Raw genomic sequence first — 55,853 nt, 5'->3', positions numbered from 1 at the left:
TTCGGCCTGGCACTGAGGCGCACGCTCCGCCCCTGACGAACCGTGACGGGAGAAACACCGCGCCATCTAGAGGCTGGAGACGCTTCGGGGCCAGAAAAGACCGAGGCCGGAAACCGCTGGGTCTCAGCGGCTTCCGGCCTCGGTCCTTCAGTGTCCCCGACGGGATTCGAACCCGTGTTACCGGCTTGAAAGGCCAGCGTCCTGGGCCTCTAGACGACGGGGACGTCGTCACTGCTTGAGTCGCGGGGGGCTCGAACCCCCGACCCTCGGCTTAAAAGGCCGGTGCTCTACCAGCTGAGCTAGCGACTCGCTATTCTTTTTTTGGCACCGGCTGCGGATCCGCCAGCGGCCCCGCGAGGCGCTTCCTACCAGCAGCGCCCGGGGAGTTCCACTGGCGATCGCAGGCGCCCCTTCCTGACACGCTCCGTCCCGCCCCTGGGTGAACATCCGCTCGCCGGGCACCCGCCGTCCGTCAGCGTCCGGCGCTATACACAGGGCATGTCCCAGGAAGCTCCCGAACCGCCCGACGACACCGCCGAGGACGAAGAGGCAGGGGAGCAGGCCCCGTTCCGCCGCTACCTCACCCGCTCGGGCGCCGAGCGCATGCACCGCGAGCTGCTCCAACTGCTCAACGAGGCCCGCCCCAAGGTCACCGCCGAGGTCTCCGCCGCCGCCGCCCAGGGCGACCGTTCAGAAAACGCCGAATACATCTACGGCAAGAAGCGCCTGCGGGAAATTGACCGGCGCATCCGCTTCCTCTCGAAGCGCCTGGATACCGCCACCATCGTCACCCCCTCGGAACAGGCGGACCGCTCGAAAGTCTACTTCGGCGCCACCGTCACCCTGGAGGACGAGGGCGGAATCCGCAGCACGTACCAGATTGTCGGTTCGGACGAGATCGACGCCGCCGGTGGCCGCATCAGCGTCGAGTCACCCATGGGCCGCGCGCTCCTGCGCAAGGCCCCGGGCGACACCGTCGAGGTGCGGCGCCCGCGAGGTGAGATTGAACTCACCCTGGTGGACATCCGCTACGACTAGGACGCTCCCATGCCCCGGACGCCAGAGCTCACCACCCATGCTCGCCGCATCTATTCGCGCCTGAACAGCGCGGACCTGGCCGCGTCCGCGGGGGAGTCCCTGTCCCTGGAGGACCTGGGCCTGGAGTCCGGCGGCGACCGCGTGGGCCTGGCGTTCGGCACCTACAGCCGCGAGGGCCTGGAGCACGCGCTCCGGGCCTATGGCTTCGCGCAGCGTCTGGAAGAGCGGGTAGGGCCCGTCGAGCTGCGCCTGTCCTGCCAGGACCCGTTCCAGCCGCGCATCACGCTCATGAGCCGCCGCTATCACTCTGCCGTCGTGGACCTGTCCCTGCGCCAGGCCATGGGCGCGGAGGTCGGCTTCACCCGCTCGGCCGCGGAGGCGCCGCTGCTCTACGTGGACAGCCTCCTCCTGCAGCACCCGGGGCGCCCCTTCGACTGGAACCGTCCGCCGCTGCCGGGACAGCTCCATCCCGGACTCTCCCTGTCGCGCGACCTGCTGGAGCTCCTGCACCTCATGGCCCGCCGCATCGGCGCGGAAGGCGTGGCGCTGATGCCCGCGACCTTCTCCGCCGCGTGCGTCTACGAGCGGCGCTTCACCTTCGTGGACGGCGCCGCGCAGGGGCACTTCAGCGCCCTTCGCCGCGCGGGCCGTGGCTGGCCCCGCTGGATGCTGGCGTGGGCGGTGGAGCTGGGCTGCATGCGGGACGCGCAGGGACAGCCGAACCTCTTCACGCCCACGCCGATGATCAGCCCCCTGTCGCGGCGGGTGGCCCGGCGGCTCGACACAGGCGGTTGGCACAAGGCCTGGCGCTTCCACGCGAAGCAGGCGCTGTCGCTGGACGAAGAGGCGTTGCAGGCGCGCTTCCCCTGGGCCCGCATGCCTCCCGGCCCTCCGCCCGAAAGGGTGGTGGAGGTGCTCGGGTATGATCCGCTGGCGCCCGCGTCGCTCTTCCAGGACGCCAGCGAGCCCGCGCCGGCCCCGGTGCGCTCGGCCGCGACGTCCTGAGGGGCCTGCTTGTCGCGCCCCGTTTCCGGAACGCCCGTGCTGTTTCGGACGGACCTTCGCGCTTTCAGACGGGAATGCGGCTGCTGGCCCCTCGTTCGGTGCGTATATTGAGCGGTGTTGGTCCTCCACGGTCGTCGCTCGCCGTCAGCAATCGCACCCGAACCAGGTCAGGTCGCGAAGCCCACGATGCGAAAGAACTTCATCCTCGACACGAACGTCCTCCTCCATGACCCCCGCAGCATCTACGGGTTCAAGGACAACAACGTCATCATCCCCATCTACGTCATCGAGGAGATCGATCAGTTCAAGCGCGATCTCTCCGAACTGGGGCGCAACGCGCGACTGGTGGCGCGCTACCTGGATTCCTTCCGCGCCGAGGGCTCCTTGAAGGAGGGCGTCCCGCTGCCGCACGGCGGGATGCTCCGCGTGGCCTTCACCGACCGTTCGCTGCCGTCCTCCATGGCGGACAGCAACCTGGTGGACAACCGCATCCTCGCGGTGGCCCTGGACATGATGGAGACCGAGCCGGAGACCCAGGCCGTCTTCATCACCAAGGACACCAACCTGCGGATCCGCGCCGACGCCCTGGGCCTCTCCGCCCAGGACTTCGACACCGAGCGCGTCGAAATCACCGACCTCTACACCGGCTTCACGGAGCTGCTCGTCCCCACGGAGATGGTGGATCAGCTCTACAAGCCCGGCGGTGAAGTGGAGGTGCCGGCCCAGGACCGGCTCTTCCCCAACCAGCTGGTGCTGCTCAAGGACGAACTCAACCCGTCCCACACCGCCATGGCCCGCTTCAGTGGCGCCAAGGCGCGGCTGGTGCCGCTCGCGCGCAACAGCAAGGAAGGCACCTGGGGCATTCGGCCGCGCAACATGGAGCAGGCCTTCTGCCTGGACCTGCTGCTCAACGACGAGATCAAGCTCGTCACGATCGTGGGCAAGGCGGGCACGGGCAAGACGCTGCTCGCCATCGCCGCGGGCCTGCAGAAGGTGACGGAGGAGGGGCTGTACCACAAGCTGTTGGTCAGCCGTCCCATCTTCCCCCTGGGCCGGGACATCGGCTACCTGCCGGGCAGCGTCGAGGAGAAGCTCAACCCCTGGATGCAGCCCATCTTCGACAACGTCGAGTTCCTCATGAACCTGAGCCGCGCGGACAAGAAGGCCGGGCGCGGCCACCATGAGCTCATCGACCTGGGGCTGATGGAGATTGAACCGCTCACGTACATCCGCGGGCGCAGCATCCCCAACCAGTTCATCATCGTGGACGAGGCGCAGAACCTCACCCCGCACGAGGTGAAGACCATCCTCACCCGCGTGGGAGACAACACGAAGATCATCCTCACCGGCGACCCGTTCCAGATCGACAACCCGTACGTGGACTCCACGAACAACGGGCTCGTGCACGTGGTCAACCGCTTCAAGAACGAGAAGATCGCCGGCCACATCACCATGGCCAAGGGCGAGCGCAGCATGCTGGCCGAGTTGGCGGCCAACCTGCTGTGAAGCGCCCAAGGCCCGTGCCTGATAGAGACGAGTCATGACCCAGGACGGCACCGACAAGCCCGACGCCCCCGGCGAGGAGAAGAAGCCCCTCGTCGAGTACCCCTCCGTCTACGAGTACAAGGTGATGGGCAAGGCGACGGTCGAGGAGACGCCCGGCTTCGAGGAGCACGTGCGCTCGCTCTTCCGGCGGAAGCTGGGCTCGGAGGTCTCCCCGGACTCCATCCACGTGCAGCACAGCCGCAAGGGGAAGTTCGTGTCCCTGAGCGTGTCCGTGCTGCTGTTGTCCGAGGAGCAGCGCCGGGCCATCTACGCCGAGCTGCACCAGGATCCCCGCATCGTCTACTACCTGTGAGGCAGGCGGTGCGCGGGCGGATGCCCCAGGGCGCCCGGAGGCGGCCGGCGGCTGGAAGTCCGGCCGGGGTGCGTATATGAGGGTGGAATGAGTCCCGCTGAGCAATTCCCGCTGTACCACCCGCCGGGGGCGCAGCGCGCGTTCGGATCCGACGACGCCACGCGCCGCTTCGCCAAGGTGGCCCAGCTGGAGCAGGGCTCCCGAGTGCTGGTGCTCGGCTGTGGTCCGGAGGGCGGCGCCGCCGTGCTGCTGGCCCAGGAGCTCAAGTGCTCCGTGGTGGCCGTGGACACGGATGAGACCCTGGTGTCCCCCGTCCGCGAGCGCGTGCGCAGCCAGGGCCTGGCGGATCGCATCGAAGTGCGCCGCGTGGCGCCGGACGCGCTGGGCATGCTGGACGGCCCCTTCCACGGCATCCTCGTGCCGGGGCGCGTGCAGTACCCGCTGGACGTGTCGCTGCGCGTGTTCCGCCCGCTGCTGGGCAAGCGCGGCCGCGTGGGCTTCACCTTCCCGGCGCGCGTGGGCCGCTTCACGCCCAAGCCCGTGCTGGACTTCTGGGAGAAGCGACTGGGCGCGCCGCTGCTGCTGCCGCGCGAGCTGCTCCAGGCGCTGGAGACCTCTGGCTTCGAGCCGGAGTCCGTGGAGTCGCTGCACGACACGGAGCTGGACGCGCTCTACAAGGACATGGAAGCGAACCTGCCGGAAGGCGCCTCGCCGGAGAGTGCCACCTTCCGCGAGGAGCTGGCCCTGCACCGCGAGCACAACCAGCGGCCGGGTGTCAGCTACGCGTTCGCGGTGGGCCGTCGCAAGGAGCCGGGCGAGAAGCCCCCGGCGTCGCGCGACCGCGGCTGAAGTCTGTTGGAGTCTTGATGCGTGGGGGAGGGCCCGGAGATTCAGGGCCCTTCAACCGCCGGGACCGCGACTACTGCACGCCGTTGAAGTCGAGCAGCTCGATGGACTCGGGCGCCACGGACAGCGTGACCTGCTCGCGGTAGCCGGCCGCGTCGCCACCGACCTGGAAGGGCATGGGGCGCGCGAAGCGGATGGTGACTTCGCGGGCGTGGAAGTCGTGCAGGCCTTCCGGAGCCCAGCGGCCATTCCAGAGGCGGGGGAGGTTGGCCAGCACCTGCGTGGGCGACACCTGTCCCAGGCGCAGCTGTAGGAATCCCCGGCGGTCATTCGCGTGGGGGAACATGCGGAAGCCGTAGCCGTAGAAGGGCATGGTGCCCGCGGCGGCCATCATCAGCTTGCCCCGGAAGAGCAGCGCGCCCGGCGCCAGCGGCCCGCCCACCGTCTGGCCCTCCGCGCCCAGGCGGTAGGCCTCCGACGGGCCGTTGACGACTTCGCACTCCACCAGCACGGAGCTGGTGAGGTAGTGCGGCACCGTCTTGAAGGCCACCGCGGAGAAGTAGCCGCCACCGCCGGACATGACCCGCTTGAACATGCCCTTGCCCAGCGACTCCTTCACGGCGATGTAGTCGTTGAGCACCTTGCCATCCACGCCCAGGCCCGCGAAGGGCGCGCGCTGGCCGTCCACCTGCACCAGGTCCATGGTGCGCACGCTGGGGATTTCCGCCGCGCGGGCGCGCACCACGTCGTTGAGGATGCCGTCACCCCGGGTGCTGGACGCGTTGACGAACGCCGCGATGCCGTTGCCCGTGCCCAGCTTGAGGATGCCGAAGCGCGGCGCGGTCTGGCCGGCGAACTTCCCGCGCGGGCCCACCTGCTGCAGCACCTCGTTGACGAAGCCCATGAAGGTGCCGTCGCCGCCGCCGGTGAAGACGGTGGGGTAGCCCCGCTCCAGGACCGTCTGCGCGATGCGCCGCGCGTCCAGCGGCGAGCGCGACAGGAACAGGTCCTCCTCCGGCACCACGTGCGACAGCAGCTTGACCACCCGGGCGTCCACCTTGCGGGCGTTCGCGTTCAGCAGCACCGCGACCTTCGGCTCGGCGGACGGGAGCGCCGCGGGGGAGCGGCGGAAGTCCGTGGAACGCAGGGGCTGAACCAGCATGGACGACTCCAAAGGGGGGGGGAGCGGTATGACAGCGCTGACGCGGTTCGGACTGTGCACTTTTCTCGCCAACCCCTGACGCGTGGTGTCAGGCAGACAGGTGGAAGTGATTCCGAGGGGTTGAACGGTCCGCTGGTGTCCAAAATGCCCGCCCGGTTGCTACCGCGGGGTGACGGCAGTGTAGAGCGCGTTACGCACCCGTGGCGCTCGGATGGCGTTCCGGTGACACGCGGCCGGCCGGGCCTGCGCACTGCGCTACGCAGCGGGCGTCATCACCTTTGCGCTGGGTGCCCGGGCCTACGGGAAACCTGCCCTCGCGTTTGACACGCCGGGGGGGGTGGTTACGTTGGGCTTACATCGGGATTTCGCAGGAAAAACGCAGTCATTTCCAGAGGATGGGAACCGTGGGCAAGATTATCGGAATCGACCTGGGCACCACGAACAGCGTGGTGGCGATCATGGAGGGTCGCGAGCCCAAGGTCATCGTCAACGAAGAGGGAGCCCCCACCACGCCTTCGGTGGTCGCGTTCACGAAGGACGGGGAGCGCCTGGTCGGTCAGGTGGCGAAGCGCCAGGCCATCACCAACCCGGAGCAGACCGTCTACTCGGTGAAGCGCTTCATGGGCCGCCGTTTCGAGGAGACGACCGAGGAAGCGAAGCTCGTCCCCTACAAGGTGGGCCGTGGCCCCAACGGCGACGCTCGCGTGGACATCGCCGGCAAGCAGTACAGCGCGCCGGAGATCAGCGCGCAGGTGCTGCTGAAGCTCAAGCGCGCCGCGGAGAACTACCTGGGTGAGAAGGTGACGGAGGCGGTCATCACCGTCCCGGCGTACTTCAACGACGCCCAGCGCCAGGCCACCAAGGATGCCGGTGAGATCGCCGGTCTGACGGTGAAGCGCATCGTGAACGAGCCGACCGCGGCGGCGCTCGCGTACGGCATGGACAAGAAGAAGGATGAGAAGATCGCCGTCTACGACTTCGGCGGCGGCACCTTCGACGTGTCCATCCTGGAGGTGGGCGAGAACGTGGTGGACGTGCTCGCGACCAATGGCGACACGCACCTGGGCGGTGACAACATCGACCTGGAGATCATGAACTGGCTGATCAGCGAGTTCAAGAAGGACACCGGGCTCGACATCAGCAAGGACAAGATGGTCATCCAGCGCCTGAAGGAGGCGGCGGAGAAGGCCAAGATCGAGCTGTCCAGCGCGACGCAGACGGAGATCAACCTGCCGTTCCTCACGGCGGACGCGTCGGGTCCGAAGCACCTGAACGTGAAGCTCACGCGCGCCAAGTTCGAGCAGATGATTGGCCCGCTGGTGGAGCGTTCGCTGGAGCCGTGTCGCAAGTGCCTGAAGGACGCGGGGCTGGACCCCAAGGAGCTCAACGAGATCGTCCTGGTGGGTGGCTCCACGCGCATCCCCATGGTGCAGGAGGCGGTGAAGAAGCTGTTCGGCAAGGAGCCGAACCGCTCCGTGAACCCCGACGAGGTCGTGGCGCTGGGCGCCGCGGTGCAGGCGGGCGTGCTCGGCGGCGAGGTGAAGGACATCCTCCTGCTGGACGTGACGCCGCTGTCCCTGGGCGTGGAGACGCTGGGCGGCGTGATGACGAAGCTCATCGAGCGCAACACCACCATCCCCACGCGCAAGTCGGAGACCTTCTCCACGGCGGCGGATGGCCAGACGCAGGTGGAGATCCACGTGATGCAGGGTGAGCGCGAGATGGCGGGCGACAACCGCAGCCTCGGCCGCTTCCACCTGACCGGCATGCCTCCGGCGCCGCGCGGCGTGCCGCAGATTGAAGTGACGTTCGACATCGACGCGAACGGCATCCTCAACGTCAACGCGAAGGACAAGGCGACCGGCAAGGAGCAGAAGGTCACCATCAGCCACTCGTCCGGCCTGTCGAAGGACGAAGTGACCAAGATGGTCGACGACGCGCGCAGCAACGAGTCCGCTGACAAGGCGCGCCGCGAGCTGGTCGAGGTGAAGAACCAGGCGGAGAGCCAGTCCTACGCCGCGGAGAAGATGATCAAGGAGAACAAGGACAAGCTCACCCCCGAGGTGGCGAAGGCCGTCGAGGACGGTGTCGCGGAGCTGAACTCCGTCCGCGAGGGGCAGGACAAGGACGCCATCAAGGCGGCCCTCGAGAAGCTCCAGCAGGCCAGCTACAAGGCGGCGGAGGAGATGTACCGGGCCACCGGCGGCGCGCCGGGTGCCACGCCTCCTCCGGGCGCCGAGCCCTCCGCGGCTCCGGGCTCCAGCGCCCAGCCGTCCGCGAAGGACGACGTGGTGGACGCCGAGTTCCGCCAGTCTTGATGCCGTGAGCCTCCCGCCCTGCGGCGGGGGCTGAAGTCCCAAGGGCCGGTGCTCCGACGCGGGGCGCCGGCCTTCTTCTTTTCTCCGCGGCGGTGGACGGGTGTGCCGGACGCGGGATGAGGGCCGGCAGCAACCCCGCGAATTCACGCGGGCGCGCGTGGCGGAGGCGCTGCAAGGGGCGGGTGGGTTCCTCGCTGTCCACCACGAAGGTGTCCCGCCATGTCCCGCATCGACTCCCTGCTGTCCGGCGTCCTCCCCGACCTCGCCGCGCCCGAGGGCGCATCGCTTCCCCTGACCCCGCGCGCGCAGGAGCCTTCACGGACGTCGGCCGCTCCGGCCAACTCCGTGGAGGTGTTTCGGGGGGCCGGCGCGCAGGCCACGACTCCCTCGCGGGCGCCGCAGGTGGCGCCCCGGGCGCGGGAGGGCAACGGCTTCGACTTCGGCGTGGGAGGCGCGTTCCCGCCGAAGCCCACGGGTTCCTTGCAGGAGCAGCTGAAGCAGGGGGCGCGGCTTCTGGAGCAGACCAACGCCGCCGCCGTCAGTGTGACGTTGGACAAGGGCCCCGCGATGGACCGCTACGCGCGCGCGCAGCTGGGGCACCTGGACCCGAGCCCGCCCATCGCAGGTGCTCCCACGGCGCTCACCGACTACACCAGCACCATTCCGGGTGTGTCCGCGAGGGACGCCTTCGAGGCCTTCGTCAGCAACCCGGAGATGCTCTTCGGCGCGGCGGGCATCTCGCTGCGGCCGGCGGCGAGCGCGTTGACGGATGGCGCCCGGCTGTTCCTGGAGGAGCAGGGCCCGCCGCCGGTGTGGGCGCCCATCGCCGTGAAGCTCAACGAGACGGAGCGCGTCGTCCACATCACCACCCTGGACGGACACCCGCTGCGCGGCACCAACCAGTTCGTCTTCGACGACGATGGCAGTGGCGGCACGCGCATCCGACAGTACTCGGCCTTCCAGGGCAGCTCCCCGGCGACGTCGGTGGGCATGGCGCTGATGGATCCTATTGAACGGCAACATGACATCTGGCGCAGCGTGCACGGACAACTGCATGAGATGCTCAAGCCGCGTTGACATACTGGGCGCAAGGGGACGCTGACGCATGACGACGCTCCAGACGACACCGCCAGGACATGACGTGGTGCTCTACGACAGCCACTGCCGCGTCTGCAGCGGCGCCGCGCGGGAGATGCGCAAGGTGGTGGGCGGGCAGGGGACGCGGCTTCTCTCGTTCCGCGACGAGGGCGTCCTGGACGCTTTCCCAGGGGTGAGCTTCGAGCGCTGCGAGAAGGCCATGCAGCTCATCCAGGCGGATGGCCGCGTCCTTGAGGGAGCGGAGGCCATTGTCCGCGCGCTGGGCCGGCGGCCGTTGGGGCGGCTGCTCTACGTGTACTACGTGCCCGGACTGCGGCAGCTGGCGGACGCGGTGTATGGGGTGGTGGCCCGCTACCGCTTCCGCATCGCGGGTCGCAACTGCCCCGACGGGGCCTGCGCGGTGCACTTCAAATAGGGGGAGGGGCGCGGGTAGCATGCGGCCTTCCCCGCATCCTCCTCTGGCCCTTTAGTGACTTCGCCTCCTCCCAACCTGCAGGCCGCCCAGTCCTTTCGCCGCTTCTTCGGGGAGCTGCGGGAGACGTACCTGGAGCGGGAAACGCTGTTCACGCAGATTGAGCTGGCGCTGCTCTGCCGCGAGCACGTGCTGGTGGTGGGGCCGCCCGGGACGGCGAAGAGCGCCGTCGCCAGCGCCGTCCTGGGGCGCATCACCGACGAGGTGTCCGGGCTGCCGTCGCTGTTCTCCAAGCAGATCGCGGAGACGACGCTGCAGACGGACCTCATCGGTCCGGTGGACTTCAAGGTGCTCACGGAGACGGGGCGCACCGAGTACCTCACCGACGAGGGCATGCTGGGCGCGGTGCACGCGTTCCTGGACGAAGTCTTCGACGGCCGGGACATGCTGCTGCGCTCCATCCTCAACGTGATGTACGAGCGCGAGCTGAAGCACGGCCGCAAGGTGACGGCCGGCCGCACCGAGTGCGTGGTGATGACGAGCAACCGGTACCTCACGGAGGTGCTCGCGCGCTCGCCGGAGCTGCTGCTGGCGTTCGCGGACCGGTTGAGCTTCATCAGCTTCGTGCCCAAGGCCTTCGCCCGGCGGGAGAGCCGGGCCGCCATGCTGCACCGCTTCGTGCATGGGACTCGGCCGGACCTGCGCGCCACGCTGACGCTCCAGCAGCTGGATCTGCTCCAGGACGCGGTGGCCCAGGTAAAGGTGCCCGGCCACGTGCTGGAGGGCGTGGAGATGCTCACGGACGCGCTGGAGCGCGCGCTCGTGGCGCAGGTGTCGAAGCTGCCGGACTACGTGCCCACGAAGTACTTCTCCCAGCGCTCGGTGGTGAAGGCGCTCTGGACGTTGAAGGCCGCGGTGGTGCGCGATCAGATCTACCGCCGCCCGGACCGGCCTCTCGAAGCGACGGTGGAGGACCTGGACGCGCTGCGCTGGTTCTTCCTCCTGGGTGGTCCGCCCGCGGCGGAGGCGGACGCGCTGCTCAAGGCGGCGGTGGACCCTCGTGAGCGGGCGCAGTTGGAGATCGTCCGGCTGGAGCAGCGCACCTTCGACGAAGTGCTTGGCAAGGTGCGGCAGGAACTGGGCGGCGGCGTGGAGCGCGAGGCGACGACGCTCGCGGCCGCGGATGACGTGAACGCCGCGGAGGGCCTGAGCCGCAACTGGCAGGCGGGTGTGGTGTCCACCACCGCGCGCGGCGTGCTGGGCAAGCTGGTGCCCGGGCCTCGCCACGGTCAGAACCGGGCGCCCCTGCTGGTGGCGGCGCGTGCGTTGGTGGCTGCCCTGGAGCAGCGGTTGTCTCGGGGCATGACGGCGGGGCAGGGGGAGGGGCGCGGCGGCGTGGCGTTGCTCATCGCCATCCGCGACGTCCTGGAGCTGAGCCGGTCGGTTCCGGAGCTGAAGCAAAGCTACCCCGCACTTTGCGAGTCGGCCGCGCGGTTCCTGGAGCAGGCGCTGGAGATGAGCGCGTCCGCGGCGGAGGGGCTCGCGTTCGAGGACAGCGTCAAGATGGAGTGGCTGGTCGGGCTCGCGGAGAACCTGGAGGAGGAGCTGGGCGTGATGGGCTCGCTGGCGGCGATGCTCAGCGAGGCGGTGCCCTCCCTCCACGAGCGGCTGCGTGACGCGGACAAGGACACGCGCCGCCGGGTGGTGGCCGCGCTCCGGCGCCGCGTTTCGGCGGCGTTCCCCGCGCAGGCGCCCCGCGGCCGCAAGGATCCGCTGGACGCGCTGTCCGCGGACTCGCGGCGGCTCACCCAGTTGGAGAACGCCCTGACGGCGTTGGATCCGTCCCAGGCGGGGTTGAAGCAGGAGCTGCTCCGGCCGCTGAGCGTGGCGTACGCGCGCGAGGTGCTGGGCGCGACCCCGTTCGAGCGCATTGAGCAGTACGGCCGCGCGGTGCAGGCGGTGGCGGAGAACCTGCGGCGCGAGGGCGTGACGGCGGAGCCAGTGCTCGCCGAGTGCCGCGACCTGATGGAGAACCGCCTCCGGGAGCACGCCCGCGTGCTGTCTCGCGAGGTGGCCAGCCCGCCTCCGGCCCCCAACGCCGTGCTCAATGGCGACGCGTACACCTACTACCGGGGCGAGCTGTCCGCGCAGGCCCCCGACGGCGAGCTGACCGCGCTCGTGGGCCTGGACGGCCAGCTGATGGCGGCGCGTCCCCCGTCCTCACCCGCGTTCCTCTCCGACACGGTCCGCGCGGCCGTGGCCGAGGCGGAGCTGTCCTTCCTCCAGTCGCGCATCAAGTACCTGCGCAGCTGGCTGACCCAGCTGCTGTCCGCGCTGCCCGCCCCGGAGGCGCTCAACGGCCGTGCCGACGCGGAGCGCACCTTCGAGCGGCTGGTGCGCAGCCGCTTCCCCCAGCTCGCGCTCAAGGAGGGCGAAATGGTGCGGCTCAAGGCCACGCTGAACATGCTGGAAACGCTCCCGGGTGAATTGGGGGAGAGCGCGCGCAAGCTGTCCGCCCAGCTTCGCGGCATCGACGAGGACTTCGGACGCTTCAGCCGGCAGGTGCTGGAGCGGCGGACCGCGCAGTGAGCGCCGGGGCCATGCTCGGAAGGCGGCGCTGAGACGTGCTGGCGCGTCGGCTCACTCACCTGCGGCAGCGTCTGGATGCGCTCCGCCAGCCCGTGGCGGCCCGTGGCGGCCCGTGGTCCTGGCCCTTCGGCCGCAAGCTGAAGGGGCCGGAGGACATGGGCCTGCCGGTGCTCGTGGCGCTCGACCGCGAGTTGGATCGCGTGGGCGTCCACACCGCCGCGGATGCCCGGCTGCTGCTCGCGCTGGGCACCCAGCGGGGCAGGGCAGGGGCGCTTGCGCAGGGACTCGCGACGCGCGCGAACCAGTCCCTGGAGGAGTACGAGGAGTGCCTGCGCCTGGTGGAGAAGGCGCACCGCTCCGGCGAGATGCCTTCGGGGGCCCTCACCGCGCTGGACCGTGGCTTCGTGCGGCTGGCCCGCGCGGTGAAGGTGGCGGATCTCTTCAGCCGGCCACTGGAGGCGCAGGGCGGTGAGGACGCGCCGTTCGAGATCTTCGAACGCCCGGCCGGGACGACCCGGGAGCGGCCCCCGGCCAATGCGCGCCTGGCCGTCGCGGAGTTGCTGGCTGCTCGTGCTCGGGACAACGTCATCGACCTGGTGCAGAAGCGGCGCGACCTGGACCTGGCCCACGAGATGTTGCTGCGCCTGGGCACCACGGACGCGGACCGCGCGCGGAGCATGGCGCTGCGCACCGACGTGGCGGAGGCGCGCGAGCGGGTGCGTGAGGTGCCGCCCACACGTTCCCTGGAGGCGCTGGTGCGCGGCGTGCGGAAGGCCGCCCAAGAGGATCCCCGGGAGGCCTACCGTTCGTTGCAGGGGCTCTACGAGCGCGCCATCGAAGCGGGGGACGCGGAGCTGGCCTCGGCGGCCCGGCGCGCGCTGACGCCGTTGCTTCCCCCGGAGTCCCGGCTGACGCGGATGGTGGAGGAGGCGGAGGCGGGCACGCGGCTGCAGTGGCTGGGGGAGGCGGATGCGGAGGCCGACTCCGGACGCGAGGCGGAGGACGCACCGGACGAGCAGCTCGCGGACCTGGCGTTCTCACTGAAGCCGGAACAGCTGGCCACGTTCGACCTGGCGGCGGGGTGCGCGCGCTTCTTCGACGTGGAGGACGCGTTGTCGGAGGAGATCGTCGAGAAGGACGCCGCCGCCGTGCGGGCCGTCCCGCGCCAGGTGCCCTATCCGACGCAGACGATGTCGTTCGACACGACGGGCAGCCTCGATGAGCTCCACCACTTCGTCATCACGGATCCGCGGCGCCTGCTCCAGGACCTCGCGGGGCACCGGCAGCTCGTGCGTACGTACCTGGACGACGCGCCGCCCCCCAAGCCGCGCAAGGTGAAGCGCACCGCCGTGCGCGTCTACGTCTGTGACGCCTCCGGGTCCATGCACGGCGCGCGGGCGCGCTTCCGTGACGCGTTGATCATCGCGGAGCTGAACAACCTGCGCGTGAAGGCGCGGCGCGAAGAGAACTTCGATCCGCTCTACTTCAGCTTCTTCAACGACGTGCCCACGGAGCTGGCCCGCGTGGATACCGCCGCGGAGGCGACGCGGCAGATTGAGAAGCTCTTCCGGGACTCGCCCGCGGAGGGGCAGACGGACATCTCGCTGGCCCTCCTGTCCGCCTTCGACTCCATCCGCGCCGCGCAGGGGCGCGACCCGTACCTCGCGCGCGCCACGGTGGTGCTCATCACCGACGGCGAGGACCGCGTGGACCTGGACCTCATCCGCCGCACGCGCGCGCCCATGGGGGCCCTGGACATCGCGCTGAGCTTCATCTCGCTGGGCGAGGAGAACCCGGACCTCAAGTCCCTGGTGCTGGAGCAGCGCGCCGCTGGAGGCCGCGCCTTCTACCACCCGCTCTCCGATGAGGAGATCCGCTGGGCACGCACGGAGTTCGACACGCCCTGGCGCACGCTCCTGCCTCGCGACGTGCCGGCCTCGCTGGAGGCCTTGGAGGCCCTGGCTCCGCACCTGGACGCGCTGGAGGCAGTGGCGGCGGGCCGCGCGCCCGGGGCGGGCGTGGCCGTGGAGGCCTCGTTCGACGCGCTCTTCCCGTCCACTCCCGCGGCGTCCACCGTGCCGGAGACGCCCGGGGCGGAGCTGGTGGCGCGGGTGACGGACATCCTGGAGGCGGTGGGTGAGGCCGCGTCGCTCGCTTCCGCGGACCGGCGCGCGACGGAGAGCGTGGTGCTCCTTCAGCACCTGCTGTCCGTCTACGGACTCACGCCCGCGCGCTACCTGGCCGTGCTGTCCGGCGGCGGGCGTCCGGTGGTCGAGGCGTTGGAACGGGTGCGGTTGCTCTGCCGCCCGTTCGGGTAGGCTTCAAGGCACGCGCCATGTTCGGCTTCCTCAAACGCAAGAAGACCCCCGCGGCGCCCGTGGACCCGTTGGCCACGTTCGACCGGCTCATCGAGGACCTGGAGCGCCAGGCGGCCGAGGTGCGCAAGTCCGCCGCCACGCTGCTGGCCCTCAAGGGCGAGCTCTCCCGGGGAGTGACGCGCTACACGGCCCGCCTGGGTGACATCGCCGGACGCCGTCAGACGGCGCATGACCGGGGAGACGCGAAGGGCGTGGGCGTGCTGGAGCGCGATCGCGTGCAGACGGAACGCCTGTTGGAATCCACGCGGGAATCGCTGCGGCGCGCGGAGCGGGACTCGGGGCTGCTGCTCGGCGCGGCCGGCGAGCTGGGCGAGCGCGTGGCGGACCTGCGCATCGAGCGGGAGAGCGCATCCGCGCGCATGGCCGCGGGTGGCGTCGTCACGGAAGCGCTGCGCGAGCAGGTGGAGCGTTTCGACCGGGTGATGGCTCTGGATGCGGCGCGCGACGAGGTGGAGAAGGCGCACGCGCTGGCGGACATCTACCGCGAGGAGCACCCACCCCACGCCGCGCCCGAGCGCGTGAAGTAGGGCAGGGCGCTCAGGTCCGCCGCGCCGTCTGGTGCAGCTCCAGCACGATGTTGCCGCCCTTGAAGAGCCGCACCGCGCCGGAGGTCTGGCTCACCGTGAGCGCGATGCAGTGGGTGGAAGATGTGATGCCCGCGGAGGCCGCGTGGCGCGCTCCCAGACCCAGGGGAATCTTCACCGTGTCGTCGTTGGCGGACAGGTAGCGGCCCGCTGCCAGCACCACGCCGTCCTCGCGGATGACGAACGCGCCGTCCAGCACGGAGAAGTTCTTGATGGCGTCGCGAATCTTCGGGTCGAGCACGTTGCGCTCGGACTCCGACAGGCCCTGGAACGGATTGATGGTGAGCTGCCGGCTCTTCTCCAGCACGCTCGTGTGGTCGCCAATCGTGATGATGGTCCCGATGGGGTGGCCTTCGAAGCCCTCCTGGCCAATCTGCAGCGCCAGCTGAATCAGCGCGTCCACCACCTGCGAGTTGAACTCCTCGCCCAGCTTCACGCCCTCGATGGCCAGCCGGTCGTCCAGCGAGCCACCGATGCGCATCTGCATCAGCATGTCCGGGGCGCGGCCCACCTTTCCCGTCATGCAGAGCACGAGGTCGCCTTCCTTGAACGCTCCCTGGGACAGCGCGGAGACGAGCGCCACCTTCACGCGCTCCGTGCGTGAGTAGTCATACGCGGGGATGACGAGCGCGCGGGCCTTCTTGCGCAGGAGCTCCTGCGCCAGCGGTTCCAAGGTCACCGCGTACACCAGCTTCTTGCGTGCGGGCTTACCCCGGAGGTCGTCCGGCGAAATGGGCGTGTCGCAGATGTAGAGGAAGTGGTCGACGTCGCTTTTGGCGGCCAGGGAGAGCGCCGAGCGCAAGAATTCCCGATCGAACTTCGTGTTGTCGCTCAAGGCGCCCCTCGTGCACCCACGTTTTAAAGCAGGTCAGCTTGACACTGGGAACTGCATGAATAAAGCTTTCGGGCCCTTTTTTTCGGGGTCAGGCCCCCTCTACCCGTCCAACGGAGCCGCAGGCTGTGAACCAGAAAGATCTCAAGCGTTACAAGAAGATGCTCGAGGACAGCAAAACGAGCCTGCTCGAAAGCGCGAAGAAGACCCTGGTGGAGGAATCGTCCTTTGACACGGACGACCTGCCTGACGAAATCGACCAGGCCGCTTCCGAGTACACCCAGTCCATGGTCTTCCGTCTGAGGGACCGCGAGAAGTTCCTCCTGCAGAAGATCGACGGCGCCCTCAAGCGCGTGGAGGACGGCACCTTCGGCATCTGCGAGCGCTGCGAGGAGGACATCTCCCCCAAGCGTCTGGATGCGCGTCCGGTGACGACGCTCTGCATCCGCTGCAAGGAAGAGCAGGAGAAGAAGGAGAAGTCCTACGGCTGATGCCGTGGCTTCACCGGGCCGCACGGGGCTCCGATGCCCGTGCGGTCCGCGCCTCTCGAGCGAAGCGCCGTTGCTTCAGGCCGCCGCGGGCTGGATTTCCACCCGCAGCAGCTGACGGCCGATGAGGAAGTGGTCGCCGTTGTCGACGAAGGTCGGCCCCGCCAGGCGGATGAAGGTGCCGTTGGACGAGCCGACGTCGCGCACCATCAGCCGGTCCCCGCGGACCTGCAGCAGCGCATGCCGCCCGGACACGAAGCCGTCCGTGGGGAAGGCGATGTCGCCCTGCTCACGACCCAGCAGGTTGTCGCCGTCCTTGAGCGGGAAGGCCGCGCCGCGCAGGCCGCCCTCCAGCAACTGGATGAGCCGCAGCCGGTAGCCGGGATCCGGCGAGCCCCACACCTGCGTGCCGCCAGGCCCCAACGCCGCGGCGGAGATGGGCTCCAGCACCATGCGCTGACGGCCCAGGCGCAGCTCACCGCCGGCGGGCAGCTCGCGCTCATTGCGCAGGCGCACGAAGACGCCGTTGGCGCCGCCCACGTCCTCGATGGCGAGGCGGGCGCCGGAGAAGAAGAAGCGCGCCTGCACGGGCATGATGAACGGGTCGTCGTTGAGCGCGATGTCCGCCTGCTGGCCGCAGGTGAGGGTGTCGCGCTGCATGCGCACCAGCGCTTCAGGGCCGCCGTCCGCGCGCACCACGCGGATGGACACCTGCGGGCGCGACGAGATGTGCGCCACGGCCATCACCATGGTTCCGGAGCGCAGCGCCGAGCCGCAAGCTCGGCAGACAGTGGCATCCCGGGAATTCTCGGTGTCACAGCGGGGGCAATAGTCCACGGCGTCCATGCGAGTTTCCCTTCTAGCAGGCCCGCGCCGCGTTGGGGGGCCCGACAGCGTACGGCTTGCCCCCACCCGAGGGGCATGGTGAAGTCCCGGCCCCACTGACTGGACGCTGACGTGTACTGCCCTTCCTGCGGCGCCGACGCCGAAGACTCCTCCCGTTACTGCCCCGCCTGCGGCGCGACGCTCCTGCGCTCGGCGGAGGGCGGCGACGAATACGTGGGCAAGACGATTGCCTCCAAGTACCGGGTGGAAGCCCTCATCGGCGAGGGCGGCATGGGCAAGGTGTACCGCGCCCGGCAGCTCGCGCTGGACAAGATGGTGGTGCTGAAGGTGCTGCGCCACACGCTGTTGTCGGACGAGCGCACCGTCGCGCGCTTCCAGCGCGAGGCCAAGGCCGCCAGCCGTTTGAACCACCCCAACTCCATCAGCGTGCTGGACTTCGGCCAGGCCGACGACGGCGCGCTCTTCATCGCGATGGAGTACGTGGCCGGGCAGGACCTGCATCAGATCCTCAGCCGCGAGTGGCCGCTGGGCGAGGCGCGCGTGGTGCGCATCGCCCTCCAGATCCTGAGCGCGCTGTCGGACGCGCACGGCGCGGGCGTCATCCACCGGGACCTCAAGCCCGAAAACATCATGGTGGAGCAGCGCCGCAACGAGCCGGACTTCGTGAAGGTGCTGGACTTCGGCATCGCGAAGATCACCGACTCGCAGGACGAGGGCCCGGCCCTCACGCGCGCGGGCTTCGTGTGCGGCACCCCCGAGTACATGTCGCCCGAGCAGGCGCGGGGCGCGGTGTTGGATCACCGCTCGGACCTGTACGCGGTGGGCGTCATCCTCTACCAGCTGACGACGGGCCTGCTCCCCTTCGAGTCCGACTCGGCGGTGGGCTTCGCCACCAAGCACCTCACCGAGGAGCCGCCCCCGCCCACGCGCCGACGTCCGGACGCGCGCATCTCCCCGGGCATGGAGCGGCTGATCCTCCGCGTCCTGTCCAAGGACCCGGATGACCGGCCGGCCAACGCCGGGGCCTTCAAGGCGGAGCTGCTCGCCGTCGACAAGGAGCGCCGTCGCGGGGGCGCCGCCGCCAACAACGACACGGGCGGGCGCCGTCCCCAGGCCTCTGGCGTGCTGGCCCCCATCCCGCGCAAGTCGCAGGCCGCGCACAACGCCGCCCGCAACAACACGGCCTGGAACGACGTGACGGTGGAAGCCACCGTGCAGGGCCTGCCGCATTCGCGCACCCCTGTCTCCGAGGAGTCCACGCTCGCTCAGGAGGGCACCCGGACCTCCGTGGTCGCCCCCGCCTCTGGTGGCGGCGACGGCATCATCCTCTTCTTCAAGGCGCTCACCACCGTGCTGGTGCTGGGGGCGGTGGGCTTCTTCGTCTACTACTTCGGCATTGGCGCGGGCAGCGGCTCCGAGGGGAACCAGTATGTTGCGCCGCCCAATGCGCCCCGGCTGCTCACCTCCGGTTCGGATCAGCCGGACTACCTGCGGCAGATCCCCAGCAACGCGCGCAACGTGGACAAGGCGCGCAAGCTGACGCAGGACGGGGACCGCGACGTGATGGCCGGGGAGCTGGGCCGCGCGACCTCCAGCTACAAGGAAGCCTTCAACTTCAACCCGGAAGCGGAGCTGGCCCTCAAGCTGGGTGAGCTGTACTGGCAGCGCGACAACACGGACGAGGCCCGCGGCTGGTGGGTGCGCCACCTGACCGACATGCCCGACTCGCGTGCGCGCGCGTACATCGAAGTCCGGCTCGGCAGCCCGGTGGCGCGTCCCTCGTCGCCCTGAGTGCCAGTAGCACCCGGCCCGGCTCGGTGCCGCGCGGGCCGCTTCCCGTCAGCCCAGCGTTTCGACCTGCATGACGTGCTGGCCCAGGCGGACGCGGTCGCCCGGACGCAGGGGCCGCTCCGTCGCGGGCGGGATGCGCACGAAGGTGCCCAGGCCACCAGAGAGGTCGCGCAGCATCGCGCCGGTCGCCGTGGGGCTCAGCTCGCAGTGCCGGCCGGCGAGCCCCTCGTCGTTCGGGTACGCCAGGTCGCAGTGGGCCTGTCCGATGGTGAGCAGCGCCGCGGCCGTCACCACCGCGCGGCCCGCCCTGCCACCCATGTGCACCTCTTCCACGCCGTACAGCGCCTGGCCGAGCGGCACGGGCGAACCATACGGGGTGGGCCGGCCCGCCACGGGCACGGGGGACTCCACGCGGCCGGTGAAGCGGAACAGCCGCTGGCCCGCGCTGAAGAGGGCTCGCGGCGCCAGTGGCTCCGTGCCGGCGAAGGTGACGTAGACGCCCGACGCGCTCGACTCGTCGCGCACGTAGAGGGCGCCGTCCTTCACCAGGAAGGTGGCGTGCAGCGGCGACACGAAGACGTCGTCCGGGAAGAGGATGGCGCCGCGCTGGCGGCCCACCACGCAGCCCGTCACCGGCAGCTTGTAGCGCTGGCCGCGCGTCGTCCCGGCGATCACCGCCAACCCGAAGCGCGACGCCACCGGCGGGGGACGCGCCGTGGCGCCCGTCGTCGCGGGGGGCGTACCCGCCGGAACCGGCGCCGTGGCACCCGTACCGCCGCGAGGGGGCAGGGCGTTGTCCGGCACGGGCGGAGGCGGGCGGGTGTTCGCGGGCGGCAGGGCCGGCCCGTAGCCTGCTCGGGGAGGAGGCGGCGTCCCCGTGGCCGGCGGCGCGGCCCGGCGGGCCTCCACCATCAGCCCCTGGGCGGCGGTGGGCGGCGGGGTGCGCGCGGAGAGCTTGAGCCCGGGTGGCACCGCGCTGGGCGGCGGAGGTGGCGTGGGAGGCGCGAAGGGCTCGCCCGGGCGCGTGAAGCTGGAGACGGCGGCGGGACGGCCCGCGCCAGGGGGCGGCGTCACCGGCCGGGGCGGGGTCGTGGCCGCCGGACGGGGGGCCGGAGCGGCCTCGTCCATCGCCTGGCCGCACAGTGCGCAGGTGGCCGAGCGTGCCGGGTTGAAGCCGTCACAATTCGGGCAGACCACCGGGAGCGCGGACAGCAGAAGCTGAGACATGGGCAGTGGGCCAATCTAGGGGGGCATGAAACGCCGGGTCAACGAAAGCCTCGGACCCATGTCCAGGGCGCCCGGGCCTCCAGGACCCGGCGGGGCACGCGATGTTCCAGGGTAACGTTGCCCCTGCTGTTTGAGGCAGTTACGATTGTCACCGCCTCGATGATTCGCCTGAACGACATCCTGCAGCGGGTTGCGTCGTACCACCCGGACCCCGACCTGGACATCATCAAGAAGGCGTACGTCTACTCGGCCAAGGTCCATCAAGGGCAACTCCGCAAGTCGGGAGAGCCCTATCTCGTCCACCCGCTGGAGGTGGCGGGCATCCTCGCGGAGCTGAAGCTGGACGAGGCGTCCATCGTCACCGGCCTGCTCCACGACACCATCGAAGACACGCTCGCCACCGCGGAGGAGCTCACGGAGCTGTTCGGTCCGGAGGTCGCCCAGCTGGTGGACGGCGTGACGAAGCTGTCCAAGTTCTCCGCGTCCGCGACGCTCTCCCAGGAGGAGAAGCAGGCGGAGAACTTCCGCAAGATGATCATCGCGATGGCGCAGGACATCCGCGTCATCCTCGTGAAGCTGGCGGACCGCACGCACAACATGCGGACGCTGGATCACATGTCCGAGGAGAAGCAGGCCCGCATCGGACAGGAGACGCTGGACATCTACGCGCCCCTGGCCAACCGCCTGGGCATCTCCTGGATCAAGACGGAGCTGGAGGACCTGTCCTTCCGCTACGTGAAGCCCCAGGAGTTCTTCGCGCTGGAGGAGCAGCTCAACAAGCGCAAGAAGGAGCGCGAGGCGTACATCGAGGACACCTGCGACCTGATGCGCGCGAAGCTCCAGGAGCGCGGCCTCAAGGGCGACGTCAGCGGGCGCTTCAAGCACGTCTACAGCATCTGGAAGAAGATCAAGTCGCAGGGCATCGACTTCGATCAGATCCACGACATCATCGCGTTCCGCATCATCGCGCCGTCGGTGCCCTCCTGTTACGAGGCGCTGGGCATGGTGCACCAGATGTGGAAGCCGGTGCCCGGGCGCTTCAAGGACTTCATCGCCATCCCGAAGCCCAACATGTACCAGTCCCTGCACACCACGGTGATTGGTCCGTTGAGCGAGCGCGTGGAGGTGCAGATCCGCACCTCGGAGATGCACAAGATCGCCGAAGAGGGCATCGCCGCGCACTGGGCCTACAAGGAAGGCCGCGCGCCCATCTCCAAGGACGACGAGAAGTTCGCCTGGCTGCGCCAGCTGATGGAGTGGCAGCAGGACCTCAAGGACCCCAAGGAGTTCCTGGAGACGGTGAAGGTCGACCTCTTCACCGACGAAGTCTTCGTCTTCACGCCCAAGGGCGACGTGCGCAGCCTGCCGCGCGGCGCGACGCCGGTGGACTTCGCGTACGCCATCCACTCGGACGTGGGCGGCCGGTGCGTGGGCGCCAAGGTGAACGGCAAGATTGTTCCCCTGCGCTACAAGCTGAAGAACGGCGACACGGTGGAGGTGCTCACCAGCCCGCAGGCGCACCCGTCCAAGGACTGGCTCACCTTCGTCAAGACGAGCCGCGCGCAGCAGCGCATCCGCGGCTTCATCAAGCAGCAGCAGCGCGACAAGAGCCTGCAACTGGGCCGTGAGCTGGTGGAGCGCGAGTTCAAGCGCTTCCAGCTCAACTTCAACAAGCTGGTGCGCTCCGGCGAGGTGAAGAAGGTCGCCGAGGAGCTGGGCTTCCGCGTCGAGGACGACATGCTGGTCGCCATCGGCTACGGCAAGGTGACGCCGCAGCAGCTGGTGATGCGCCTGGTGCCGCAGGAGAAGCTGGCGCAGGCGGAGCCGCCTCCGCGTCCCACGGACGGCAACGGTACGGGGGCGAACGCGTCCATGCTGCCGGGCCTGTCGCGCATGACGGACCTGGCCAAGCGGCTGGTCGGGCGCAACAGCCGCAGCGGCGTCCAGATTGGCGGCGTGGACGACGTGCTGGTGCGCTTCGGGCGCTGTTGCAACCCTGTTCCCGGGGACCCCATCGCGGGGTTCATCACCCGGGGGCGGGGCGTGACGGTGCACACGGTGGGGTGTGAGAAGGCCCTGGCCACCGACCCCGAGCGGCGTGTGGACGTGTCCTGGGACGTGAAGGGCGACTTCAAGCGGCCCGTCACGCTGCGGGTGCTGACGGCGGACCGGCCGGGCCTGCTGGCGGACATCACCAACACGTTCTCCAAGAAGAGCGTCAACATCTCCCAGGCGAACTGCCGGGCCACCGGCGACGACCGGGCGGTGAACACCTTCGAGGTCACCATCTCCGACCTCAAGCAGCTGACGGACCTGATGCGCTCCATCGAGCGGTTGACGGGCGTCTACTCGGTCGAGCGAATCTAGCCCTGTCCTGTGCTACAGCCCGCGGCGGACCCGCGGCCCCCGTCCTCCTTGGGGGCCGCCGCAACGCGAGGTGTGCTGCATGGCGCGCAAGGCAATCCACTCCGACGACGCCCCCAAGGCGATTGGCCCCTACTCCCAGGCCGTGCAGGTGGACGCCGGGAAGATGACGTTCCTGTCCGGCCAGATTCCCCTGGATCCGAAGACGATGGAGTTGGTCCCCGGTGACGTCGTCGCGCAGGCCGAGCAGGTGATGAAGAACCTGCAGGCCGTGCTCGCCGCCAGCGGCCTGGACTTCAGCCACGTCGTGCGCTGCACCATCTTCCTCACCAACCTGGGCGACTTCGCCAAGGTGAACGAGGTGTACGGCCGCGCCTTCACCGGCTCCCCGCCGGCCCGCGCCACCGTGCAGGTGTCCGCGCTGCCGCGCGGCTCCCAGGTGGAGATCGACGCCATCGCCGTGTCCTGACGCCGCACCGGGGACTCGCTGGAAACACGAAGGCCGCCGGTTCCCGCTGAGGGAGCCGACGGCCTTTGTGCTTCAACAGCGGGGGAGGGCTACTTCGCTTCCGCCGCCATCGCGACGCCGGCCTTCTTCAACTCCTCGTCGATGACCTTCTTGAAGGCCTCGAAGGGCTGCGCACCCACCAGCGTGCGGCCGTTGATGAAGAACGTCGGGGTGCCGTTGGCGCCCTTGGCGGAGCCGTCCGCCATGTCCGCCTCGATCTGCTTGTCGAACTTGCCCGACTCCAGGTCCGTCTTGAACTTGTTCACGTTCAGGCCGATTTCCTGGGCGTACTTCTCCAGGCTGGCGCGGTCCAGCGCGCGCTGGTTGGCGAAGAGCTTGTCGTGCATCTCCCAGAACTTGCCCTGCTCGTTCGCGGCCATGGAGGCCACGGCGGCGAGCTTCGCGTTCTGGTGGAAGGGCAGGGGCTGGTGCTTGAAGGCGAACTTGACCTTGCCCTTGTACGCCTTCTCCACCTGCTCGATGGTCGGCACGGCGCGGCTGCAGAAGGGGCACTCGAAGTCGGACCAGGCGACGATGGTGACGGGCGCGTTCTTCGGGCCACGCACCGGGGCGTTGCCCACGTCCACCTTCTGCACTTCCGGCTCGGCGGGCGCCGCGGGGGCGGCCGGAGCGGCGTTCACGTTGTCCTGGTTCAGCTTGGCGTAGAGGTCCTCCGCCTTGGTGCCGGCGGCGAGCGCCTTGTCGGCCTTGGCGATCTCCTGGTCGATGAGGGGCTTGAAGGCCTCGAAGGGCTGCGCGCCGGAGAGGAAGCGGCCGTTGATGAAGAAGGCCGGGGTGCCGTTGGCGCCCACCGCCGTGCCCGCGGAGGAGTCCGAGTCCACCTTCGCGGAGATCTTGCTCGACTCCAGGGCGGCCTTGAACTTGTTCATGTCCAGGCCCAGCTCCTGGGCGTACTTCTCCAGGTCACCGCGCTCCAGGGCGCGCTGGTTGGCGAAGAGCTTGTCGTGCATCTCCCAGAACTTGCCCTGCTCGTGGGCGGCCATGGAGGCCTGCGCGGCGATCTTCGCGTGCGAGTGCATGGGCAGCGGCTGGTGGCGGAACACCACGCGCACGTCCTTGCCGTAGGTCTCCTTGATCTTGTTCAGGGTCGGCACGGCGCGGCTGCAGAACGGGCACTCGAAGTCCGACCACTCGACGATGGTCACCTTCGCGGTGGCCGGGCCGAAGGACGGGGAGTCCGCGGGGACTTCCACCTTCTTCGCGGCGGCGGCGGGCTCCGCCTGCTGCTGGGCGGGGCGGGACGGAGCGCGCTCGACGCCCTTCTCGATGGTGCGCGCGTACACCTGCGACGGCGCGACGCCGCTCTTCACCAGGCCCTCGGCCTTGGCGAGCTCCTCGTCGATGAGGGCCTTGAAGTTGTCGATGGGCTGCGCGCCGGAGAGGAAGCGGCCGTTGATGAAGAAGGCCGGCGTGCCGCTGGCGCCCATCTGCTGGGCCAGGGCCTGATCCTTGTCGATGGTGGCGCCCAGGCGCTCATTCGCCATGTCCGTCTTCCACTTCGCCACGTCCAGGCCGATCTGCTTGGCGTAGCCCTCCAGGCTCTCCCCATCCAGCTTCTTGTTGTTGGCGAAGAGCAGGTCGTGCATGTCCCAGTACTTGCCCTGCTCACCGGCCGCGAGCGCCGCGAGGGCCGCGGGCTTGGCGTGCGGGTGGAAGGACAGCGGGTTCTGGCGCATCACGACGCGCAGCTTGTTGCCGTAGTCCTTCTGGAGCTGCTCGACGGTGTTGTGCGCGCGGCTGCAGAACGGGCACTCGTAGTCGGAGAACTCCACGATGGTGACGAGCGCGTTGACGCTGCCCTTCATCGGGGCGCCGTCGACGGGCACCTTGAAGACGGTGGGGTCCACGGCGCGCGCCGCGGGCTTGTTCCCCGCCTGCGCGATGGGGGGGGGATTGCCGGTGGAGGGCTTCGAGCCGGTGGCGGCACGGCCGCCAACGAACCCGAGCACCAGGCCGACCAGCAGGGCCACGATGACATTGGGCTTCATGGGTTGGGAATGCTCCTGCGCCATAGGTCCGACTCCGGGCCCCAAGCGGGTGTCTGGGTAGGGAAAGGGCGGGGTACTTAACAGAGGGAATTCCAGACACGCAAGCCGCGATGACCGCCTGCGTCCGCCCGTTATCCAGAGGCCTCGAAGGGGCGGACAACGACGTTGGGGACGCCAAAATTCCCTCTCAACGCGCGTGTCGTGTCGCTTTGGCAGGCGGGGTTCCAGTCCCCATGACAGGATGCGCGCGAATGGAAGCTGGTGTGCGCGTGGATACGTCCGGGGCCCTCTGCCCGGTGCCCATCCTGGAGATTGCCAAGGCGATGCGCCGCCTGCCGCCCGGGACGCTGGTGGAGCTTGTCTCCACCGACCGAGGGCTGGAGGCGGACCTGCCCGCCTGGTGCGACGCGACGGGCAACGAGCTCGTCCGCATGGAGCGCAGGGGAGCCCACTATGTGGGCTGGGTGCGCAAGGCGGGGTGAGCGTCCGTAGGGTGCGGGCCTACAGCAGCTGAAGGACGCGGTCCTCCAGGCGGCGGCCGCGGCTGACGCCGAGGATGAGCACCTGGTGCTGGATGAGGTGGCCGACGGTGCGGCTGATGACCTCCTCGGCCTTGTGGGCCTGGCCGTCGAAGCGCACGCGCAGCACGTCGGGGCCCTCCATGCGCGCGTCGGTGACGCCGGGCAGGGAGGTGATTTCGGGGATGATGACGTCGCCCCGGGCGATCTGGACGCGGAACTCGGCGCCCTGGCCGGTGAGCTCCGACATGGTGCCGGCCTGCGCGAGCGAGCCCTTGTCGAGGATGGCGGCCGCGTCGCACAGCTCCTCCAGCTCCTGGAGGTTGTGGCTGGAGACGACCACCGTCTGCGTGCCCTTCATGTCCTTGATGACCTGACGCACCTGCGCGGCGATGCGCGGATCCAGGCCGGCGGTGGGCTCGTCCAACAGGACGAGCGGCGGGCGGCCCATCAGGGCCTGGGCCATGGCGGCGCGCTTGGCCATGCCGTGGCTGAGCGCCTGGGTCTGGACCTTCCAGGCCTCCATCAGGCCGACCTTCTCCAGGGCGCCGCGGGCCTCGTGCTCGGGCTGGGGCAGGTCCGACAGGCGGGCCCAGTACATGAGCAGCGCGCCGACCTCCCAGCCGGGGGGCAGCACCGCGTCCTGGGGCAGCGCGCCCACGCGGCCCTTGAGGGCTCCGGGCGCGGTGGGGGACACGCCCATCACCTGGAGCGAGCCCTCGGACGGGTAGAGGTAGCCGCACATCATGGAGAAGGTGGTCGTCTTGCCGGCGCCGTTGGGGCCGATGAGACCGAAGACGTCGCCCTGACGCACCTGGAGGCTCACCGCGTTGACGGCGACCTTGGGGCCGAAGTGCTTGGAGACGTTGTTCAGCTGGATGGCCAGGTCGCTCACAGGTCCCTCGCGCGCAGGACGCCGTAGGCGCCGAAGAGGAAGACGGCCGCGAAGGCCGCGTAGGCCGCGCCGCTCATGGCGAACTCGGCGAGCTTCGGGTGCAGCAGGTTGCCCGAGTAGTACGAAGGGGACAGGTAGCGCAGGAAGCGCAGCACGTTCTCCTCGCTCACGGAGCGCCCCACGGAGTCCATCAGCCAGAAGACGAAGAGCAGGATGAAGTTGAAGACCAGGCTCACCGCGGGGCTGCGGAAGAGGCTGGAGCACAGGGTGGTGAGGGCGACGTAGGCCAGCGAGAAGACGATGGTGGCGCTCCAGAACTTCAGGAGGTTGAGCACCAGCACCCCGAAGGTGAAGTCGTCGTTGATGATGCGCGCGTAGATGAAGATGGCCAGGTCGATGATCAGCACCAGCCCCACCAGCAGCGTGGCCTGGGAGAGGAACTTGCCCAGGAGCACCGATGAGCGGCGCGCGCGCACCGTGAGATAGCGCATGGAGCGCGGACCCACTTCACCGCTCACCTGGTCGAAGCCCATCAGCGCGACGTAGGCGGGCAGGAAGAAGAGGGTGATCTTGAAGACGATGAGCACCACGATGGGCACCTTCGCCAGCGCCTCCATCATCGCGGCGTCGTTGCTGGCGAGGAAGCCCAGCACCCCCTGGTGCATCTGCTCCGCGGCCTGCGTGGCCATCTCCGTGTCCCCGCCGGACTCGGCGAGCTTCGCGTTCACCTGGGCCTGCAGCTCCCGGGTGACGAAGCCCACCACGAGCAGCACCAGCGCGGAGAACATGCTGTAGAGGCCGAGCAGCACGATGGCCCGGCCGCTCTTCATGGCCCGACGCAGCTCGGCTGCCCAGATCACCAATGTCTCTTTGAGTCCGTCCAAGGTGCACAGGACCCTACTGGACCTCCGGGCACCTTCCCAGGTTTCTCGCGGACGAAGGCAGCAGTCGAGGAGGCAAGCCGTGGACAGCGCGCCCTCAGCGACTAGGATCCGGCGGCTTGCTCCCTGCCCCCAAGGAGAGCCCCGACGCATGACGATTCGCCGCCTCTTCGCCGCCCTGCCGCTGTTCCCCCTCACGCTGCTCCTGGGCGCCTCCGCGCCCGGGCCGGACGCGAACACCGCGGCGTCACCCGCCGCCCCGTCGGATGCCCAGGTGCTGGCGCAGTCGGTGAGCGCCCTGGGAACGGACGCGGGGCCCGTGGGCGCCCGTGCGCTGGTGGAGAAGGTGGAGGCCGAGCAGCGCGCTCTGTCAGCTTCTCCGGACGCGGGGGACTCCGCGAGCGTCGCGCAGGCTCCAGACTCCGGGACCGCCGGTGAAGCCGTGGCGGCCACTCCGTCCGAGGACTCGCGCCCGGTGGATGCTCGCGCGCTGGCGGAGGCGCTGGCCTCGAAGGACGCCGCCGCGCTGGAGCCCGGGATGGTGCCTCCGATGCCGGTCCCCTCGCGGGAGAAGGCGCCGCCGTTCGGCAAGCTCCAGGGCCTGCCGCGCGCGCAGGACCTGGTGGCCCGCGCGAAGCTGGAGGGCAACAAGCTGGTGGTGAAGGGCGGAAAGAACACGCCGGATCAGGTGCTCACCATCGATCCCGGCCTTCAGGCGTCGCTCACGAAGATCATGCAGAACTACCAGGTGCCCTACGGCGCCGCGGTGGTGCTGGAGCCCTCCACCGGCCGCGTGCTCGCGATGGCGGAGCACTCGGAGGCGAAGCCGGAGCTGCGCGGGCTGCCCATCCGCGCGGTGTACCCGGCCGCGAGCATCTTCAAGATCGTCACCGGCAGCGCGCTCCTGGAGGCTGGCGTGTCGGCCGACACCGAGGCGTGCTTCCACGGTGGCAAGCGCCGGCTGAACGAGCGGCAGCTGGAGGACACCGAGCGCGACGGCGCCTGCTATTCGCTGGCGTTGGCCATGGGCAAGAGCGCCAACGTCATCTTCGCCAAGATGACCAGCAAGCACCTGACCGCGGACTCCCTCAAGCGCATGGCGGCGCGCCTGCGCTTCAACCGCGAGATTCCCTTCGCCCAGCCCCTGGACGTGTCGCTCGCGTACATCCCGGAGGACGGCTTCGCGCTCGCCAACACCGGCGCGGGCTTTGGCGACGTGTACCTGTCCCCGCTGCACGGCGCGCTGCTGGCGTCGGTGGCCGCCAACGAGGGTCGCTGGGTGGACCCCGTGCTGGTGGAGCCGGAGCCCTACATGCCCCTGCCGGAGCCGGAGCCCGTGCTCACCCCCACCGCCGCGCATGAGCTCACGCGGATGCTGGAGGAGACCGTCACCCATGGCACCGCGCGCGGCGTCTTCCGCGAGCGCGGCTTCCAGGTGAAGGACGCGGTGGGCAAGACGGGCACGCTCGCGGACCGCGAGCCCTTCCGCGACTACTCGTGGTTCGTCGGCTTCGCGCCCAAGGACAACCCGCGCGTGGCCGTGGCCGCCCTCATCGTGAATGATCCGAAGTGGCGCATCCGCGGCTCCTACCTGGGCCGCGAGGCCCTGCGCCTGGCGCTGGAGCGCATCCCCGCGCCGGTGGAGTTGACGGCCCCCGCGGGCGCCGCCGGCAAGCACTGAGGCGGGACGTCAGGACAGCGGACGCGCGGTGAGCTTCACCAGCCCCGTGGCCACGAAGCCCTGGAAGAACTTCAGGGCCTCCAGCTCCTGGAGGGGCGACACGTGCACGATGGCGGCCACGTCCCGCCGCCCGTCGATGCGCGACAGCAGGTAGCGCTCCGGTGACGTGAGGGGCAGCGTCTTCAGGTGCGCGGGCGTCACCATCAGCGCCGGCACCCGCGACGGCTCCATCAGCGCCTTGCGCAGCTCCGCGAGCAGCCTGCCTTCCGCTTCGCGCAGCAGCTTCGTGGTGTGCTCGCTGGGCGCGATTTCGTGCGCGCGCCGGGCCAGCGCCTCGCCGTCGCGCAGGTTGCCCGCGTCCAGGAAGAGCTGGGCGGCCTGGAGCACCTCGTCGGAGGAGGACTCGGAGCCGATGACGCCGCCGGAGTCCAGGTCGTCCTCGTCGTCCTCTTCCACCACGACGACGGTATGCGCGCCGGGATCCGGGGAGGGCAGGGGCGCTTCGTCGGACACCCGCAGCGCGTCCTGGCGATAGAGCGCGTACAGCCGCTGGTAGAGGAAGAAGTCGGTGGCGTGCAGCGCCAGCGCCATGCCGTCGATGCTGAGGCCTTCCTTCGCGAGCTGCACGATGCGCTCGTCCATGCTGCCGGCCTTGCGGTCCGTCAGCTTGCGCTCGTCCACCTCCAGGCGCACGCGGCCGGAAGGGAACACCGCGCGGATGGCCTGCCAGGCCGTCTCGCGGAACTCGCCCTCGCGGTGCACGTCCAGCAGGTCCACGCTGACGTCCAGGCCCTCCAGCTCCGGCGCGACGTCCGTGGGGCGGAAGTCGAAGCCGCCTTCCTCCCAGGTGAAGGCATCCAGCAGCATCTCCCGGAACTTGTGGGAGAGCACCGTGCGCACGGTGGCTTCCGACACCGTGCCCGTCATGATCAGGATCTTCCCCAGCAGGATGTGCGTCTCCGCCTGCGTGGAGAACGCGCGCTCCAGTTGATCCTCCGTCAGGTGACCCTGGTTGATCAGGAACTGGCCGAAGTACTCGCGGGGCTGGTTGGAGCTGGCGGTGATGACGTTGCCGTCGCGCAGCAAGAGCTGCTTGCGCACGTCTCCCCGCTCCACGTTCAGGGTGCCGGTGGCCCGGCGATTCCCGAGGTGGACGACCAGGTCCTTGAGGGGCATCGTCGAAAAATCACCACACACGCCGCGCATCGAGCGCCCATCCTGCAACGCATGCGAGTCGATATCTACTCGAAACCCCGGTGTTCCCTCTGTGTGAAGGCCATTGCGGTGGTCGAAGAGGTGCGGACCCGGCTGCCGTTCGAGCTCTACGTCACCGACATCCTCCAGAGCCCGGACCTCTTCGAGGCCTGGCGTTACGACATCCCCGTGGTCCTCATTGAGGGGGTGCCCGCCTTCAAGCACCGGGTCGACGCGGAGACCCTGGAAGTCCGGATCCGCGAGGTGATGAATGGCATACCCATTGCTAAAACCGTGGGCCAGGGTGGGTAACGAAGTGCCCTTCCCTAAGAAATCCAAGGGGATACGTAGGGCGCGAAAGTAGCGGGGCTGTAAATCTGGGCAGGCGGGCAGGGTGGCGGGGCAGAAAATGCTGGAAGGGAGGGCACGGCGGTGGGTGTGAAGCGCAAGGGAGCGGGAAAGTCGGGCCAGCCGCCTACGGTGCTGCTGGTGGAGCCTCGCGCGGAGGACCTGGAGCGCACCCGGGCGCTCCTGGGGGAGGCCGGTTTCCGAGTGGTGCCCCTGACGCGCTTCGACGCGGCGGTGCCCCTTTTCGAGGTGATCCGTCCGGATGCCGTACTGCTGGCCGCGCAACCGCCGGACTACGCGGCGATCCAGACGGCGCGGCGCCTGCGTCAGGTGGGCAAGGGCACGGTGCCGATGATGTACCTGGTGGATTCGCACGACCGGGACGCGTGGCGCTTCTGCGTGGAGAAGGGGCAGTGCGTGGACGTGGTTCCTCGCACGGTGGATGGCGCGGAGCTGTCCATGAAGCTGCACGCGCAGATGCGGCTCAAGCAGTCGGTGGAGCGCGCGGCCGCGGGTGAAGAGGCCGGCACGGCGCTGGCGCTGCACGACCCTGTGACGGGGCTCTACAACCGGCCCTTCCTGCTGGCCCTCATCGGGTTGGAGGCACGGCGGACGGAGCGCTACGGCGGGACATTCTCGGTGGTGGCGGCGGAGGTGACGGGTTGGAGTGCGCTTCGCAAGGAGCACGGCAAGAGCATGGCGGAGCGGCTGCTCGTCTACAGCGCGGTGGTGCTGGGGCAGACGGTGCGCGAGGCGGACGCGGTGGCGCGGGTGGGTGACAGTCAGTTCGCCATGCTGCTGCCGGGCACGCCCGCGGAGTCGGTGCCGGAGGTGCTAGCTCGGGTGGAGGCCCGGTTCGAGGCCGCCCGGTTCCAGATGGAGGGTCGCGTGGTGCGTACGGCGCTGGAGCTGGGAGCGGTGAGCTTCCCGGACACGGTGGGGGCTCCCACCCAGCTGTTGGCCGCGGCACTGCAGACCTTGAGGCGTACACGCGAGCTTCGGCGGGCAGCCGGTCCAGCCCGTCTGATGTCGGTTTGATTCAGTTCACGAGGGTTTGATGCACAGGGCGAGCGGAGGCGTGGGGATGGATCGGATCGCGGTGCTGGTGGTGGATGACGAGGAGTCGGTGCGCACGTTCCTTTCCGAGCTGCTGGGGAGCTCGGGGTACCAGGTGCGCTGTGCTTCGAGCGGTTCGCAGGCGCTGGAGATGCTCTCTGGCGGCTCGTTCGACGCGGTGCTGCTGGACGTGGTGATGCCGGAGATGAGTGGTCTGGAGGTGTTGCGCCGCTACCGGAGCACGGGTGGCGCGGCTCCGGTCATCGTGTTGAGCGCGCTGTCGGGCGCTGACGACGCGGTGCGCGCGATGAAGATGGGCGCCTCCGACTATCTGGCGAAGCCCTTTGGCAACGACGAGCTGCAGGACGTGCTCGCGCGCGCCCTGGGGACCCGCGTTCCGGAGCGGCAGGCGACCGCGCCCGCGCCTCGCGTGGTGTTGACGCCCGCGGAGGCCGCGGCGGAGGCCCGCGTGCTCATCTCCACGTCGCCGGCCATGCGCCGCGCGCGTGCGCTGGTGGAGCGCATCGCGGACACGGACGTGCCGGTGCTGCTGCTGGGTGAGTCCGGCACGGGCAAGGAAGTGATTGCCCGTGAAATCCATGCGCGCAGCCAGCGCCATGGCCGGCCGTTCATCAAGGTGAACTGCGCGGCGCTGCCGGGCGAGCTGCTGGAGAGCGAGCTGTTCGGCCACGAGCGCGGCGCCTTCACGGGCGCCACGGCGGAGAAGCCGGGCAAGTTCGAGCTGGCGGATCAGGGCACCATCTTCCTGGATGAGATTGGCGAGATGGCCATCCGCCTCCAGGCGAAGCTGCTCCAGGTGTTGCAGGACGAGGAGTTCTTCCGCGTCGGCGGCAAGAAGAGCGTCCGCGTGGACAGCCGCGTGGTGGTGGCGACGAACCGCGACCTGGAGAAGGAGATCGCGCTCGGCAACTTCCGCGAGGACCTGTACTACCGCCTCAACGTGGTGGCCATCCGCCTGCCGCCCCTTCGCGAGCGCCGCGAGGACGTGGTGCCGCTCACCGACCACTTCCTCAAGAAGTACGGCAAGGGCTTCATGACGAACGTGTCCGAGCTGCCCTCGGAGGTGCTCCACGCGTTCAGCGACTACGAGTGGCCGGGCAACGTGCGCGAGCTGGAGAACATGGTGCGCCGGCTGTGCGTGCTGAAGGACCCGACCCTGGTGCTGGATGAAATCCGCGGCGGCGGCCGTACTCCGGCGAGCGCCCCGTCGCTGCCCACGTCGTTCGGTGGTGGGGACGAGTTCATCCCACCTCCGTCGCGCTACGTGGACGAGTCCGCTCGCGTCTTCGCGGCTCCTCCGTCCTCGCTCGCGACGGCTTCGGGCTCCGGTGTGCAGGTGCTGGAGATGCCCGCGCGCGGCGTGGTGATGACGCCGCCTCCGGTGATGACGGATGCCACGCCGTTCAACGCCGTGGCGCCGCAGCGTTACGCGAACCCGTTCGATGCTCCGCAGCCGCCGCCTCCGCCGCCTCCGGCCGGGGAGCTGTCGCTCAAGGACATCGGCAAGCGCGCGGCGATGCTCGCGGAGCGCGAGGCCATCCTCGCGATGCTCCAGCGCACCGCGTGGAACAAGCGTCGCGCTGCGGGCAAGCTGCGCATCAGCTACAAGGCGCTGCTCTACAAGATCAAGGAGTGCGGCATCATCGACCCTCGCGCGAGCGCGGAGTTCTAGGCCGCGACTGACGACGTGAGGTGACGGCCCTTCTTCCGGATGACGGGAGGAGGGCCGTTCACTTTGGGCGTGGGCCTTGCGCGGGGCGGGCGTTGCCCGTTATCGCGGAGGCCATGACCGCTCCGCTCCTCCTGCTTGGCTGTGGTTACACGCTCACGCGGTTCGCGGTGGCGGAGGCCCGCTCGGGCCGGGAAGTCCTGGCCACGACCCGGGACGCCGCTCGCCGTTCGGTGCTGGAGGGCGCGGGTGTCCACGTCGTGTCGATTGACGACGCGCTGTCACGGGCAGAGGGCGCGCACGTCGTGACCTCCGTTCCTCCGGAGGCCGGGTTGGATGCCCGCTTCGCGGATGCACTGTCCCGCTCGCGTCCCGCCCGGCTCGTTTACCTGTCGTCCACGGGTGTCTATGGCTCCGCTCGCGGACACGTGGATGAGTCCACGCCGGTCGACAAAACCTCCGCGGTCTCCCGCGCACGCCTGGAGTCCGAAGACCTATTTCTTCCCCTTGGCGCGAGCGTCATGCGCATCTCGGGCATCTACGGCCCGGGGCGCGGCACGTCCGGCCGCTTGAAGGCGGGCACGCTGCGCATCCCGGACTCAGGTGGAGGACGCCTGTCGCGCATCCACGTGGACGACCTGGTGGACGCGGTGCGCGTGGTTCTCGAACGCGGCGCTCCTGGCGAGGTGTACTGCGTGGCCGACCGCCGGCCCGCGACGCAGGAGGAGACGGCTTCGTGGCTCTGTCAGCAGCTGGGTCTCCCCATGCCTCCGCGCGTGCCCTTCGAGTCCCTCCATGAATCCCTGCGCGGCGACCGCGCCATCAGCGCCGCGAAGCTGGAGGCCTTGGGCTGGACGCCGCGCTACCCGGACTTCACCACGGGCTTCCTCGCGGCGATGGAGGAGGAAGCGCGCGGCTGAGAACTACTCGGGTGACTCCGCCCTCAGGAGCTGTTGCAGGTCGAGCTCCGACCAGTCCAGCTCCTGCTCCACCTGCTGAAACGCCGCGTCCCCGATGGTGCCGTTCGCCCGGAGTTCGGCCAGCTTCCTCCGTCCCGCGGCCATCGCGGTGCGCACCGTCTCCGCGTCCGCGGTGGGCGGCCCCCAGGGAGAGCTGGGGCTCGCGGAGCCCATGAGGGCGTGTTCATCCAGGAGTTGTCGCGCGCGCCGCAGTTGCAGCTCGTACCGGCGCCGGACCAGGGTCGCCATCTCCGTGCCTTCGGACTCGTTCGTGGCTTCCAACCCAGCGCGCAGCGTCTCCACCCGGGCGAGCCGCACCTCGTGGTCCACCTCACCGTCGTCGTCCAGCTTCAGCCGCGTCATCAGGGGCTTGAGAGTCATCCCCTGCACCACGAGCGTCCCCAGCACCACGGAGAACGACGTGAAGAGGATGAGGTCCCGGTAGGGGAAGGCCGCGACCCCGTCATGCCCCGTGGGCAGTGCCAGCGCCGCCGCGAGCGTCACGATGCCTCGCATCCCGCACCAGCCCACCAGCACGGCCGCGCTCGGTGAGAGCGTGACGGGGCTGGACTTCGACTTGCGCTGTCTCCAGCGGTTGAACGCCGCCGCTCCCATCACCCAGGCGATGCGCGCGAGGATGGCCGCGCCCGTCACCACCGCCGCGATGGCGCCGTATTCCAGCCACGTCTCCCGGTCGAAGCGCGCGACGATGCCCTTCAACTGGAAGCCCACGAGCACGAAGGCCAGCACGTTCAACACGAACGTCGCCACCTCCCACACCGCGTAGGACGGGATGCGGATCCGCGCGGGCGTCACCACGGAGGCCGTGCGGGAGATGGTCATCGCGTAGACCACCGTCGTCAGGATGCCGGACAGGTGCAGCCGCTCCGCGAGGATCCACACCGCGAACGTGCTGCCGAATTGGGTGATGACCGCCGTGGACACGTCCTCGACGCTGGCGTTGATGCGCAGGCTCACCCGCGACAACACGACGCCCAGCAGCACGCTGGCCACCGTGACGACGAGCAGCGTGGGCACCGCGCTCCAACCCAGCACGCCGCCCGCGGCCACGGCCCCCAGCGCGAGCCGGTAGATGAGCAGGGCGCTCGCGTCGTTGAAGAGGCTTTCGCCCTCCAGGATGACCATCAGCCGGTGCGGGGGCTTGAGCTGCTTCAGCACCGCCGTGGCCGCCGCCGCGTCCGGAGGCGCGACGATGGCGCCCAGCGCGATGGCCGCGGCCCAGGGCATCGCCGGCACCATCCACTTCACCGCCACCGCCACGGCGATGACCGTGAGCACCACCGCGCCCAGGGCCAGGCTCGCCACCGGCCGCCAGTTCGCGCGCAGGTCGCGAGGCGACGCGTCGAACGCCGCGTCCAGCAGCACCGGCGCGACGAACAGGGTGAGCGCCAGCTCCGGATCCAACACCAGCTCCGGACTGCCCGGCACGAGCGCCAGGACCGCCCCGGCAAGCGCCACCAGCGCGGGGTAGGGCGTGCCAAGCCGCCGGGACAGCGCCGCCAGTCCCGCGCCTCCCAGCAACAGCGCGATGACGATCTCGAACACCAGCATGAGGGCCTCGGGGAGGAGTCCACCCTGGACTTCCGGCGACGTAGCGCAGGAGGGCCGGCTGGGGACAGTGGCGAATTCCGGACGACGGAAACCTGCGTCATGCGGGAGGCCGCCCGCGTCATCAGCCGAACGCGATGGGTGCCATCAGCCGGGGAAGGGGCGCACCTTTGCGAGGCGTGGGCCCCCGGTGACAGGCTTGCGCTTTCGGGCCGCGTGAAGCGCGCGGCCTTGCGAACCCTGTCCGATGGGGGAACCGAAGATGTCCAGGTCGTTGCTGTTGGCGTCGTTCAACGAGGGCGTCCACCGTTCCATGGCCGGCAACCACGAGGCCGCGCTCCAGTCGTTCGAGCAGGTCCTCGCCGTGGATCCGCGCCACTTCCCCGCGCTCACCTCAAAGGCCTTCGCCCTCAAGCAGCTGGGGCGGACCGACGAGGCCTTGAAGGGCTTCCAGCGCGCCATCGAGTTGGATCCCTCCGCGGCGGACCCCCACCGCGAGGCGGCCCTCTGCCAGTTGGAACTGGGGGAGCCCGAAGCCGCCTCCCTCCTGATGCACCGGGCGGTGCAACTCAACCCCACCCCCGGCTACCGCGAGGCCGCCGCCATCGAGGTCTACCACCTGGGTAACGCGCTCCTGACCCAGGGCCGGCGGCCGGACAAGGCCCGCTACCGTCTGGCCCGCCAGGTCTTTGAACTGGCGCTGGAGCTGTCCCCTGCCTACGTGGAGGCGGCCAAGGCCCTGGCGGACGTGTGGGAGCACCTGGGTGACCCTACCCAGCAGGAGCACTACACCCAGCTGGCGACCCGGCTGCGCCCCGCCTCCTCCTGAGGCGCCTCGCGTCAAATTCCATACAAATGCGGAGGGAAAGGGCGGGATGCCGGTGTTGAATGCCGAAGCGGCCCCCCACCAGGAGAACCCCCCGCATGATCGTGATGCTCGAGCCGGATTCCCCGGAATCCGTCGTGAACGCCGTCCTCCAACTCGCTTCGCAGTACGAGGGCGTCACCCCGCGTGCCCACGTCGTCCAGGGCGCCGAGTCCACCATCACGGAGCTGTATCTGCTGGGCTCCACGTCGCAGGTGCCGCTGGAGCCGTTCCAGCAGCTGCCCGGCGTGCGTCAGGTGGTCCGCGTCTCGCAGAAGTACCGCATCATCGGCCGGCACGGTGGCCAGCGCACCACGGCGGGTTTCGAGTACAACGGCGTCAGCTTCGGCGACAACTCGGTGAACCTGTTCGCCGGGCTGTGCGCGGTGGATTCGCTGGAGAGCGTGGACGCGATGATGGCGGCGCTCGCTCGCTGCGGCATCAACACCACGCGCATGGGCGCGTACAAGCCGCGCACCAACCCGTACGAGTTCCAGGGCCTGGGCGCGAAGTGCCTGCCCTGGGTGTTCGACTCCGCGGGCAAGCACGGCATCAAGGTCGTCGCGATGGAGGTGACGCACCCGCGCCACATCGACGAGATCAACGACGCGCTGAAGAAGTCCGGGGCGCCCACAGGCGTGATGCTCCAGGTGGGCACGCGCAACGCGCAGAACTTCGAGCTGCTCAAGCAGATTGGTCAGCAGCACGCCTTCCCGGTGCTCTTCAAGCGCGGAATGGGCATCACGCTGGAGGAGTCCCTCAACGCGTGCGAGTACGTGGCGAGCGAGGGCAACCCCAAGATCGTCTTCTGCCTGCGTGGCGTGAAGACGCACCTGGGCGACCCGCACCGCAACATGGTGGACTTCGCGCACGTGCCGGTGGTGCGCCGCCTCACGCGCATGCCGGTGTGCGTGGACCCCTCGCACGCGATTGGCCGCGCGGAGGCCCCGCCGGACGGGCTGCCGGACATCTTCCACGCCATTGGCCAGGGCCTCATCGCGGGCGCGTCCATGGTGCTGGTGGACTTCCACCCCACGCCGGAGAAGGCGCTGTGCGACGGGCCACAGGCGCTGCGCCTTGAGCAACTGGGCGCCCTCCAGCGCTATACGAACATCGTGCGCGCCGCGTACACGGAGGCCGTGAGCAACGGCGACGGGACGCAGGCCGCCGCTCCGGCCAAGGCCGTCAGTCGCTGAGCGCGTAGCTGCCCAGCACCCGGAGCGACGTGCACATGCTCCGGGCTTCACCCAGGGCTGACTTCACCGGCGCGGAAGTGACCGCGCCGTCCACGTCCAGGCACCAGCGATAGTCCCAGGCGCGGACGCCGCCGGGCCTCGACTCCAGCCGCGCGACGTTCACCCCGTGCGCGGCGAAGGCCGTGAGCACGCCAGCGAGCGCGCCAGGGCCGTCGTCGAGCGTGAGCACCAGCGACGTCTTCCACCGCGAGCCCAGGTTCAGCGGCACGGCCGGGCCTACCGCGAGGAAACGGGTGGCGTTGTCCGGCGAGTCCGCGATGCCCTCCGCCAGCACGGTGAGGCCATAGAGCTCCGCCGCGGTCCGGCTGGCGATGGCAGCCGTGCCCTCCAGTACCTCCTGCGCCACGCGCCGTGCTGCCACGGCGGTGTTCGCCTCGGGCACGGGGTGCAGGTGGTGCTTTCGCAGCCAGCCTCCGCACTGCGCCAGCGCCTGTGGATGGGACAGCGCGCGCGTGAGGTCCTCCAGCGTGCGGCCCGGCGGCGCGAGCAGGCAGTGACGCACGGGCAGCCGCAGCTCGCCGGAGAGGGCCGGGGTGAACTCCAGGAGCAGGTCCACCACCTCCGCCACCGGTCCCGCGAGCGCGCTCTCCATGGGCACCACGCCGCCGTCCACCGTGCCTTCGGCGACGGCTTCGAAGACAGCGCGGAAGGTGGGGCAGGGGATGCGCGTCACGGAGGCGCCGAAGAGGACGCCTGTGGCCTCGTCGCCGTACGCGCCGCGCTCGCCCTGGAAGGCGATGCGGCGGGAGGCGGTGTCAGCCATCGATGGGCTCCGCGCGCGGGTAGGTGCCCAGCACGCGCAGGGACGATGTGAGCGGGCGCAGATCCTCCAGCGCGGCCGTCACCGAGGCGGACGCGGCGTGGCCCTCCACGTCCAGGTAGAAGCGGTACTTCCACGGCGCGCCCGGGATGGGGCGCGACTCCAGCTTGGAGAGGTTCACTCCGCGCTGCGTGAGCCGCTGCAGCACCTGGCCCAGCGTGCCCGGGCGATGCTCCAACACCACCAGCAGCGACGTCTTGCACGGCACGTCCGGCGCGAGCGGCGTGGGCTGGCGCGAGACCTCCACGAAGCGCGTGAAGTCCGAGCCGGGCTGCAGGTCGCTGGCGAGCACCTCGAGCCCGAAGCGGCCCGCCGCGGACTCGCTGGCGATGGCCGCCACGGTCCTGTCATTGCGATCCGCGACCATCTGCGCGGCGACGGCGGTGTCTGGCCCAAGCACGGTGCGGGCCCAGGGCACGTGCGTGCGCAGGAAGTCCTCGCACTGCGCCAGCGCCTGCGGGTGGGACAGCACCTCGCGCAGGTCCTCCAGCTTCGCGCCCTTCACGCCCAGCAGCCGGTGGTCCACCTGGCTCACCACCTCACCGGTGATGACGCCATCGCCCGCGGCGAGCACGTCGTACGTCTCATTCATGCTGCCGGCGGTGGTGTTCTCGATGGGCAGCAGCAGCACGTCCTGCTCGCTCTGCTTGAGGGCCTCCACGGCCTGGCGGGCGGTGTCGAAGCCGGCGAGGAGCACGCCGCCCGGCCGGTGGCCGTAGCGCTGGCGGGCGGCCAGGTGGCTGTAGGAGCCCTCGACGCCCAGGTACCCCACGCGCAGGGGCGTGGTGTCCAGGCGGGTGACCAGGGCCTGCTGCCGGGCCACGGACATGTCCAGGATGACGCGGTAGAGGCGCTCGACTTCGTGCGGATCCAGGCCTCGCTCCGCCGCCCGGCCGCGCAGCTTGCGCAGGAGCAGGTCCTCGCGCTGCGGGTCCCGGAAGGGCCAGGCCGTCACCAGCTTGGCGCGCGCCACGTCGTCGGCCAGGGCCATGCGCCGCTGGAGCGCATCGAGGACGTCCTCGTCGATGCGCTCGATTTGGGTCCGCAGGGTCTCCAGGGAGGGGATGTCCGCCATGCCCGGAACATAACAACTCGCGTCGAAGGCGCGGGGACCTTCACATCCCCAGGCGCCGGGCGAGCTCCGGGGGCACGGGGTAGACGGACTCCTTGGGTAGGTGGCGCGTGGCCTGATCCGCGCGGCCGTCGTCCATTTGCTTGCGCAGCTTCTGGACCAGGGGCGTGAGGTCGGTGATGGACACGGTCCAGTCATCCACGAAGCGCTGGATGACGGCGCGGCTCAAGCCCACCTGGATGCTGTCGTGGGGCAGGCCCGCGCCGCGCAACGTGCGCTCCGGGTCCCACTGGATGTGGACGGGCGCGGTGTCGAAGGCCTTGCGCCACGCGTCCGGTGAGCCGTGGGCCTTCGGCTCGAAGCCTGTGAGGACGCCGGAGGACAGGGCCTCCTCCCAGCCGGAGCGTTTGATCCGCACCGCGAGCGTGCGCTCCTGGCCGCTCTTGCGGCCCCAGTTGGAGCGGTGCATGAGCCACAGGAAGCTGGGTTTGATCCACGTCATCCGGCCCACGGAGAAGGGCGGGCCGAACTTCTGCTGCTTCACGGCCACGTCCGCGATGGCGTCCGAGTAGGCCTGGTACACGACGATGGAGGCTCGGTCGAAGTCGGCGCGGACGTCGCGGGCTGCGCTCATGGGCGGGCTCTGGGCTTGGCTTTCGGCTTCAGCTTGGGTTTGGCGGCGGCGGTCTTCGGAAGCTGCGTCTTGCCCATCTTGAGGACGAGCTCGAAGTGTTCCGCGGGGGTGGGCGTCACGCTGAGGCGGCTGCGGGTGATGAGCGGGAAGTCCTTGAGCGCGGGCGTGGCCTTGATGGTGGCCAGCGTCACCGGCGTGGTGAATGCGACCACGGGGCCCACGTCCACGGAGGCCCAGTCCTCGCCGGGGGCGGTGGGATCCGGGCCCGGCTTGGAGAGGACGCACGCCACACCGACGACGGCCTTGTCCTCATTGGAGTGGTAGTAGAGGCACAGGTCCCCGGGCGTCATGGCCCGGATGTTGTTGCGCGCCTCGAAGCTGCGCACGCCCGTCCACTCCGTCCTGCCGTCCTCCTCCAGCTTCGCGTACGCGTAGACGGAGGGCTCGCTCTTGATCAACCAGTACCGCGGAGTCGCCATGGCGGCGCACCCTAACTCACGGGGGCGTTTCCTGCGCCAGCGCCGCACCCTGTTGCTTGAAGAGCTCGAAGACCCGCTCCTCGTCCATCGCCGCGACTTCACGCCGTGTGGGATCCGCTTCCGTGTAGCCCACACGCCGGGCCGCGTCGTCGAGTCCCGGGAAGCGTTTCCGCGCCTCGGCCCAGAGGGTCCGGTCGTCTTGAGCCATGGAGCAGGGAAGGGGGATCAGGATGCTGGCGCTCAGCCCCGGGGAGAGTGCATCCGGCAACTCGTTGAAGGAGAGGACCGCTCCCGGAGGAAGCCGCATGGGGTTCTCCGTCCGGGTGAACACCTCCACCACGGGCAGGGTCCGGATGACGACGCCGTCCAGCGGTGTCCGAGTGGAGCGCGAGGGCCGGCCGTAGGTCAGGGCCGACATGTCGATCTGCACGGGGCAAAGGTCCGGATGGGCGGACAGCATGAGGGCATCGCCCTCGCGGATATCGACCTCGAAGTCGCGGGAGCTGTCGACGCTCGAGTCCTTCAGGAAGACGGCATGTCGACCGCTGGGGACCGGAAACGCGAGGTGATGGTCGGCGCGGAGCACCGGCGCCACGGGCTGGTCATCCACGCGCAGGACGATGTCGCGGTCAGGTTGTGGCCCCGTGGCCACGACGTGGAGGAGCCCACCCTCGGGAGCGGGAGGGCCATCGCTGTCGCTGAGCGCGAACAGCCCCCACAGCACCAGCGCCGCCGCGAGAAGCCCCAGAGCCACCTTCGCGTAGCCCGGCGAGCCCGAAGGGTCGTCTGGCTCCGCGTGTCCGGTCGTGGGCGCGGTGAGGAGGGAGAACCCCCACCACACCAGGAGGACCACGACAAAGATGGCCAGGGCCTCCAATGCGTTGCCGTCGATGATGGGCCGGATGAGCCTGATCATGTTCCCCCCCTGAAGTGGCCTTCCCGCCACCTCGGAGGAGTTCATGGCACGTCTGGTTTTGGAGCGTCAAGCCACGGGGCCCACACCCCACAGGCCCACGGTTCCATCCCCCTGAGCCCAGGCGATGAAACGGCCGTCGGGTGAGAAGACGGCATCTGCCGTCTCAAGGTCGTTGTCTTCAGAATGGCTGAACAACAGCTCGCCGGTATCGAAGTGGTAGAGCGCGAAGCCTCGGTCGCCAGCGGACGAGACCATCAACTCTCCGTCCGGACTGAAGTCGAGGTTGCTCACGTAATGACTGTAGTCGTTGAACATCCGCAGGACGCGACGCTCATTCACATCCATGACCACGACCTCGTGGACGCCTCTCGCGACGAGCAGGGGCAGCGTGGGGTGGAATGCAACGCTCGCCGCGAACTGAAACCCAAGGGGATGAACCCAGGGATGAGAGCTCGCCTTCAGATTCCAGAGGTAGAGATACGCCTGGCCGTGGTCGTAATCCGTCACGATCGAGGCCGCGAAGCGTGAGTCACGGGAGAATGCACTCGCCTTGACCGTGACGTGCCACTCAACGCCATGCAGGTCACGAATCCGTTTCCATGCCGCCACGTCCCATAGGAGGGCCTCGCCACGTTCCAGGATGGCCAGCAGCACGCCGTCCCGGGACATGGCCAGCCCGGTGGCGGGCGCGGAGAGGGTTTCCTCACGCCAGAGCGAGCCGTCCGTCGTGGAGAAGGCCATGAGCCGGGGCCGCCAAGCGACAGCGGCCTCCGCGACCGGCGGACCCGCGGTCACGATGTGATTCGAGCCGTGGAAGAGGGCCTCGATGGGCTCCATCTTCAGCTCCACCGAGCCGCTGGCGACGTCCGTTGCCGTGTCCAGGTTCCACCACCGCAGGCGGGAGGCGGCTTTCGCGAGCAGCCGGGTGCCTGACGGGTCAAAACAAAGCCTCTCCCAGCGGACGGAGTCGAGCTGGGAACCCAGCTGCCGCACACGCTTCAGGCCGCGCGCATTCGCCGGGGTGATGACCGCACGGGTCAGGTCTGTCTGGCTCATGTCGTGTAGGCCGGAATGGAAACGCGCGTACGAAGGAAAACTCCACCCGTGAGATCCCTGGCGGATGCGGCCATGGGCAGGGCGTGGACGATCGAGGAGACGCGGCCTGACGACCGCAAGGCCCTCTTCGAGGCGTACCTCACGGCGGCGTGGCTCGGGAAGATGGAGGCCATGACGAACGTGGGGCTCCATTTCCTCTACGGAGATGGCGTCCGGCGTGACCCGAAGCGCTCCCGGATGTGGACGGAAAAGGCAGCCGCACTGGGGGACGATGTCGCGGCCTTCAACCTGGGCCTCGCCTATGACAATGGTAGGGGTGCCCGAAAGGACAAGACCCTCGCGGAAGCCTGGTATCGCCGGGCTGCCGCCCTGGGATTCGCTGTCGCCGAGGGAAACCTGGCGTATCTCCTGTTCGCAAGCACCGAGGCCCAGCAGCAGCAGGAAGCGGTCCGGCTCTACCGGAGGCACGCACGCCAAGGACACCCGATTCCAGCCTACAATGTCGGTCTTGCGTATGAGCTGGGAAAGGGCGTCCGCAAGAGCCTGAAGAGAGCCAACGCGTATTACGAAATGTCCGCGAAGGGCGGTTACGCGGAAGCGCAGCTGGCCCTGGGCTACAACTATTCCAATGGCGTGGGCCTTCCGACGGACGCCTTGCGTGCCTTTGCCTGGTTTCGACTGGCGGCGGGGCAGGGGCATCCCAGCGCGTCGTTCAACCTGGGGCTGATGTTCGCGAACGGCGAGGGCGTGCCCAGGTCCAAGGCGCGCGCCATGCGTCACTTTCGTGATGCCGCGAGCCAGGGGCATGCGAAGTCCGCCAGATGGCTGAGGAAGCTCGAGAAAGCCTGAACAGCCGATGTTTGTCTTGCTGAACTCCAGGGCCTTGCGCAGCTGGGGCTGCGATGACTCATCTGGAGTCATTTGTATTTTTCACGGAGGGTGAGGCAGGCTGAGTCTCCAAGCAAGTCAAAGGGAGGCGTGAGGCAGCCTCCATTCACGGAGATGTCATGCACACCATGCGAGCCGGCCGGGCTCTGCTGTTGGCTTTTGTCTGTGGGGTTGTCAGCTGTAGCAAGCCGCCCGAAGAGCCGTCGCTGGCTCGCGGCGATTCCGCCCTGGTGGAGGGGTGGGAAGCCACGGCGGACATGGCGGAGGCGCGGAAGTACCACGCAGCGGTGGTGCTGAACTCAGGCAAGGTGCTGGTGGCGGGTGGGTACAACACCAGCGGGTATCTGTCCTCCGCGACCCTTTATGATCCGGGCACGGGCACCTGGACGGCCGCGGCCCCGATGCCGGAGCCCCGGCAGGTACTCACCGCGACGCTGCTGCCCTCGGGCAAGGTGCTGGTGGTGGGTGGCGAGAACGCGACGGGCCGTCTGGCTTCCACGGCCCTCTATGACTCGGCCTCCAATGCCTGGACTTCCGCTGGAAACTTCGCCACCGGGTTTGCACGAGACTCCCTGACGGCGACGTTGCTGCCCTCGGGCAAGGTGTTGGTGGCTGGCGGCGGGAGCGCTTCGGGAGCGCAAAGCAAGGTGGATGTGTATGACCCGGCCTCCGGCACGTGGAGCGCGGGGGCGAGTCTGGCGATGCCGCGACGCAACCATACGGCGACGCTGCTGCCCTCGGGCCAGGTGCTGGTGGTGGGAGGAAGAGCGAGCACCAGCCTGACGAGCGCGGAGTTGTATACGCCCTCCAGCAATACGTGGACTGCGCCGGGCAGCCTGTCGACCGCGCGCTTCAACCACACGGCGACGCTGCTGCCTTCCGGCAAGGTGCTGGTGGTGGGCGGGCGCAATAGCAGCACCGGGCTGGTGGCGACGGCGGAGGAATACGACCCGAGCACGGGACAGTGGAGCGCGGCGGGTGCACTGAGCACCGCGCGCGAGTTGCACACGGCGGCGCTGCTGAGCTCGGGACAGGTGCTGGTGGCCGGAGGCATGTACGGCAGCGCGGCGACGAACGCGCTGGGCAGCGCGGAGGTGTTCGCCCCGGACACCCGGCTGTGGAGCGTGACGACCGCGATGGGAAGCGCGCGGTACGTGCACGTGACGGTGCCTCTGGAGGGGCGGGGGAAGGTGCTGGTGGTGGGCGGAATCGGCGCCAGCGGCGCGAGCCTGAAGACGGCGGAGACGTATGTGTATGACGCGTGCGCGGGGGTGAGCTGCGACAGCGCTCCGGGGCCTTGCTACGAGGCGGCCGGGACGTGCGGCAACGGGGTGTGCACCTATGCGCCAAAGGCTGCGGGTGTCAGCTGTGATGACGGGGATGCGTGCACCGGGGATGACGCGTGCAACGGCGCGGGCGTGTGCGCGGGAACTGGTACCCACTGCGAGAGCCCGCCCGGGCAGTGCTACGAGGCGTCGGGCACGTGCGGCGGCGATGGATCATGCTCCTACGCGTACAAGGCGGCGGGCGCCGCTTGTGATGACGGAGACGCGTGCACGGTGGAGGAGACGTGCAACGGGGCCGGAGGGTGCGCGGGGACGCCGGTGAGTTGCACCAGCCCTCCCGGGCAGTGCTACGCGGCGGCGGGCACGTGCAGCGGTGGGGCGTGCACCTATGCACCGAAGGCCGCGGGCACCGCGTGTGACGATGGCAACGGAGGAACCCTCAACGACGTGTGCAGCGGGGCGGGAGTCTGCGCGGGAGTGCCGGCCTGCACGACGCCGCCGGACGCCTGCCATGACTCCCCGGGCACGTATAGCAACGGCGCGTGCACCTACCCGCCCAAGAGCGCGGGGACCCTCTGCGATGACGGCAACGCCTGTACCACGGGCGACGTGTGCAACGGCTCGGGCACCTGCGGAGGAACGGCCCTGAGCTGCTCCACCGCGAGCACCAATTACTGCAGCGGTAACAACCTGCGGAGGACCACCGGCACCGGCACGTGCAGTGGCGGCGCCTGCACCTCCACCGACACCCTGGTCCAGGCCTGTCAGACGGGGACCAGCGGGCCCTACTGCAGCGGCAACGGCGCTTACCAGACCGTCTACGGCGGCTGCGTCAACAGTGCCTGCGCGTCCACCCAGCAACTCATCGAGTCGTGCTCCACCTCAAGCGAAACCTATTGCAGTGGCAACTCCGTCCGCCGGAGCAGGGGAACGGGTTGCAGCGGTGGCTCCTGTGGCTACAGCGACACCCTGGTCCAGACGTGCTCTACGTCGAGCAGCAACTATTGCAGTGGCAACGACGTCCGCCGGAGCACAGGCACTGGCTGCAGCGATGGCTCCTGTGACTCCAGCGACGACTTCATCCAGACGTGTCCGACGGGCGCCGGCAGTCCCTACTGCACCGGCAATACCGTCTACAGAACGGTCAACAGCGGCTGTCTCAGTGGCTCCTGCGTGGCCGCCCAGCAACTTGTCCAGACGTGTCAGACGGGCGTCGGCAGTCCCTATTGCAGCGGCAATACCGTCTACAGAACGGTCAACAGCGGCTGCCTCAGTGGTTCCTGTGTGGCCGCCCAGCAACTTGTCCAGACGTGCTCCACCGCGACCAGCACCTACTGCAGCGGCAATGACGTCCGGAGGGTGACCGGTACCGGCTGCAGTGGGGGCGCCTGCGGCTCCACCGACACCCTGGTCCAGACCTGTTCCGGAGGTCAGACGTGCAGTAACGGAGCGTGTATCGCCCAGACTGGAAAATGGAGACGGGATTATGTGGAGTGGTGCTCAGACTTCTGCCCGGGCGGGTGCGATTACTCCTGCACCTACCTCAGGAGGCCGTGCCCCCCACAGCCAGAGCTTGAAACCTGCTCGTTGGGCGATTGGTGCGCTGTCCACGATACAACCAACCAATCGATCGTCTTCTACTCGTGCTGGCCCTGACACGCGTGTGGCTCGACCGTGAATGGGATTCCTCTTCATGGAGGGGCCGCGAATGAAAGACCTCCTGCTCCGCTGTGTCTCGACTCCCAGGGGCGCAGCCGAGCAGGAGGCCGTCTTCGTGTCGGAAGACTGATCACCCCACGTTCGTCTTGCTGAACACCCGCAGCGCCTCCGCGACACTCCAGGCCTGGGCGAAGCAGCCTCTCGGCCGGTAGGGCTCCGTCGCGTCGAAGATTTCGGAGATCTGCCCAATCCCCGCGTGAGACAGGTGGTCCTCCATTCCAGACAGCAGGGCCCGCGCGGCCTTGATGTCCGGGGACACCTTCAGCGTCGCGTCCACGTAGTGGCCAATCAACCAGCCCCACACCGTGCCCTGGTGGTAGGCCGCGTCGCGGGCCCGCAGGTCTCCGTCGTACTTCGGTTTGTAGTCCCTGCTCCCCGGCGCCAGGCTGCGCAGCCCCACCGGCGTCACCAGCTCGCGGCGCACCACCTCCAGTACCTGCGCCCACTTGTCCCGCCTGAGCACCGGATGCTTGAGCGAGATGGCGAAGACCTGATTTGGCCGCACGCTCGCGTCCTCGCGGCCGTCCTCTCCGTCCACCACGTCGTAGAGGCACCCGCCCGCTTCGTTCCAGAAGCGCCGGTTGAAGCTGCCGTGTGCCTTCTCCGCCGCGGCCCGGTACGGCCCCGATTCCAGCCCCAGCCGCTCCGCCCAGCCCGCCATCAGCCGCAGGGCGTTGAACCACAGCGCGTTGATCTCCACCGCCTTGCCCCGGCGCGGCGTCACCACCCAGCCCTCCACCTTCGCGTCCATCCAGGTGAGCTGGTAGCCCTCCTGCCCCTGTCGCAGGAGCCCGTCCGCGGGGTCCACGCCGATGTGGAAGCGCGTGCCCTTCTGATGATGAGCCACGATGTCCTGCATCGTCGGGAACAGGTCTCGCAACAGCGCTTCGTCTCCCGTCTCCTCCAGGTAGCGGTCCACCGCGTGGAAGAACCAGAGCGTCGCGTCCGCCGTGTGGTAGACGCCCTCGTTCTCTCCGTCCGGGAAGTAGTTCGGAATCAGGCCGTCCCGCACGTAGTGCTCGAACGTGCGCAGGATGGCCGCCGCCTCGCGGTAGCGCCCCGTGGCCAACGTCAGCCCGTCCAGGCTGATCATCGTGTCCCGACCCCAGTCCGTGAACCACGGGTAGCCCGCGATGACGCTCCTTGCGTCCAATCCCATCGACCGTGCCCACGCGGCGTCCGCTGGCCTTGGCGGATCGATGATGAATTGATCCGCCGCCAACACCAGCCGCGCCGGCACTCCCGTGCGCCCATGCTCCGGGGCGCGCTCCAGTAGGCGCTCCTGTCTCCCCATCTCCCGCTCGAACACCTCCTTGGGATTCCTTTCCAGCAGGTGTCCCGGCGCCTGCGTCGTGAGCCCGAAGTAGAGCGTGCTCCCGGGCTTCAGCGTCGCCGTGAAGTAGCCCGGCGAGTGCTGGACCTCCGTGAAGTCATAGCCGCGCGCCTTCTCCGTCCGCAGGTGCTGGGGCCTGGAGGTCTCCGCCAGGCTCACGTACGGCGTGGGCCCGTCCGCATACAGCCGCATCCGCTGGATCGGACCGTCCTCTCCGTTGCGCAGCTCCACCAGCGGGCCTCGCAGCGTGACGATGGGCTCTCCCACGGCCTTCAACAGTGGCCCGTCATGCGGGCGCATGACAGGGAACGGCCGCAGGTGCAGCGTCACCTCCGGACCGGACAGGTGCTCCCACGCTAGGAACACCGTGTCCTCGCCGTGCACCATCACGCAGCGGCGCCTCAGCCGCGCACGCCCCACTGCGTACTCCCAGACCGGAACCAGTCCCTCCAGGTGGAAGTGCCGCAGGTGCCTCGCGCCGTCCTCCACCGTGGTGCCGTCGTCGTGCTCCTCGGACGTGAGCCGGTAGCGCTCCCCGTCCACCAGCGCTGTCTCCTCCATCCGCGCCATCAGCACCGTGCGGCCCAGCTTCTCCAACGTGGGGATGAACAGGCCGTGGTAGCGGCGCGTGTTGCAGCCCACCACCGTGCCGGAGGCGTAGCCCCCTCGGCCGTTGGTCAGGAGCCACTCGTGGTTCACGCCGTTGCTGAAGTCGGCGCCTTCTGGGAAGTCGAACGACAGGCGGGGCAGAGCAGGGGCTGATTCGTTCACGCCTTCGTCTCCTCCTCGCCCGTCCCCCTGGGCGGAGACGCGCGGGAAAGGGTAGGAAGCAGGAGTCCGTTGGACATCGTCCTCGTGGAGAGGTTGCTCATGCATGCCCGCGCCACACAGCGCATCCCCCGGTCCCCGGACTCGAGGGGAGGACAGCCGGGCAGCCAGGCCCTCGACGCCGCCGTGAGCGCGCTGGAATCCGTTCACGCGCAGCCCTTGCGACCGTCCCAAGGGGACCGCACCTCACCCAGAGCCTTCGGGCGCGCCCCGATTTCCCGAGGAGACACGCCGTGGGCATCGTGAAGTCATCGGGCATCAGCGGCCGGCAGCACAACCTCGCCGAACAGGTCTTCTCCCGTGCCGCGGGCGCACCGCTCGTGCCGGGCAATGACGTGCACCTCCTGCGCGATGCTCGCGAGAACTACCCCGCGTGGCTGCGCGCCATCCAGCAGGCCCAGCGCTCCGTCCTCTTCGAGAACTACATCATTGAAGACGACGACGTGGGCCGCGCCTTCGCGGACGCGCTGGCCGCCCGTGCTCGCGATGGCGTGCAGGTCCGCGTCCTCTATGACTGGCTGGGCTGCCAGGGCACCGCGTCCCGCCACTACTGGCGCACCCTGCGCGACGCGGGCGTGGAGGTGCGCTGCTTCAATCCCTTCCAGTTCGACCGGCCCCTGGCGTGGCTGGGCCGCAACCACCGCAAGACCCTCACCGTGGACGGCGAGGTGGGCTTCGTCTCCGGGCTGTGCGTGAGCCACAAGTGGGTGGGCGACGAGCAGAAGGGCGTGGCCCCATGGCGCGACACCGGCCTGGAGATCCGCGGCCCCGCCGTGGCGGACCTGGTGCGCGCCTTCGCCCAGGGATGGAGCACCGTGGGCCCTCCTCTAGATGAAGAGGGCTGCCTGTCCGCTCGCGCCTCCCAGACCATGGGGGACGTGTCCCTTCGCGTGGTGGCCGGCGTGCCCTGGAGCGCGGGCCTCTTCCGCGTGGACCAGCTCATCGCTTCGCTCGCGCGCAAGCGGCTGTGGCTCACCGATGCGTACTTCGTGGGCACCGCCACCTATGTGCAGGCGCTCCGGGCCGCGTCGCGCGACGGAGTGGATGTGCGGCTGCTCGTGCCCGGCAGCAGCGACATCCCCGCGCTGCGCCCTCTCACCCAGGCCGGCTACCGCCCGCTCCTGGAGGCCGGCATCCGCGTCTATGAATGGAATGGCACCATGCTCCACGCCAAGACGGCGGTGGCGGATGGCACCTGGGCGCGCGTCGGTTCGTCCAACCTCAACCCCGCCAGCTGGCTGGGCAACTCCGAGATCGACGTCGCCGTGGAGGACGCTCCCTTCGCCCGGTGCATGGAGGACATGTACCTCCAGGACCTGGAGCACGCGACGGAGGTGGTGCTCAGTGGAAGGGCGCGTCGCATGACCGCCGCGCCTCCTCTTCCTCGCGGGCAGCGGGGGACTCGCGGCCGGCGGGGCAGCATGAGCCGAGCGGCCGCGGGCGCGGTGCGCCTGGGCAACACCGTGGGCGCCGCCGTCACCAATCACCGCGAGCTGGGCCGCACCGAATCCAAGGTCGTCTTCGGCGCGGGCGTGGTGCCGCTGGCACTGGCCGGCGTGGCGCTCTACTGGCCCCACGTCGTGGCCGTGCCCGCGGCGGTCGTGGGCGCGTGGGCCGGCATTGCCTTGTGGAGCCGGGCCATGCGCCTGCGCCGCCAGGAAGCGCAGGGCACCGAACAGCAGCCGCTGCCGGAGCAGGAGGTGCCTCCGCGAGCCGCCGCCCAGGAGCCGCGCGCGCTGCCGGACGCGCACGCAGCCCACGCTCCGGAAGCCGAACCTCGTCAGCCTTGAAGTGAAGGGGAGGGCAGGGCCCGGATACGACAAGGGCCCACGGGCCGGCAGCGGGGGAAGCCTGGCTTCCCACTTCGCTGATCCGGCCCGAAGGCCCTGTGCTTCCTACAGCGCTTCAGACCGCGCTGACGTGTGGCGCTACGCCTGCTTCGCGACGCCCGCGGGCTCCGCCGCCCTGCCGCTCAAGAGCGAGCTGCCGCCGTACAGGGCCAGGCCGACCATGCCCAGCACGCCCGCTTCGACGCTGTTGCCCAGCGAGGCCCCCATCAAGCCCACGATGCTGGTTCCGAGCATGAACACCACCCCCACCGCCCCTGCCACCTTGCCCATCCGATGTCCCCCTCTGGACTGAATTGGACCCCTGAACCACTACCGCTGTCCGACGCCCAATCCCTTATCAAGTCCCGTGCCAAGGCCCTGGCTCGGGGGTCCCAGGGGGAGCCCGAAAGGGCGTGGAAGGTACGGGGCTCGCGTTGGGCAATCCTCTTCCACCCTGTGGAAGCGATCGGCAGAAAGCACAGGGGCGAACACCGGGGTAGGACCGGAATTTTTCCCGGATGCGCCCATGTGCGCCTGATGTGGCACGCCGTAACCCACTGCATTCCAAGGGTTTTCCCTCTCCCCGGCCGCTGGCACACGCGCTGCTAAGAGCCTCCGCCAGAAGCGAACCACCCGGCCCTTCAGGGCGTGTGAACGGTGGATCGCACGGAACATCAGTGAACGAAGGAGAGCGGAAGATGGGAATGCGGCGCACGGGGTTCTGGACGGTGATGGGGATGCTCCTCCTGTCGGGTTGTGCTCACCAGCAGACGCTGAAGGTCGACAACGCGGAGCAGCCCTACCGCATCGGCCGCGAGGACGTGCTCGACGTGAGCGTGTGGCGCGATCAGGAGCTGTCGCGCACGGTGCCGGTCCGTCCCGACGGCTTCATCTCCATTCCGATGGTGGGTGAGATTCAGGCCGCGGGCAAGACGCCCACGGAGCTGGCGGAGGCGCTCAGTTCGGGCCTGCAGCCTTACGTGCAGGAGCCGCGCGTGACGGTCATCGTCCGCGAGGTCAACAGCAGCCGCGTCTTCGTCACCGGCGAAGTGGCCCACCCGGGCGCCTACCCGCTGCGCGGCCGCGTGTCGCTGCTGCAGGCCATCGCGCTGGCGGGCGGCTTCACGGACTTCGCGAACTCCGACGGCATCGTCGTCATCCGCACGGACGGCAAGGGCGGGCAGATTCCGGTGCGCTACAGCGACCTGGTCTCCCCCGAAGGAGAGAGCGTCATCCTGCGGCCGGGTGACACCGTCGTCGTCCCGTGATGCGGGACGGGCTCGAAACCATCAAAGACAGACATCGGGAAGCAGCGAACATGGGCGTGGGCGTGGGTCAGGACGGGAGGGCGGCGGTGAGGGGCAACTGGAAGCGGGCAGTGATTGCAGGCTGTCTCATCGCCGCGCCGGCCGCGCAGGCGGCCACCATCCTGGAGCCTCGGCTCCGCCTCACGGCGGAGGAGCGCTTCGACAACGACATCCGTCTGGGCGGGACTGGCACCAACGGACAGTTCATGACGAAGCTGTCTCCGCGGCTGGGCCTGGACGTGAAGAACGAGCAGCTGACGCTCGAGTCCTTCTACGCCACGGACCTCCTGGCCCGGCACGGCTCCGGGACGACGACGGTGGACCACCGCGCGGGCGTGGGCTTCCGGGACGTGCTGTCCCGGCGGCTGCGGCTGGACGCCAGCGCGCGGGTGTTCCGCGTCACCGACCCCACGTCGCTGCCGCGTGACGGCCTGGCGCGCTCCACGGCGCCCACCTTCTATGCACAGACGAAGGTGGGGCTCACGGGGCGCGTGACGGATCGCATGGACGTGCGCGGCAACTACATGTTCGAGGCGACGCGCATCATCGAGCCGGGACGGGTGGCGGGCTACGCGCACACCCCTTCCGTGGAGCTGTGGTACCGCACCACGCGCCGGCTGTCCTTGGGCGCCGAGTACCGTTACCAGGGCTTCCTGTACGACCAGGACTACAGCCAGGCGCACGGCGCTTCCGCGGCCCTGCGCTACCGGCTGACGCGGCCCACCACGCTCACCCTCCGGGGCGGGCCGGTGCGCTACCTGCCTTCAGACGCGACGCGCGGCGGGTGGATGCCCCGCGTGGCGGTGGAGCTGGTGCGCGAGGGCGAGCGCAGTGACTTCGGCTTCGCCGTGGGCCACGACCTGGTGGGCGCGAGCGGTTTTTCCGGCGCGGTGTGGGCGGATTACGCGTCGGTGATGGGGGCGCATCGGTTCACGCAGAAGCTGTCGGCCTTCGGGGCGGCCAGCTTCTTCCGGAACGGCACGGCGCCCGGTGAGAACTACACGCAGTGGCGAAACACCACGAACGTGTCGCAGGGCTATGCGGTGGGTGGAGGCGTCGAGTACCGGCTGAGCCGGAAGCTGGCGCTGCAGGGCGCGTTCGACCGCATCGCGCAGGTGGGTGCGGCGGATGTCGCTGGGGCGGGGGACCTGACACGTAACGTGTTCGCCCTCCGTCTGGTCATGACAGCTTGGTAGGCAACCTTTGAGAGCTACGAGGATGGAGGAGCGGATCATGGAGCGTGGGATGACGGCGGACCAGTTGCTTTCGGCGCTGTGGCGCCGCAAGGCCCTGGTGGGGGCGATCGCTGCAGCAATCTTCGTGTTGGGTGCGGCCATCGTGATGACCCGGCCGAGCATTTATGAAGCGTCCGTGGTGGTGCGTGTGGAGCCGCAGCGCCCTGGCGAGGAGATGGTCCAGCGCACGGTGAGCGAGCTCATCGAGCAGCGGCTCGTCACCGTCCGCCAGGAGTTGCTGGCGCGGCCGGTGCTGCAGAAGGCCATCGAGGAGATGAACCTCTACCCGGAGCTCGTGTCCGATAAGGGCATCGAGGCGGCGGTGGAGCAGATGCGCAAGGACCTCACCGTGCGCGTCGAGGGTGAGACGGCCTTCGAGCTCACCTACGCGGGCCGCGACCCGCAGGTGGTGGCGCAGGTGGCCAACCGCCTGCCGGCCATCTTCTCCGAGGAGACGCTGAAGATCCGCCAGACGCAGGCGGCCCGCGCCACCGACCTCTTTACCGAGGAGATGGTCGCCATGGGCAAGGCCGTGTCCTCCTGGGAGACGAAGATCTCCAAGTTCAAGGTGGACCACCTGGGCGAGCTGCCCGAGCAGATGGAGATGAACATGCGCGGCCTGGAGCGCATTGGCGCCCAGCTGCAGATGAAGTCCGAGGAGCTGCGCACCGCCGAAGCGCGCCGCTCTGACCTGGCCCGCGCTCGCAACGCCGCGGACAGCGAGGCCGGCCGCCTGGAGGCCACGGAGAGCGGCCTGTCCCGCACCCTCACGCAGGCCAAGACGCAGTGGACGCCGGATCACCCGGAAGTGAAGCGGATGGAGCGTGAGCTGGGTGACATCAGCTCCCAGCGCAAGGACGCCGAGGGCCGCATGTTCGCAGAGCGCAACGAGCGCACCCGCGTGTCCACGCTCATCAGCAACGTGCAGAAGGACATCGTGGACCTCCAGAAGCAGGCCGAGGCGTACCAGGCGCGGCTGAACAACACCCCGCGCTGGGCCCAGGAGCTGGCGGTCATGAACCGGGACTACGAAATCTCCCGCACCAAGTACCAGAGCGTGGTGAGCCGCAAGGTGGAGGCGGAGATTGCCCAGGAGCTGGAGGCCAAGAGCGCCAAGAGCCTGTTCAATGTCATCTCGCCCGCCGGTGTTCCTTCCTCGCCTGCTCGCCCTGACCGCATGACGGGCCTGCTCATCGCCGCCCTGGTGGCCCTGGCGCTGGGTGTCCTGACTGGCACCGTCCTCGAGATGCGCGACGACAGCCTGCGCGATGGCACCGAGGTCCGCGAGCGCATCACGCTCCCTGTCCTGGCGGTGGTCCCGAACATGCAAGGCAAGACGGAGAAGCGGATCTTGATGCCGATGGCTGGGAGCAAGAACAGCGTCTCCTCGCCTACTTCCCTGAACTAATTGCCGACCCCATACGGAAAGGATTGGAGAACTCAGATGGATTCGACGATGGAGCGGGCCGGTAACTTCCTCCCCCGCGTGGATGAGAGCGCGGCTTCTTCGAACGCAGTGGACCGCCGGGTGGTGACGCTCACGGCCCCTGCTTCCGCGGCCGCCGAGCAGTACCGCACCCTGTATTACCGCCTGGAGCGGATGCGCGAGCAGCGTCCGATGAAGGTGGTGGCGCTCACCTCCGCGATGCCCGGCGAGGGCAAGACGGTGACGAGCGTGAACCTGGCCCTGGCTGCCGCCCGGGCGAACCCGGAGCGCCGCATCCTGCTGGTGGACGCGGACCTGCGCCGGGGGCAGGTGGCTCCCACGCTGGGCATGCGCAACAAGGTGGGCCTGGCGGAGCTGCTGGCCGGTGAGTGCGACGTGCGCGATGTGGTGCGCCGCTTCAACTCCACGCGGCTGGCGGTCATCCCCGCCGGCTCCACGCCGGAGGAGAGCACCCAGGTGCTGGCCTCTGCCCGCATGAAGCAGTTCCTCAAGGCGGTGCGTGAGGGCTTCGACGAGGTGTACGTGGACCTGCCGCCCACGCTGCCGTTCGCGGACGCGGCCATCCTGGGCCACCAGATGGACGGCGTGCTGATGGTCATCCGCGCCAACGTCACCCCCTCCAAGGTGGTGAACCAGGCGGTGGAGCAGCTGGCGGGCGCGGCGCTGGTGGGCTGCGTGCTCAACGGGGCGGAAGTGAATGCGACCCCGTACCTGAAGAACTACGTGAAGAAGTAGCAGT

General features: G+C 69.3%; 47 protein-coding genes and 2 tRNA genes. 30 read left to right on the top strand and 19 right to left on the bottom strand.

Going from position 1 to position 55,853, the window contains the following annotated elements; genetic code table 11:
• Nucleotides 1–151: 151 nt before the first annotated feature.
• Together D7Y04_RS27745 and D7Y04_RS27740 are read right to left on the bottom strand one after the other, a co-directional pair.
• A tRNA-Glu gene (locus D7Y04_RS27745) sits at nt 152–224 on the bottom strand.
• Between the two features lie 12 nt (nt 225–236).
• Nucleotides 237–309, bottom strand: a tRNA-Lys gene (locus tag D7Y04_RS27740).
• 189 nt (nt 310–498) lie between these two features.
• Between D7Y04_RS27740 and greB the strand changes: the two genes are divergently transcribed.
• The 5 genes from greB to D7Y04_RS27715 all read left to right on the top strand — a co-directional run bounded on the left by greB (nt 499) and on the right by D7Y04_RS27715 (nt 4,750).
• Nucleotides 499–1,038: a transcription elongation factor GreB gene (gene greB / locus D7Y04_RS27735; protein ID WP_121761211.1), complete on the top strand. Its 540-nt coding sequence runs from the start codon at nt 499–501 to the stop codon at nt 1,036–1,038.
• 9 nt (nt 1,039–1,047) lie between these two features.
• Nucleotides 1,048–2,043: a deacetylase gene (locus tag D7Y04_RS27730; protein ID WP_121761210.1), complete on the top strand. Its 996-nt coding sequence runs from the start codon at nt 1,048–1,050 to the stop codon at nt 2,041–2,043.
• A 186-nt stretch (nt 2,044–2,229) separates the two neighbouring features.
• Complete coding sequence (locus D7Y04_RS27725) at nt 2,230–3,549, top strand: PhoH family protein (protein ID WP_120575119.1); 1,320 nt, start codon at nt 2,230–2,232, stop codon at nt 3,547–3,549.
• Between the two features lie 34 nt (nt 3,550–3,583).
• Entirely contained in the window at nt 3,584–3,901 is a 318-nt protein-coding gene (locus D7Y04_RS27720; RefSeq protein WP_120596522.1) for a YbeD family protein, read from the top strand.
• An 87-nt stretch (nt 3,902–3,988) separates the two neighbouring features.
• Entirely contained in the window at nt 3,989–4,750 is a 762-nt protein-coding gene (locus D7Y04_RS27715; RefSeq protein ID WP_120596521.1) for a cyclopropane-fatty-acyl-phospholipid synthase family protein, read from the top strand.
• A 70-nt stretch (nt 4,751–4,820) separates the two neighbouring features.
• Here D7Y04_RS27715 and D7Y04_RS27710 read toward each other — a convergent pair whose 3' ends face one another.
• Entirely contained in the window at nt 4,821–5,909 is a 1,089-nt protein-coding gene (locus D7Y04_RS27710) for a diacylglycerol kinase family protein (RefSeq protein ID WP_120596520.1), read from the bottom strand.
• A gap of 404 nt (nt 5,910–6,313) precedes the next feature.
• Here D7Y04_RS27710 and dnaK point away from each other — a divergent pair, with 404 nt between their 5' ends.
• From dnaK to D7Y04_RS27680, 6 genes are all read left to right on the top strand, one after another.
• Nucleotides 6,314–8,227, top strand: a complete 1,914-nt coding sequence (gene dnaK, locus D7Y04_RS27705) for a molecular chaperone DnaK (protein WP_120596531.1) — start codon at nt 6,314–6,316, stop codon at nt 8,225–8,227.
• Between the two features lie 219 nt (nt 8,228–8,446).
• Nucleotides 8,447–9,304 (top strand): hypothetical protein, encoded by an 858-nt coding sequence (locus tag D7Y04_RS27700; RefSeq protein ID WP_121761209.1) that lies wholly within the window; start codon nt 8,447–8,449, stop codon nt 9,302–9,304.
• A gap of 28 nt (nt 9,305–9,332) precedes the next feature.
• Nucleotides 9,333–9,740: a thiol-disulfide oxidoreductase DCC family protein gene (locus D7Y04_RS27695; protein WP_120575124.1), complete on the top strand. Its 408-nt coding sequence runs from the start codon at nt 9,333–9,335 to the stop codon at nt 9,738–9,740.
• Between the two features lie 54 nt (nt 9,741–9,794).
• Complete coding sequence (locus D7Y04_RS27690; protein WP_120596518.1) at nt 9,795–12,326, top strand: AAA family ATPase; 2,532 nt, start codon at nt 9,795–9,797, stop codon at nt 12,324–12,326.
• A 35-nt stretch (nt 12,327–12,361) separates the two neighbouring features.
• A complete protein-coding gene (locus D7Y04_RS27685) occupies nt 12,362–14,644 on the top strand; it encodes a vWA domain-containing protein (RefSeq protein ID WP_121761208.1) in 2,283 nt (760 codons plus the stop codon).
• A 17-nt stretch (nt 14,645–14,661) separates the two neighbouring features.
• Nucleotides 14,662–15,231 (top strand): PspA/IM30 family protein, encoded by a 570-nt coding sequence (locus D7Y04_RS27680; protein ID WP_120596516.1) that lies wholly within the window; start codon nt 14,662–14,664, stop codon nt 15,229–15,231.
• A 10-nt stretch (nt 15,232–15,241) separates the two neighbouring features.
• Here the strand turns inward: D7Y04_RS27680 and D7Y04_RS27675 are convergent, their stop codons facing one another.
• A complete protein-coding gene (locus D7Y04_RS27675) occupies nt 15,242–16,123 on the bottom strand; it encodes a diadenylate cyclase (protein WP_120575128.1) in 882 nt (293 codons plus the stop codon).
• A gap of 125 nt (nt 16,124–16,248) precedes the next feature.
• Between D7Y04_RS27675 and D7Y04_RS27670 the strand changes: the two genes are divergently transcribed.
• The gene (locus D7Y04_RS27670) at nt 16,249–16,611 is read left to right on the top strand and encodes a TraR/DksA C4-type zinc finger protein (RefSeq protein ID WP_120564404.1); all 363 of its coding nucleotides are present in this window, start codon (nt 16,249–16,251) and stop codon (nt 16,609–16,611) included.
• Between the two features lie 75 nt (nt 16,612–16,686).
• Here the strand turns inward: D7Y04_RS27670 and D7Y04_RS27665 are convergent, their stop codons facing one another.
• Nucleotides 16,687–17,454 (bottom strand): FHA domain-containing protein, encoded by a 768-nt coding sequence (locus D7Y04_RS27665; protein WP_120596514.1) that lies wholly within the window; start codon nt 17,452–17,454, stop codon nt 16,687–16,689.
• Nucleotides 17,455–17,565: 111 nt separating this feature from the next.
• On the opposite strand from D7Y04_RS27665, the gene D7Y04_RS27660 reads away from it, so the two are divergent.
• Nucleotides 17,566–19,245 carry a serine/threonine-protein kinase gene (locus D7Y04_RS27660; RefSeq protein WP_121761207.1) on the top strand — a complete coding sequence of 560 codons (1,680 nt, stop codon included), beginning with the start codon at nt 17,566–17,568 and terminating at the stop codon, nt 19,243–19,245.
• A gap of 48 nt (nt 19,246–19,293) precedes the next feature.
• On the opposite strand, the gene D7Y04_RS27655 is transcribed toward D7Y04_RS27660, so the two are convergent.
• Nucleotides 19,294–20,472 (bottom strand): FHA domain-containing protein, encoded by a 1,179-nt coding sequence (locus D7Y04_RS27655; RefSeq protein ID WP_121761206.1) that lies wholly within the window; start codon nt 20,470–20,472, stop codon nt 19,294–19,296.
• Nucleotides 20,473–20,631: 159 nt separating this feature from the next.
• Between D7Y04_RS27655 and D7Y04_RS27650 the strand changes: the two genes are divergently transcribed.
• Nucleotides 20,632–22,839, top strand: coding sequence for a bifunctional (p)ppGpp synthetase/guanosine-3',5'-bis(diphosphate) 3'-pyrophosphohydrolase (locus tag D7Y04_RS27650; protein ID WP_120581530.1), 2,208 nt, complete (start codon nt 20,632–20,634; stop codon nt 22,837–22,839).
• 79 nt (nt 22,840–22,918) lie between these two features.
• A complete protein-coding gene (locus D7Y04_RS27645; RefSeq protein ID WP_120581531.1) occupies nt 22,919–23,305 on the top strand; it encodes a RidA family protein in 387 nt (128 codons plus the stop codon).
• Between the two features lie 89 nt (nt 23,306–23,394).
• Here D7Y04_RS27645 and D7Y04_RS27640 read toward each other — a convergent pair whose 3' ends face one another.
• Nucleotides 23,395–25,353, bottom strand: a complete 1,959-nt coding sequence (locus D7Y04_RS27640; protein WP_121761357.1) for a thioredoxin domain-containing protein — start codon at nt 25,351–25,353, stop codon at nt 23,395–23,397.
• Between the two features lie 251 nt (nt 25,354–25,604).
• On the opposite strand from D7Y04_RS27640, the gene D7Y04_RS27635 reads away from it, so the two are divergent.
• Nucleotides 25,605–25,835, top strand: coding sequence for a sulfurtransferase TusA family protein (locus D7Y04_RS27635; protein ID WP_120559441.1), 231 nt, complete (start codon nt 25,605–25,607; stop codon nt 25,833–25,835).
• A gap of 19 nt (nt 25,836–25,854) precedes the next feature.
• Here D7Y04_RS27635 and D7Y04_RS27630 read toward each other — a convergent pair whose 3' ends face one another.
• The gene (locus D7Y04_RS27630) at nt 25,855–26,766 is read right to left on the bottom strand and encodes an ABC transporter ATP-binding protein (protein WP_120594539.1); all 912 of its coding nucleotides are present in this window, start codon (nt 26,764–26,766) and stop codon (nt 25,855–25,857) included.
• The gene (locus tag D7Y04_RS27625; protein WP_233601621.1) at nt 26,763–27,596 is read right to left on the bottom strand and encodes an ABC transporter permease; all 834 of its coding nucleotides are present in this window, start codon (nt 27,594–27,596) and stop codon (nt 26,763–26,765) included. The genes D7Y04_RS27630 and D7Y04_RS27625 overlap by 4 nt, the downstream gene beginning before the upstream one ends.
• A 202-nt stretch (nt 27,597–27,798) precedes the next feature.
• On the opposite strand from D7Y04_RS27625, the gene D7Y04_RS27620 reads away from it, so the two are divergent.
• A complete protein-coding gene (locus D7Y04_RS27620) occupies nt 27,799–29,328 on the top strand; it encodes a penicillin-binding transpeptidase domain-containing protein (protein WP_121761205.1) in 1,530 nt (509 codons plus the stop codon).
• Nucleotides 29,329–29,337: 9 nt separating this feature from the next.
• Here the strand turns inward: D7Y04_RS27620 and D7Y04_RS27615 are convergent, their stop codons facing one another.
• Entirely contained in the window at nt 29,338–30,534 is a 1,197-nt protein-coding gene (locus D7Y04_RS27615; RefSeq protein ID WP_121761204.1) for a DUF4388 domain-containing protein, read from the bottom strand.
• 21 nt (nt 30,535–30,555) lie between these two features.
• Between D7Y04_RS27615 and D7Y04_RS27610 the strand changes: the two genes are divergently transcribed.
• The 4 genes from D7Y04_RS27610 (at nt 30,556) to D7Y04_RS27595 (ending at nt 34,536) form a co-directional block, all read left to right on the top strand.
• Entirely contained in the window at nt 30,556–30,834 is a 279-nt protein-coding gene (locus D7Y04_RS27610; protein WP_120594542.1) for a glutaredoxin family protein, read from the top strand.
• Nucleotides 30,835–30,954: 120 nt separating this feature from the next.
• On the top strand, nt 30,955–31,908 hold the full coding sequence (locus D7Y04_RS27605) for a diguanylate cyclase domain-containing protein (RefSeq protein WP_169821093.1): 954 nt from the start codon (nt 30,955–30,957) through the stop codon (nt 31,906–31,908).
• Between the two features lie 46 nt (nt 31,909–31,954).
• Entirely contained in the window at nt 31,955–33,619 is a 1,665-nt protein-coding gene (locus D7Y04_RS27600) for a sigma-54 dependent transcriptional regulator (protein ID WP_120594543.1), read from the top strand.
• A 113-nt stretch (nt 33,620–33,732) separates the two neighbouring features.
• A complete protein-coding gene (locus D7Y04_RS27595; protein ID WP_121761203.1) occupies nt 33,733–34,536 on the top strand; it encodes an NAD-dependent epimerase/dehydratase family protein in 804 nt (267 codons plus the stop codon).
• Nucleotides 34,537–34,539: 3 nt separating this feature from the next.
• Here the strand turns inward: D7Y04_RS27595 and D7Y04_RS27590 are convergent, their stop codons facing one another.
• Nucleotides 34,540–36,147, bottom strand: coding sequence for a Na+/H+ antiporter (locus D7Y04_RS27590; protein WP_120594545.1), 1,608 nt, complete (start codon nt 36,145–36,147; stop codon nt 34,540–34,542).
• Between the two features lie 259 nt (nt 36,148–36,406).
• Here D7Y04_RS27590 and D7Y04_RS27585 point away from each other — a divergent pair, with 259 nt between their 5' ends.
• Together D7Y04_RS27585 and D7Y04_RS27580 are read left to right on the top strand one after the other, a co-directional pair.
• Nucleotides 36,407–36,973, top strand: coding sequence for a tetratricopeptide repeat protein (locus D7Y04_RS27585; protein WP_121761355.1), 567 nt, complete (start codon nt 36,407–36,409; stop codon nt 36,971–36,973).
• A gap of 95 nt (nt 36,974–37,068) precedes the next feature.
• Nucleotides 37,069–38,205, top strand: coding sequence for a 3-deoxy-7-phosphoheptulonate synthase (locus tag D7Y04_RS27580; RefSeq protein WP_120578547.1), 1,137 nt, complete (start codon nt 37,069–37,071; stop codon nt 38,203–38,205).
• Here D7Y04_RS27580 and D7Y04_RS27575 read toward each other — a convergent pair.
• The 6 genes from D7Y04_RS27575 to D7Y04_RS27550 form a co-directional block, all read right to left on the bottom strand.
• Nucleotides 38,195–39,028 (bottom strand): prephenate dehydratase, encoded by an 834-nt coding sequence (locus D7Y04_RS27575; protein ID WP_120594547.1) that lies wholly within the window; start codon nt 39,026–39,028, stop codon nt 38,195–38,197. The two genes, D7Y04_RS27580 and D7Y04_RS27575, sit on opposite strands and share 11 nt — an antisense overlap.
• The gene (locus D7Y04_RS27570) at nt 39,021–40,160 is read right to left on the bottom strand and encodes a bifunctional chorismate mutase/prephenate dehydratase (RefSeq protein ID WP_121761202.1); all 1,140 of its coding nucleotides are present in this window, start codon (nt 40,158–40,160) and stop codon (nt 39,021–39,023) included. Before D7Y04_RS27570 ends, D7Y04_RS27575 begins: the two co-directional genes overlap by 8 nt.
• Before the next feature lie 40 nt (nt 40,161–40,200).
• Nucleotides 40,201–40,791, bottom strand: coding sequence for a DUF4291 domain-containing protein (locus tag D7Y04_RS27565; protein ID WP_121761201.1), 591 nt, complete (start codon nt 40,789–40,791; stop codon nt 40,201–40,203).
• Complete coding sequence (locus tag D7Y04_RS27560; RefSeq protein WP_121761200.1) at nt 40,788–41,270, bottom strand: EVE domain-containing protein; 483 nt, start codon at nt 41,268–41,270, stop codon at nt 40,788–40,790. The genes D7Y04_RS27565 and D7Y04_RS27560 overlap by 4 nt, the downstream gene beginning before the upstream one ends.
• Before the next feature lie 16 nt (nt 41,271–41,286).
• Nucleotides 41,287–42,186 (bottom strand): hypothetical protein, encoded by a 900-nt coding sequence (locus D7Y04_RS27555; protein WP_121761199.1) that lies wholly within the window; start codon nt 42,184–42,186, stop codon nt 41,287–41,289.
• 66 nt (nt 42,187–42,252) lie between these two features.
• Entirely contained in the window at nt 42,253–43,242 is a 990-nt protein-coding gene (locus D7Y04_RS27550) for a WD40 repeat domain-containing protein (RefSeq protein WP_147477198.1), read from the bottom strand.
• A gap of 171 nt (nt 43,243–43,413) precedes the next feature.
• Between D7Y04_RS27550 and D7Y04_RS27545 the strand changes: the two genes are divergently transcribed.
• Nucleotides 43,414–44,091, top strand: a complete 678-nt coding sequence (locus tag D7Y04_RS27545) for a tetratricopeptide repeat protein (protein ID WP_233601605.1) — start codon at nt 43,414–43,416, stop codon at nt 44,089–44,091.
• Between the two features lie 158 nt (nt 44,092–44,249).
• Entirely contained in the window at nt 44,250–47,072 is a 2,823-nt protein-coding gene (locus D7Y04_RS27540) for a kelch repeat-containing protein (RefSeq protein WP_121761196.1), read from the top strand.
• Between the two features lie 133 nt (nt 47,073–47,205).
• Here the strand turns inward: D7Y04_RS27540 and D7Y04_RS27535 are convergent, their stop codons facing one another.
• Entirely contained in the window at nt 47,206–49,239 is a 2,034-nt protein-coding gene (locus D7Y04_RS27535; protein WP_121761195.1) for an amylo-alpha-1,6-glucosidase, read from the bottom strand.
• A gap of 290 nt (nt 49,240–49,529) precedes the next feature.
• Between D7Y04_RS27535 and D7Y04_RS27525 the strand changes: the two genes are divergently transcribed.
• Nucleotides 49,530–51,086 carry a phosphatidylserine/phosphatidylglycerophosphate/cardiolipin synthase family protein gene (locus D7Y04_RS27525; RefSeq protein WP_121761193.1) on the top strand — a complete coding sequence of 519 codons (1,557 nt, stop codon included), beginning with the start codon at nt 49,530–49,532 and terminating at the stop codon, nt 51,084–51,086.
• A 138-nt stretch (nt 51,087–51,224) separates the two neighbouring features.
• Here the strand turns inward: D7Y04_RS27525 and D7Y04_RS27520 are convergent, their stop codons facing one another.
• Nucleotides 51,225–51,416, bottom strand: a complete 192-nt coding sequence (locus D7Y04_RS27520; RefSeq protein ID WP_121761192.1) for a hypothetical protein — start codon at nt 51,414–51,416, stop codon at nt 51,225–51,227.
• Nucleotides 51,417–51,823: 407 nt separating this feature from the next.
• Between D7Y04_RS27520 and D7Y04_RS27515 the strand changes: the two genes are divergently transcribed.
• Genes D7Y04_RS27515 through D7Y04_RS27500 form a run of 4 tightly spaced genes read left to right on the top strand, consistent with a single transcriptional unit; the run spans nt 51,824 to nt 55,849 of the window.
• Nucleotides 51,824–52,393, top strand: coding sequence for a polysaccharide biosynthesis/export family protein (locus tag D7Y04_RS27515; RefSeq protein ID WP_120595987.1), 570 nt, complete (start codon nt 51,824–51,826; stop codon nt 52,391–52,393).
• Nucleotides 52,394–52,443: 50 nt separating this feature from the next.
• Nucleotides 52,444–53,628: a hypothetical protein gene (locus D7Y04_RS27510; RefSeq protein WP_120595988.1), complete on the top strand. Its 1,185-nt coding sequence runs from the start codon at nt 52,444–52,446 to the stop codon at nt 53,626–53,628.
• A 37-nt stretch (nt 53,629–53,665) separates the two neighbouring features.
• A complete protein-coding gene (locus D7Y04_RS27505) occupies nt 53,666–55,075 on the top strand; it encodes a Wzz/FepE/Etk N-terminal domain-containing protein (RefSeq protein ID WP_120596005.1) in 1,410 nt (469 codons plus the stop codon).
• A gap of 36 nt (nt 55,076–55,111) precedes the next feature.
• On the top strand, nt 55,112–55,849 hold the full coding sequence (locus tag D7Y04_RS27500; RefSeq protein WP_120564433.1) for a CpsD/CapB family tyrosine-protein kinase: 738 nt from the start codon (nt 55,112–55,114) through the stop codon (nt 55,847–55,849).
• The last annotated feature ends 4 nt before the right edge of the window (nt 55,850–55,853 follow it).

It is taken from the genome of Corallococcus sp. AB038B, assembly GCF_003668955.1.
Taxonomy (GTDB): Bacteria; Myxococcota; Myxococcia; order Myxococcales; family Myxococcaceae; genus Corallococcus; species Corallococcus exiguus.
Note: the sequence above shows the minus strand (reverse complement) of the source record. Positions and strands in the feature narration are given on the sequence as shown.

What these genes read in the sequence shown, in the direction of transcription:
- D7Y04_RS27645 (WP_120581531.1), top strand. Translation starts at nt 22,919, where the DNA reads ATGGCGCGCAAGGCAATCCACTCCGACGACGCCCCCAAGGCGATTGGC.
- D7Y04_RS27580 (WP_120578547.1), top strand. Translation starts at nt 37,069, where the DNA reads ATGATCGTGATGCTCGAGCCGGATTCCCCGGAATCCGTCGTGAACGCC.
- D7Y04_RS27595 (WP_121761203.1), top strand. Translation starts at nt 33,733, where the DNA reads ATGACCGCTCCGCTCCTCCTGCTTGGCTGTGGTTACACGCTCACGCGG.
- greB (WP_121761211.1), top strand. Translation starts at nt 499, where the DNA reads ATGTCCCAGGAAGCTCCCGAACCGCCCGACGACACCGCCGAGGACGAA.
- D7Y04_RS27655 (WP_121761206.1), bottom strand. Translation starts at nt 20,472, where the DNA reads ATGTCTCAGCTTCTGCTGTCCGCGCTCCCGGTGGTCTGCCCGAATTGT.
- D7Y04_RS27515 (WP_120595987.1), top strand. Translation starts at nt 51,824, where the DNA reads ATGGGAATGCGGCGCACGGGGTTCTGGACGGTGATGGGGATGCTCCTC.
- D7Y04_RS27665 (WP_120596514.1), bottom strand. Translation starts at nt 17,454, where the DNA reads ATGGACGCCGTGGACTATTGCCCCCGCTGTGACACCGAGAATTCCCGG.
- D7Y04_RS27680 (WP_120596516.1), top strand. Translation starts at nt 14,662, where the DNA reads ATGTTCGGCTTCCTCAAACGCAAGAAGACCCCCGCGGCGCCCGTGGAC.
- D7Y04_RS27730 (WP_121761210.1), top strand. Translation starts at nt 1,048, where the DNA reads ATGCCCCGGACGCCAGAGCTCACCACCCATGCTCGCCGCATCTATTCG.
- D7Y04_RS27585 (WP_121761355.1), top strand. Translation starts at nt 36,407, where the DNA reads ATGTCCAGGTCGTTGCTGTTGGCGTCGTTCAACGAGGGCGTCCACCGT.
- D7Y04_RS27650 (WP_120581530.1), top strand. Translation starts at nt 20,632, where the DNA reads ATGATTCGCCTGAACGACATCCTGCAGCGGGTTGCGTCGTACCACCCG.
- D7Y04_RS27625 (WP_233601621.1), bottom strand. Translation starts at nt 27,596, where the DNA reads ATGAAGAGCGGCCGGGCCATCGTGCTGCTCGGCCTCTACAGCATGTTC.
- D7Y04_RS27715 (WP_120596521.1), top strand. Translation starts at nt 3,989, where the DNA reads ATGAGTCCCGCTGAGCAATTCCCGCTGTACCACCCGCCGGGGGCGCAG.
- D7Y04_RS27725 (WP_120575119.1), top strand. Translation starts at nt 2,230, where the DNA reads ATGCGAAAGAACTTCATCCTCGACACGAACGTCCTCCTCCATGACCCC.
- D7Y04_RS27615 (WP_121761204.1), bottom strand. Translation starts at nt 30,534, where the DNA reads ATGCGCGGCGTGTGTGGTGATTTTTCGACGATGCCCCTCAAGGACCTG.
- D7Y04_RS27640 (WP_121761357.1), bottom strand. Translation starts at nt 25,353, where the DNA reads ATGAAGCCCAATGTCATCGTGGCCCTGCTGGTCGGCCTGGTGCTCGGG.
- D7Y04_RS27695 (WP_120575124.1), top strand. Translation starts at nt 9,333, where the DNA reads ATGACGACGCTCCAGACGACACCGCCAGGACATGACGTGGTGCTCTAC.
- D7Y04_RS27560 (WP_121761200.1), bottom strand. Translation starts at nt 41,270, where the DNA reads ATGGCGACTCCGCGGTACTGGTTGATCAAGAGCGAGCCCTCCGTCTAC.
- D7Y04_RS27720 (WP_120596522.1), top strand. Translation starts at nt 3,584, where the DNA reads ATGACCCAGGACGGCACCGACAAGCCCGACGCCCCCGGCGAGGAGAAG.
- D7Y04_RS27610 (WP_120594542.1), top strand. Translation starts at nt 30,556, where the DNA reads ATGCGAGTCGATATCTACTCGAAACCCCGGTGTTCCCTCTGTGTGAAG.
- D7Y04_RS27540 (WP_121761196.1), top strand. Translation starts at nt 44,250, where the DNA reads ATGCACACCATGCGAGCCGGCCGGGCTCTGCTGTTGGCTTTTGTCTGT.
- D7Y04_RS27555 (WP_121761199.1), bottom strand. Translation starts at nt 42,186, where the DNA reads ATGATCAGGCTCATCCGGCCCATCATCGACGGCAACGCATTGGAGGCC.
- D7Y04_RS27710 (WP_120596520.1), bottom strand. Translation starts at nt 5,909, where the DNA reads ATGCTGGTTCAGCCCCTGCGTTCCACGGACTTCCGCCGCTCCCCCGCG.
- D7Y04_RS27600 (WP_120594543.1), top strand. Translation starts at nt 31,955, where the DNA reads ATGGATCGGATCGCGGTGCTGGTGGTGGATGACGAGGAGTCGGTGCGC.
- D7Y04_RS27590 (WP_120594545.1), bottom strand. Translation starts at nt 36,147, where the DNA reads ATGCTGGTGTTCGAGATCGTCATCGCGCTGTTGCTGGGAGGCGCGGGA.
- D7Y04_RS27575 (WP_120594547.1), bottom strand. Translation starts at nt 39,028, where the DNA reads ATGGCTGACACCGCCTCCCGCCGCATCGCCTTCCAGGGCGAGCGCGGC.
- D7Y04_RS27510 (WP_120595988.1), top strand. Translation starts at nt 52,444, where the DNA reads ATGGGCGTGGGCGTGGGTCAGGACGGGAGGGCGGCGGTGAGGGGCAAC.
- D7Y04_RS27700 (WP_121761209.1), top strand. Translation starts at nt 8,447, where the DNA reads ATGTCCCGCATCGACTCCCTGCTGTCCGGCGTCCTCCCCGACCTCGCC.
- D7Y04_RS27635 (WP_120559441.1), top strand. Translation starts at nt 25,605, where the DNA reads ATGGAAGCTGGTGTGCGCGTGGATACGTCCGGGGCCCTCTGCCCGGTG.
- D7Y04_RS27545 (WP_233601605.1), top strand. Translation starts at nt 43,414, where the DNA reads ATGACGAACGTGGGGCTCCATTTCCTCTACGGAGATGGCGTCCGGCGT.
- D7Y04_RS27620 (WP_121761205.1), top strand. Translation starts at nt 27,799, where the DNA reads ATGACGATTCGCCGCCTCTTCGCCGCCCTGCCGCTGTTCCCCCTCACG.
- D7Y04_RS27565 (WP_121761201.1), bottom strand. Translation starts at nt 40,791, where the DNA reads ATGAGCGCAGCCCGCGACGTCCGCGCCGACTTCGACCGAGCCTCCATC.
- D7Y04_RS27505 (WP_120596005.1), top strand. Translation starts at nt 53,666, where the DNA reads ATGGAGCGTGGGATGACGGCGGACCAGTTGCTTTCGGCGCTGTGGCGC.
- D7Y04_RS27500 (WP_120564433.1), top strand. Translation starts at nt 55,112, where the DNA reads ATGGATTCGACGATGGAGCGGGCCGGTAACTTCCTCCCCCGCGTGGAT.
- D7Y04_RS27520 (WP_121761192.1), bottom strand. Translation starts at nt 51,416, where the DNA reads ATGGGCAAGGTGGCAGGGGCGGTGGGGGTGGTGTTCATGCTCGGAACC.
- D7Y04_RS27570 (WP_121761202.1), bottom strand. Translation starts at nt 40,160, where the DNA reads ATGGCGGACATCCCCTCCCTGGAGACCCTGCGGACCCAAATCGAGCGC.
- D7Y04_RS27550 (WP_147477198.1), bottom strand. Translation starts at nt 43,242, where the DNA reads ATGAGCCAGACAGACCTGACCCGTGCGGTCATCACCCCGGCGAATGCG.